This window comes from Streptomyces sp. NPDC001532, from assembly GCF_040298625.1.
GTDB lineage: Bacteria > Actinomycetota > Actinomycetes > Streptomycetales > Streptomycetaceae > Streptomyces.
This window is the reverse complement of the sequence record NZ_JBEPAL010000045.1, coordinates 1-54260: the sequence shown is the minus strand read 5'-3', so window position 1 is coordinate 54260 and position 54260 is coordinate 1. Positions and strand designations below refer to the sequence as shown.

Genomic DNA, 54260 nt, shown 5'->3' with positions numbered 1-54260 from the left:
GCGGCCCGGTGTGGAGCCCGGCAGATGGCACTGGGCGTCCGTGGCGAAGGAGGAGCAGCCGGCGTAGATCTCCATCGCCTCCTCGTAGGAGCGGCGGCGCAGCGAGACGGAGGAGGCGGAGGCGCCGACGCGGGCGGCGAGGCGGTCGACGGCGTTCTGGAGTTCGCCGTAGGTGCCGAGGGAGAAGGCGGCGACGGAGACGGTGGGGCTGCCGCCGGCCGCTCTGGCGAGGTGCAGGGAGGACCAGATCTCGTCCGGCTGGTCCGGGCCCCACTCCTGCCAGGCCTTCACCACCGCCGCGGCCTTCGCCCACGGCCAGGACAGGTGACCCGTGACCGCCTGCGGGGCCGGGTGGGTGCGGAAGCGCAGCTCGGTGACGACGCCGAAGGTGCCGTTGCCCGCGCCGCGCAGCGCCCAGAAGAGATCCTTGTGCTCGTCGGCGTCGGCGGTGATCCGCTTGCCGTCGGCGGTGACCAGGGTGGCCTGGGTGAGACTGTCGCAGGTCAGGCCGTAGGCCCGGGAGACGACGCCGTGTCCGCCGCCGAGCACCAGGCCGGAGACGCCGACCGTGGGGCAGGAGCCGGCCGGGATGGTGGCGCCCTTGGCGGCCAGTGCCCGGTAGACGTCGATCAGTTTGGCGCCGGCGCCGACGACGGCCGAGCCGCCGCTCGCGCGTATCCCGTTCAGCCGGGAGACGTCGATGATGAGGCGGCCGTTGCCGGAGGACCAGCCGGCGTAGGAGTGGCCGCCGTTGCGGATGGCGACGCGCAGGCCGCGGGCGCGGGCGTGGGCGAGGGTGGTGGCGATGTCGTCGGCGTGGGCGACGTAGGCCACGGCGGCGGGCTTCAGGGAGTCGAAGCGGGTGTTGTAGAGCTGGCGGGCGGTGGGCCAGGCGGCGTCGCCGGGGCGGACCAGGGTGCCGTCGAGGTCGCCGGCGAGGGTGTTCCAGCTCGCGGGGGCCCGGCCGGTGGCGGTGCGGGTCGTGGGTGTGGTGGTGCCGGTGGTGTCCGTGGGGGTGGCCGGGGTGTCGGTGGCCCGTGCGCTGCCGGTGCCGCCGCCGCACGCCGCCACCGAGACGGCCGCCGAGAGCGCGGCCGTGCAGCCGCCGATGAACGTACGCCGCTCCATGTGCTGCCTGCTTCCCGCCCGACGGTGCTGTCGTGGAACGAGACGGGTCTGGCGGGCCGCGGGTTCCCCACTCGATCGGGCACTCCCTCCGGCCGTCACCGCTGGTGTACGGTCCCGATAGATGCCTGTTTGTTACCTCTTGACGGCTATCGGTGGTGGTGGCCGGGGTGGCGACCGCCGGGTGAGGCCGCCCTCCGGGACCTCTGTGTGCCCTTCCCGTAAGCGTTCCGTGACCTAACCGCACCGTCCGCAGGGGTTCACCCCCCGTTCACTTCCGGCCATAGGCGGCTTCACCTGTTCTGCCTAATTTCGGCCTTGCTGATGGCGAGCGCGGCCTGTGATGCCGTGCCCGTCTCACCCAGACTTCGCACGCCGCCGGATTCAGGACGGCGGCTCCCGGAAGGAACTCCCGAAAGTGAAGCTTCAGCGCATGAACCGGCGGGCCCTCACCCTCGGTGCTCTCGCCGTCTCCGGCGCCCTGGCCCTCACGGCGTGCGGCTCCGACGACCCCGGGACCACCGGTTCCGACCCGTCGGGCGGCACTCAGGCCGCGAACTCGATCAAGTGTGACGACGCCCAGGGCCAGCTGCTCGCCGACGGCTCCTCCGCGCAGAAGAACGCGATCGACGCCTGGGTCAAGCAGTTCACCTCGCAGTGCAACGGCGTTCAGGTCAACTACAAGGGCGGCGGCTCCGGCGCCGGTGTCACCGCGTTCACGCAGGGCACGGTCGCCTTCGCGGGCTCCGACTCCGCGCTGGACCCCGAGGAGATCGAGGCCTCCAAGAAGGTCTGCTCCGGCGGTCAGGGCATCGACCTGCCGATGGTCGGCGGCCCGATCGCCGTCGGTTACAACGTCCCGGGTGTCGACAACCTGGTCCTGGACGCGCCGACCCTCGCCAAGATCTTCGACAGCAAGATCGCCAAGTGGAACGACGCGGCGATCCAGAAGCTCAACCCCGAGGCGAAGCTTCCCGACCTCAAGATCCAGGCGTTCCACCGCTCGGACGAGTCCGGCACCACGGACAACTTCACCAAGTACCTGATCGCCGCCACCCCGGAGAACTGGAAGTACGAGGGCGGCAAGGCCTGGCAGGCCAAGGGCGGCCAGTCGGCCTCCGGCTCCTCCGGTGTCGCCCAGCAGGTCAAGCAGACCTCCGGCGCCATCAGCTACATGGAGCTGTCGTACGCCAAGGACGGCATCCAGGCCGCCGCCATCGACACGGGCGCCGGCGAGCCGGTCCAGGCCACCGTCGAGAACGCCACCAAGGCCATCGCCGACGCCAAGGTCGTCGGCACCGGCAAGGACCTCGCCCTGGAGCTGAACTACGCCACCAAGGCCGAGGGCGCCTACCCGATCACCCTCGTCACGTACGAGATCGTCTGCGACAAGGGCAACAAGTCCGAGACCCTGCCCGCCACCAAGGCCTTCCTGCGGTACATCGCCAGCACGGACGGCCAGAACGTCCTCGCGCAGAACGACTACGCGCCGATGCCCGAGGACATCATCGCCAAGGTCCGCACGACCATCGAAGAGCTGAGCTGACCCGAGTGCGGTCCGGTCCCGACCGGGACCGGGCCGCACCGTCCGGTGCACCGCCGCCCGGAGCCGCGCCCCGCGCTCGGCTCCACCGAGCCGCCCGACCGACGCGGCTCCGCAGACCGGAGAACCCGATGGACATAACGACAGCACCCACCGACGCTCCTCCCCCCACCCCTCAGCCGACCCTCCCCGAGCGCAAGCGCGCGGCCCGGGGCGCCACCCGGCCCGGCGACCGCATCTTCCTCGGCCTGTCCCGCGGCTCGGGCATCCTGCTGCTGGTGATCATGGCCGCCATCGCGGTCTTCCTCACCTGGCGGGCCGTCCTCGCGATCAGCGAGGACGAGGGCAACTTCCTCACCACCTTCGAGTGGAACACCAGCGCCCAGCCGCCGGTGTTCGGCATCGCGGTCCTGGCCTACGGCACGATCGTCTCCTCGGTCATCGCCATGGCCATCGCGGTCCCGATCGCGGTCGCCATCGCGATCTTCCTCACCCACTACGCCCCGCGCCGGCTGAGCGGCCCGATCGCCTATGTGATCGACCTGCTCGCCGCGGTGCCGTCCATCGTGTACGGCCTGTGGGGCGCGCTGATCCTCGTCCCGCACATGAACGGCCTGTTCGGCTGGCTGGACGACTACCTCGGCTGGACCGGTGTCTTCGACTGGGAGGGCGGGCCCGCCCGCTCGATGCTCACGGTCGGCATCCTGCTCGCCGTCATGATCCTGCCGATCATCACCAACGTGAGCCGTGAGGTCTTCCGGCAGGTCCCGCAGATGCACGAGGAGGCGGCCCTGGCCCTCGGCGCCACGCGCTGGGAGGTCATCCGCATGGCGGTGCTGCCGTTCGGCCGCTCCGGCGTGATCTCGGCCTCGATGCTCGGTCTCGGCCGCGCGCTCGGCGAGACCATGGCCGTCGCCACCGTGCTGTCGCCGGACTTCCTGATCCACGGCAGCCTGCTCGACCCGGGCGGCGGCACCTTCGCCCAGAACATCGCCAGCAAGTTCGGCGAGGCGACCGAGTTCGGCCGGGACGCGCTGATCGCCTCCGGTCTGGTCCTGTTCGTCATCACGCTGCTGGTCAACGGCGCGGCCCGCGCGATCATCGCCCGCCGCAAGGAGTACTCGGGGGCCAACGCATGAGCCACGCCGTCGTCAACGACAAGCGCCGCGGCAGCCTCCAGGGCGCCCGGCTGCCGAAGTGGTCTCCCTGGGCGATCGCCGTGGGCTCCCTCGCGGTGTCCGTCGGCGGCAGCCTCGCCGTCGGGATCGAGAGCCGGGTCCAGTGGGGCCTGATCGCCGCGATCCTGTTCGTCCTCGGTACGTACGTCATCGCCTCGCGCGTCGAGGGCAGCCGCCAGGCCAAGGACCGGATCGCCACCTCTCTGGTGTGGGTCGCCTTCCTGCTGGCCGTGGTGCCGCTGGTCTCCCTGGTGTGGACGACCGTCTCGCGCGGTGTGAAGGTCCTCGACGCCTACTTCCTGAGCCACTCCATGGGTCTCGTCGCCGACTCCGAGCCGGGCGGCGGCATCTACCACGCCATCATCGGCACCCTGGAGCAGGTCGGCATCGCCACCCTGATCGCCGCGCCGATCGGCGTGCTGACCGCGATCTACCTGGTGGAGTACGGGCGCGGGAACCTCGCCCGGGCCGTCACCTTCTTCGTCGACGTGATGACCGGCATCCCCTCGATCGTCGCCGGTCTGTTCATCCTGAGCCTGCTGCTGATCTTCGAGATGGGCTTCTCGGGCTTCGCCGGCGCGCTCGCCCTGGCGATCCTGATGATGCCGGTGGTCGTCCGGTCCACCGAGGAGATGCTGAAGCTCGTCCCGAACGAGCTGCGGGAAGCCTCCCTGGCGCTCGGTGTGCCGAAGTGGCGCACGATCCTGAAGGTCGTCCTGCCGACCGCGGTCGGTGGCATCACCACCGGCATCATGCTGGCGGTCGCCCGGATCGCCGGCGAGACGGCGCCCGTGCTGCTGCTGGTGTTCGGCAACCCGTTCATCAACAACAACCCCTTCGACGGCCCGCAGGCGTCGCTGCCGCTGTACATCTACCAGCAGTACTCGCAGAGCGCGGGCTCGCCCGCGGCCTACGACCGTGCCTGGGCGGCGTCCCTGACGCTCATCGCCTTCGTGATGATCCTCAACCTGCTGGCGCGCGGCATCGCGCGCTGGAAGGCCCCGAAGACCGGTCGCTGACGCGGCGGGCGGCGACCGATCAAGTTCTGGAAGTGAAGCAATCATGGCCAAGCGAATCGACGTAAGCGGACTGACCGCCTACTACGGCTCCCACAAGGCGATCGAGGACATCTCGATGACCGTCGAGCCCCGCTCGGTGACGGCCTTCATCGGCCCCTCCGGCTGCGGCAAGTCGACGTTCCTGCGCACGCTGAACCGCATGCACGAGGTCACCTCCGGCGGGCGGGTCGAGGGCAAGGTGCTCCTCGACGACGAGGACCTGTACGGCGCCGGCGTGGACCCGGTGTCGGTCCGCCGCGAGGTCGGCATGGTGTTCCAGCGGCCGAACCCGTTCCCGACGATGTCGATCTACGACAACGTGGCGGCGGGGCTGCGGCTGAACGGCAACTTCAAGAAGGGCGAGCTGAACGACATCGTCGAGAAGTCGCTCAAGGGCGCCAACCTCTGGAACGAGGTGAAGGACCGGCTGAACAAGCCCGGCTCCGGCCTCTCCGGCGGTCAGCAGCAGCGGCTGTGCATCGCGCGGGCGATCGCCGTCGAGCCGAACGTGCTGCTGATGGACGAGCCGTGCTCCGCGCTCGACCCGATCTCCACCCTCGCCATCGAGGACCTGATCGGGGAGCTGAAGGAGCGCTTCACGATCGTCATCGTGACGCACAACATGCAGCAGGCGGCGCGGGTCTCGGACCGTACGGCGTTCTTCAACCTGGCCGCGGTCGGGCAGCCCGGCCGGCTGATCGAGATAGACGACACCGAGCGGATCTTCTCCAACCCGTCGGTCCAGGCGACCGAGGACTACATCTCCGGCCGCTTCGGCTGATCCGCGGCCGGCACGACTCCTCGCGGTGCTGCATGGCGGTGCCACCGTGAGGTCGAAAAGGGCCCGCCCCTGGCTCCCGGGGGCGGGCCCGTTCGTGTCTCGGTGGGGTTCCCTACAGGAACGCCAGGTGCACCAGCCCGTACGAGGCGGCGGCCACCGCGGCCGCGGCCGGCATGGTGATGAACCAGCCCAGGACGATGTTCTTCGCCACGCCCCAGCGCACCGCGTTCACCCGCTTCGTCGCGCCCACGCCCATGATGGCCGAGGTGATGACGTGCGTGGTGGAGATCGGCGCGTGGAAGACGAACGCCGAGCCGAACATGATCGTCGCGCCGGTGGTCTCGGCCGCGAAGCCCTGCGGCGGGTCGAGCTCGATGATCTTGCGGCCCAGGGTGCGCATGATGCGCCAGCCGCCCGCGTAGGTGCCGGCCGAGAGCATCACGGCGCAGGCGATCTTCACCCACACCGGGATCGGGTCGCCGTAGTCCTCGACGTCGGCGATGACCAGGGCCATCACCACGATGCCCATCGTCTTCTGCGCGTCCTGGAGGCCGTGGCCGAGCGCCATGCCCGCCGCCGAGACGGTCTGCGCGATACGGAAGCCGCGCTTGGCCTTGTGCGGGTTGGCCCGCCGGAACATCCACAGGATCGCCGTCATCACCAGGTAGCCGGCCAGCAGGCCCACCACCGGGGAGATGAACATCGGGATGACGACCTTCTCCAGCACGCCGTCCCAGTAGACGGTGGTACCGCCGGCCAGCGCGGCGCCGACCATGCCGCCGAACAGCGCGTGCGAGGAGGACGAGGGCAGGCCGAAGTACCAGGTGACGAGGTTCCAGACGATCGCGCCCACGAGCGCGGCGAAGAGGATCCCCATGCCGGTGGAGCCCTCGGGTGTCTGGATCAGGCCCTCACTGACGGTCTTCGCGACCCCGCTGCCCATGAAGGCGCCGGCGAGGTTCATGACCGCGGCCATCGCCAGCGCGGCCCTCGGGGTCAGCGCGCGCGTCGACACGGAGGTGGCGATCGCGTTCGCGGAGTCGTGGAAGCCGTTGGTGTAGGTGAAGAAGAGTGCGACCAGGATGGTCACGACCAGCGCGAAGGTGTCCATCGACGCCTCAGGACTCCTTGACGGCGATGGTCTCCACCGTGTTCGCCACATGTTCGAATGCGTCGGCGGCCTCTTCCAGGACGTCGACGATCTGCTTGAGCTTCAGCACCTCGATGGCGTCGTACTTGCCGTTGAAGAGGTGGGCGAGCAGCTTGCGGTGGATCTGGTCGGCCTGGTTCTCCAGCCGGTTGACCTCGATCCAGTACTCGGTGAGGTTGTCCATCGTGCGCAGGTGGGGCATGGCCTCGGCGGTCAGCTCGGCGGCCCGCGCCAGCACCTCGATCTGCTGCTCCACGCCCTTGGGCAGCTCGTCGACGTTGTAGAGGACGACCAGGTCGACGGCCTCCTCCATGAAGTCCATGATGTCGTCGAGGGACGAGGCGAGGGAGTAGATGTCCTCGCGGTCGAAGGGCGTGATGAAGGAGGAGTTCAGCTGGTGGAAGATCGCGTGCGTGGCGTCGTCACCTGCGTGTTCCGCTGCCCGCATACGCTCCGCGATCTCGGCCCGGGCGGAAGCGTCCGCCCCGAGCAGTTCCATCAGGAGCTTCGAGCCCGTGACGATGTTGTCCGCGGATGCGGCGAACATGTCGTAGAAGCTCGTCTCCCTGGGGGTCAGACGAAAGCGCACGTGGGGTCCTCGGGGTGCATCGGTTTCGGTCAGGCTGATGCTAGGCGCATCATCCGGCCACGGCTAATGGGCCGTCCCCCAGTGTCGCCCATCGGGCAGAGTTATCGGCACGGGGGCGGCGCACGTCGGTGGCCAGGCCTGCTGCCAAGGGGCGTATACCCGGCAAAGTCCGTTACGATATACCCAGTAGGGGTATGTGGATGGAGGACGTTATGACGACCACCGAGGCCAGCGCCGGTCTGCCCGCCGAGGCTCCCGCGGAGGCCGTGGTGACCGATCATGATCGGGGGATCCACGGGTACCACCACCAGAAGGACGAGCACCTGAAGCGGCTGCGCCGCATCGAGGGCCAGATCCGGGGCCTGCAGCGGATGGTCGACGAGGACGTCTACTGCATCGACATACTCACGCAGGTCTCCGCCTCCACCAAGGCCCTGCAGTCCTTCGCGCTCCAGCTGCTGGAGGAGCACCTGCGCCACTGCGTCGCGGACGCGGCGCTCAAGGGCGGGGACGAGATCAACGCCAAGGTGGAAGAGGCGACCAAGGCGATCGGGCGGATGCTGCGCACCTGAGCAGCCGCGCGGACACCCTCTGTCTACGCCTTCGGTTCGGCCGCGCGTTCCTCGGCCACCCGCAGGACCTGGTCGATGCTCTCCATGCTCAGCCGGTCCTCGGCGGCCGAGGCCGCGATGATCAGCTCCCCGCACAGCTCGATCTCGGCGAGGGCCACGTGGTCCTGAACCGCCGTACCGCCGAGCGGAGCCACGTGCGTCACCTCTTCTCTGCCGTCACCGACTTCCTAGAGTAGGGAGCGGCGCACACACCGCGCATGGCACGGACGGGCTAGTTCCAGCCGGTCACTCCCGCCGGTTCGCGGCCTCTCGCCCCTCCGCGATCCGGCCCGCGTAGATGTCCTCGGAGGGCGGCAGACGGACGTCGGCGGGGGTGCCGAAGTCGTACAGCAGGGTCGTCGAGGCGACCGCGACCGTGGCCTTCTCGCTGCCGTTGACGAAGCTGAAGCGGTGCCGGACCTTGCGGATCCGGCCCTGGTCGTCCAGGAAGACGTCGAACGGGACGTCGGCCGTGGCGAACCCTTTCGCCGCTGCCGCCAGCGACGCTTTTCCGCCGGGCGAGGCCTTGCGCGCCGCCTCGACGAGGTTCGCGGTGCCGCGATAGTGCCGGACCGGCGCGCCCCCGATCTCGGTACGGCCGACATAGGCCGCCGTGCGGGTGCCGCGCAGCACCTCGGCGGCGGCGAACGGATCGGTGGCGCCGCCGGTGACCAGGTTGCCGTCGGCGAGGGTGTGGGTCTCCACGCGGACCCACTTGTCGGCCGGGACGCCCGCGCCGCGGTTCTTCATGTAGAGCGCGCCGGGCGCGAGGAGTTCGGTGATCGGTCGGTGCTCGCTCTGGCCCGCCGGGTCCTGCGGGAGCAGCACGCTCAGCCGGCCGAGGGCGCGCGTGTAGTCGTAGACGCCCTCGCCGCGGATGGTGACGCGGGTGCCGCCGGTGGCCATCTCCATCGAGGTGCGCGCCTTGGAGGTGCGGGCGGCGACCAAGGTGTCGGCTGCCTTGTGCAGGACCGGGACCGGGTCGGCCGGGGGGCGGGCGTCGTCGGCGGCCGCGCCGCTGCCGCCGCAGCCGGCGGTGCCGAGACAGACGCAGGCGACCAGCCCCGCCGCGACGACCGTTCCGCCCGCTCTGCCGTACCGCTGCTGCGCCATGGTCTGCCTACCCCCAGCCGTCCTTCGGTCACGGGCTCCGTGTCGTCCGGTTAACGACGGGTAGCTTGGGCCGTCACGCCGCCGGGGGAGGCGCGGGGGCGGCAGCGCGGGCGCACGGGCTGTTCACTTTGCGTCGGTACCGTGTCCGCGTGACCCAGCAGGACCGCTTCGCCCCTGGCCAGAACCACTCGGAGCACCGCGTGACGACGGTGGAGCAGGGGCCGTTTTGTGTCGCGCGGTGCAGTTGCGGCTGGCGGGGGCCCGCACGGCGGGCGCGCAGCCAGGCGCGGACGGACGGGGCGGGGCATGCGTCCCAGCCCTGAGCGCGGCGCTCCGCGAGACCTCGCTCAGGCGCGGCGCAGGGCGGCCAGCAGTTCGTCGACCAGTTCCTTGTCGCGGGGCTGGGTGAGGCGGGCGCGGGCGGCGGCCGGGAGGAGCCACAGGACGCGGTCGACCTCGGAGGTCGGGGTGAAGGAGCCGGCGGTGGCCTCCGCGGCCCAGTAGCGGACCTGCTTGGGACGGCCGTGGGCCAGGTAGTGCAGGGTGGGCAGCTCGACGCCGGGCACCGCGGTGCACCCGGTCTCCTCCGCGACCTCGCGCAGCGCGCCGGCCAGCGCGTCCTCGCCGGGCTTGAGCTTGCCCTTCGGGTGCGACCAGTCGTCGTACTTCGGGCGGTGGACGAGGCAGAGCTCCGGCTTCCCGTCGGCTGGCGAGCGGCGCCACAGCACGCAGCCGGCGGCCAGGACGGGGGTGGTGTCCTCGGCGGGGCCGGTCATGGGGCGTTCACCGTCCGCTTCTGCCAGGACTGCTGGAAGGCGAACCGGGCCGCCTCCACCTCGTGGCGCTGGTCGGCGTGCAGGACACCGAGGGCGTAGGCGGTGGCCGGGGCGATCCTCGGGGTGCGGGCGGCCGCTGCCGCCGCGGCCGCCGCCTCGGAGGCGTCCCGGTGGCGGTTGAGGGCCTGACCGGCGGTCAGCAGCCGGACGTCGACCGGGGCGTCGTCGCCGTCCAGGACCTCACGGGCGTAGCGGTGCAGGCGCAGCAGGAGGCGGACCTGGTGCCAGGGGGCGTCCTGGGGGTGCGGGGCGGGGTCCGGGGAGAGGCCGTGGACCAGCGCCTCCGCGTTGTACGGGCTGCCCGCGGTGACGAGCGGGAGGGCGGCCACGGCGTCGGTGAGGCGCTCCTCGGCGGCGTCCGCCAGCGGGCGCAGGCCGGTGCCGGTCGCGGTGGTGGTGAGCGGGACCTCGCTGGCCAGTAAGGCGACCTTGTCGGCGACCGCGTGGAAGCGGGCGGAGCCGAGGGCCTGGAGCGCGGTGGAGTGGGCGCGGGTGCGGGCGAGGGTGAGCTGGCGGTCCAGGAGCGCGCCGGCCTTCGCGGCGCCCACGGTGAGGTTGCCGCGCTCCGCGGGCTGGACGGGACGGGCCGGGGCCCCGGCGTCACCGGGTGCCCGGCCCGCGCTCCGCGCGCCGGCGCGCACCCCGGCCGCCGTGCCGTCGCCGTTGACCGGCTGCGCCGGGAACGCCGCCGAGCCCGACAGCCGGTGCAGGGCGTTCAGCAGGCGTTCCAGGCGCGAGGCGCAGGCGTGCTCCAGGGCCAGGGTGCCGGAGAGCCAGGCCAGTTCGGGCCGGATGGCCTCGGACCAGTCGGGGTCCAGCAGGGACCGGAAGGTGTGCAGACTGCCGCTTATGCGGCGGGCCGAGCGGCGCAGGGCCCGGGCCGCGTCGAGGGAGTCGCCCGTGCCGGTCTCCCGGTGCTGGCGCAGGGCGCGGAGGAACTCCGTGGCCTGCGACCGGAGATAGCCCGCGAGGGCGTCTCCGGTCAGCTGCCGGGACAGCGGGTCCGTCGGGTCAAGGTGTTGCTGTGCCACGCCGGCGCCTCCGGGCGTCTATGAGCATCTCCTGGACGTTCCGCAGCGGTCCGCCGTCCCCGTCCGTCGAGTGCCGGGTCCATTCGCCGTCCGGGCCCAGGTGCCAGGAGGCGGTGGCGTCGGACATGCCGGTCTCCAGCAGCCGGTTGAGGGCGGCCCGGTGGGCCGGGTCGACGACCCGGACGAGGGCTTCTATACGGCGGTCGAGGTTGCGGTGCATCATGTCCGCGCTGCCGATCCAGACCTCCGGTTCGCCGCCGTTGCCGAAGGCGAAGACCCGGGAGTGTTCGAGGAACCGGCCGAGGACCGAGCGGACCCGGATGTTCTCCGACAGGCCCTCGACCCCGGGCCGCACCGCGCAGATGCCGCGCACCCAGACGTCGACCGGCACGCCGGCCTGGGAGGCGCCGTACAGGGCGTCGATGACGGCCTCGTCGACCATCGAGTTGACCTTGATGCGGACGTAGGCGGGGCGGCCGGCGCGGTGGTGCTGGGCCTCCTTGTTGATCCGGGAGATCAGGCCGTCGCGCAGGGACTTGGGGGCCACCAGCAGCCGGCGGTAGGTCTCCCGGCGGGAGTAGCCGGAGAGGCGGTTGAACAGGTCGGAGAGGTCAGCGCCGACCTGCGGGTCGGCGGTGAGCAGGCCCAGGTCCTCGTAGAGCCGCGCGGTCTTCGGGTGGTAGTTGCCGGTGCCGACGTGGCTGTAGCGCCGCAGCGTGTCGCCTTCCTGACGGACCACCAGCGACAGCTTGCAGTGGGTCTTCAGGCCGACGAGGCCGTAGACGACGTGGCAGCCGGCCTCCTCCAGCTTGCGCGCCCACTTGATGTTGGCGTGCTCGTCGAAGCGGGCCTTGATCTCGACCAGGACGAGGACCTGCTTGCCGGACTCGGCGGCGTCGATGAGCGCGTCGACTATGGGGGAGTCGCCGGAGGTGCGGTACAGCGTCTGCTTGATGGCGAGGACGTCCGGGTCCTGGGCGGCCTGCTCCAGGAACGCCTGCACCGAGGTGGAGAAGGAGTCGTACGGGTGGTGCAGCAGCACGTCCCGCTGGTTCAGGGCGGCGAAGATGTCGGGCGCCGAGGCGGACTCGACCTCCGCGAGGTCGCGGTGGGTGCCGGCGATGAACTTCGGGTACTTCAGCTCGGACCGGTCCAGGCCGTGGATGCGGAAGAGGCCGGTGAGGTCCAGGGGGCCGGGCAGCGGGTACACCTCGGCCTCGCTGATCTTCAGCTCGCGCACCAGGAGGTCCAGCACCTTGCGGTCGATGGACTCCTCGACCTCCAGGCGCACCGGCGGGCCGAACCTGCGCCGCATCAGCTCCTTCTCCAGGGCCTGGAGCAGGTTCTCGGCGTCGTCCTCCTCGACCTCCAGGTCCTCGTTGCGGGTGAGCCGGAAGGCGTGGTGCTCCAGCACCTCCATGCCCGGGAACAGCTCCTCCAGGTGGGCGCCGATGACGTCCTCGATGGGGACGAACCGGCCCGGGGAGGCCTCCAGGAAGCGGGACAGCAGCGGCGGCACCTTGACGCGCGCGAAGTGGTCGTGGCCGCTCACCGGGTTGCGTACGACGACCGCGAGGTTCAGGGAGAGGCCCGAGATGTACGGGAAGGGATGCGCGGGGTCCACGGCGAGCGGGGTGAGCACCGGGAAGATCTGGTGCCGGAAGAGGGTGAACAGGCGGGCCTGTTCCTTCTCGGTCAGCTCGCTCCAGCGGACCAGGTGGATGCCCTCCTCCGCGAGTGCGGGGGCGACGTCCTCGTGGTAGCAAGCGGCGTGCCGGGCCATGAGCTCGCGGGAGCGGGCCCAGATCATCTCCAGCACCTCGCGCGGCTGGAGGCCGGAGGCGGAGCGGGTGGCGACGCCGGTGGCGATCCGGCGCTTCAGACCGGCCACCCGGACCATGAAGAACTCGTCGAGGTTGCTGGCGAAGATCGCCAGGAAGTTCGCCCTCTCGAGCAGGGGCGTGTTCGGGTCCTCGGCGAGTTCGAGGACGCGTTCGTTGAACGCGAGCCAGCTGCGCTCCCGGTCGAGGAATCGGCCCTGGGGCAGCTGGGCGTCGTCGGCCTGCGCCTCCTCGTACGCGTCGAGGTCGGCGTCGAGGTCGGGTTCCAGATCGGAGACCGCCGCCGCCACGGTGTGCGGGCGGTGCGCGGCGATGGAGCCCACGGAGGGCTGGGCGTGCTGGACCTGCTGGACCGGTGCCTGGGCGTTCTGCTGGCTCATGGCCCTATTCTTCCGCGCCACGAGGGAGACAGGCGCGTCGGAGCGGGCGGGCGGGAGCGCGGCGCTGTCGTCGGCGCTCCCGTGCCCGGGGCTCCCCTCGGGCGGGGGCGAAGGCTCTGGCACGGCTGGCTTCATTCGCCGAGCGTCGCAAGCCTGTCTGAATCGATGGTTACGGCGACATGACGTGTGGGACACCGGGCGGCGGCCCGCGCGGTACCGGACGGGGTGCGTACGTCCCTCCCCCCGTGAAGGGACGTACGCGGACCGGGGTCCCGGCTCAGCGGGAGCGGCGGCGCAGCAGCAGGAAGCAGGCGCCGGTCGCGGCGGCCGTGAGGGCGAGCAGGATGCCGCTCTCCACGAGCTGGAGGGGCAGGCGGTGGGCCGCGGGATGGTAGGTGATCCGGAAGTGCTCGGTGCCGCCGGTCTCGATGTCCCGCCAGTCCAGCTGGAACGCCGAGCGGGGCAGTTCGAGGGTGCCCTCCTCGGCCAGGGGGCGGGTGGCGGTGGCCGGCGGCCAGAGGTTCCCGCGGAACCGGTCCAGCAGGTTGTACAGCACGGCCCAGACGGCGAGGGACAGCCCGGCGGCGGGCAGGGCCCGGCCGGTGAGCAGCCCGGTGAGCGCGCCGAGGGCGAGGCCGGCCAGCGGATGGGCGAGCGCGGTCGGGCCGCCGGCCAGGAACACGTCCGCCAGGTACCAGTCGCCGACCAGGTCGGGGTCGCCGTCGCCGCGGGCCCAGCGGTACAGCGCGAGGACCGCCAGGACGCCGGCCGTGAGCAGGGCGGCGGGCACGGCGAGCTTGGCGGCGAGCCAGCGGGCCGGGGTGACGGACTGGGTCCAGGCGAGGTGGGCGGTGCCGTTCTCCAGTTCGCGGCCGATCAGCGCGCCGCCCGCCCAGGCGGCCACCGGGAGGGCCAGGAAGGCGAGGGCGCCGCTGATCAGGCCCATGCCGTCGGCGTACCAGGTGTCGGCGGTGATCGCCTCGACCTCGGCGCAGGACGGCAGCCCGCCGGTGGCCGGGGTCGCGCACGGGCCGTGGCCGCGGCGGGCCTCGTCGGCGATGAGGACCATCCACACCAGGACCGCCGTGGCGGCGGCGAGCGCGGCGAGCCAGCACCACAGCGCCGTGCGGTGCAGCCGCAGCACGGCCCGGACCAGGCCGCGCGGGCCGCGTGGTCCCGGTGCGGCGGGGGCGGCGGCCGCCGTCATGGCGGTCATCCGGCGGCCTGCCCGGTACGGCTTTGCAGCAGCCGGAACGCGGCCCAGGCCGCCAGTGCGCCGACGGCGAGGACGATGCCCGTCTCCACGAGCTGGAGGGGCCAGAAGTGGCCGGAGGGGTGGTAGTCCTGGTAGAGGCCGACGATCTCCCGGCCGCCGCTGCACCGGATGTCCTCCGCGCAGGCCGGGTCGGCGACGCGGGCGCCGGAGGAGGTGACGACGCCCTCCTCGACGATCATGCCGTCGCTCCCCGGATAGCCCTCCGTGTTGACGACGGTCTCGGCGGGCCACAGCCGGGGCCGTAGCGAGGTGAACGCCCAGAGCAGGGCGATCTCGGCCGCCGCCGCCACGCCGAGCGCGGGCAGCGCGCGCCGCACCAGCAGGCCGGTGAGCACGCCGACGGCGAGGGCGAGCAGGAGGTGAGCGGTGGCAAGGGGACCGTTGGCGAGGTAGGTGACGGGCTCGTGCCACTCCCGCCAGCCGGCCCGCAGCTCGCCGTCGGAGGCCCACACCAGCCGGTGCAGTCCGGTGAGCGCGAGGGCGCCGGCCGTGAGCAGGGCGGCGGGGACGGCGAGCTTGGCGGCGAGCCAGCGGGCCGGGGTGATGGACTGGGTCCAGGCGAGGTGGGCGGTGCCGTTCTCCAGTTCGCGGCCGATCAGCGCGCCGCCCGCCCAGGCGGCGGTGAGCAGCGGGGCGACGACCAGGAGTCCGGCGCCGAGGGCGAGGGCCAGGTCGTAGTTCTGGTAGGCGGGGCCCGCGTAGTCGCAGCTGAGGCTGGGTCCTTCGGAGCCGTCGCAGTCCATGGCGCGGTACTCGGCCCAGGCGGCGTCCGCGCCCGGCCCGTAGGCCCACAGCAGGGTGCCCGCGGCGGTGGCGAGCAGCAGCAGCCAGAACCACAGGGCCGTGCGGTGCAGCCGCAGCACCGCCCAGGTCAGGCCGCGCGGGCGGCGCGCGGCTCGGGCACGGAGGGCGGCGGTGGCCGTGGCGGTGCTCATACGGCGGCCTCCGCGGGGGTCCGCAGGTGCAGCGCCGGGGCCTCGGGGGAGCGCAGGTGGGCGAGGACCAGCTCCTCCAGGGAGGGCTCGGCGCTCTGCCAGGGGCCGGGCACGGGTCCGGCGGGGCGGACGAGCGCGGTGCGCTGGCGTCCGGTGGTGCGGGACTCGACGACGGTGTGCGGGGCGAGGTCGCCGTCGGCGGGGCCGGTGACCAGGGTGTGCGCGGCGAGCAGGTCGTCCAGCGGGCCGGAGAGCCGGACACGGCCGCCGCCGAGCAGCAGCAGGAAGTCGCAGGAGCCCTCCAGCTCCGCCACGACGTGCGAGGACATGACAACCGTGGTGCCGTGCTCGGCGGCGTCCGCCATCAAGGTGCCCATCAGCTGGTGCCGGGCCAGCGGGTCGAGGTCCGCCATCGGCTCGTCCAGCAGCAGCACCTCGGGCCGCTTGCCGAGGGCGAGGGCTAGGGCCACGCGGGTGCGCTGGCCGCCGGAGAGGGAGCGGATCCGGGCGCCGGGGTCCAGATCACCCTCGGCGACGACACGGGCGGCGACCGCCGGGTCCCAGCGGCCGGGGTTGAGCTCCTGGCCGAGGCGCAGGGTGCCGGCGACGGTGAGCTGGGGGTAGAGGGGCTTGTCCTGGGCGACGTAGGCCAGGCGTTCGCGGACCTCGGCGGGGCGGGCGCCCAGCACCCGCAGGGTGCCCTCGGTGGGGGCGAGGAGTCCGGCGGCGAGGGAGAGCAGGGTGGACTTGCCGGCGCCGTTGGGGCCGACGACGGCGCACACGGAGCCGGCGGGCAGCCGGAAGGTGCAGGCGTCGAGCGCCCGGTGCCGTCCGCGCCGGCCGAAGCTCCTGGCCAGCGTGGCCGCCTCGATGGCGGTGTCGGTCATGCCTGGTCCCCCTTGAATCGCGTGTCCAGTACGGCGGTGAAGAGCGCGGCCACGTCGTCCCGTTCGAGTCCGGCGGCGCGGGCCCGGTCGGCCCAGGACTCCAGTTCGGCGCGCAGCGGCGAGTCGGCGGGCGCGGCGCCCAGGGAGCGCCGGACGAAGGTGCCGAGGCCGCGGCGGGCCTCGACCAGACCCTCGCGTTCCAGCTCCCGGTAGGCCTTCAGCACGGTGTTCGGGTTGATGGCGGTGGCCGCCACCACCTCGCGGGCCGTGGGCAGCTGGTCGCCGGGCTGCAACAGGCCGAGACGCAGGGCCTGTTTGGTCTGCTGGACGATCTGCACATAGGTGGCGACACCGCTGCGCCGGTCGATGCGGTACTCGACCACTCCGACAACCACCCTTTCACTAAGTGAGTAGTGAAAGGGTGGTGCAAAAGAGGGGCGGCGTCAAGATCGCCGCCCCCTCGGGGGCACTCCGTGCCGCGGGGATCAGGTCTCGGACCGGTACATGAGGTCGGCCTCGTAGGTGGTGAACCCCAGCCGCTCGTACACCGACACCGCCGCCTTGTTGTCCGCGTCCACGTACAGCATCGCCGTCGGCAGCCCCTGCGCCGCCAGATGGCGCAGGCCGACGGTGGTGAGCACCTTGCCGAGGCCGCCGCCCTGCGCGCCCGGCGCGACCCCGAGGACGTAGACCTCGCCCAGCTGCTCCTCGGCGTGCACCTTCGTCCAGTGGAAGCCGACCAGTTCGCCCTCGCGCTCCGCCAGGAAGAAGCCCGCCGGGTCGAACCACGGCTCGGCCTTGCGGTCGTCCAGGTCGCGCTGGGTCAGGGAGCCCTGCTCGGGATGGTGGGCGAACGCGGCGGCGTTGACCGCCAGCCAGGCCGCGTCGTCCCGCCCCGGCACGAAGGTCCGCACGCTCACCCCGGCGGGCAGCGCCGGCTCCGCCAGGTCCGCGCCCGCCAACGGCATGCGCATCTGCCGCAGTTCGCGGAACAGCGTCAGCCCCAGCACCTGCGCCAGGTGCCGGGCCGCGGAGTGCCCGCCGTGCGCCCACACCCGCAGCCGCTTGCCGGAGGCGGCGAGCAGCGCCGAGCCGAGGGCGCGGCCGTGGCCGTGGCCGCGGTGGGAGGGGTGGACGACCAGCTCGGCGGCCGGCGCCTCCACCGGATCGGTGTCCTCCAGCTGGGCGTAGCCCACGAGTTGGCCGCCGCTGGTGAGCAGCAGATGGGACACGCCCTCGCGCTCGCCGCCGCGCAACTGGAGCCGGCCCTGCTCGGACACCGCCTGCTGGCCGTCGGTGCGGGCGGCCTCCGCGAGCAGGGCGAGGACGGCCTCGATCTGCTCCTCGGAGAGCGCCGCGTGGGTCTCGATGGCGCGCGCGGCGCCGGGCCGTGCGATGTCGTCGCTGGTCATGCCTACGAGGGTAAGGGGCGGGCCGGTCGAAGTGGCGGCGTTGCGGGGCGGTTGGGCGGGGAAGCCGCGTCCGGCAAAGGGAAACCAGGATGTAACCACGGACCCCCTGTCGCGCTACGCGCGTTGACTCTAGGCTGCGCCGGGACCCACGCACACCTCAGCACGAACACAGGGGGGCGCATGCCAGCCACCACTCAGCCGCACGACCGCCGCAGACGCCGTACGACCCGGCTGCTCGCGGCCGCCGCCGGACTCGCGACCGTCGGCGCGCTGGCCGCCGCGCTGCCGTCGGCCGCCAGTGCCGGCGAGCAGACCGGCAGTCACCAGTCGGGCCGCTACCAGGACGTGCAGCTGCTGTCCTTCAACGACCTGCACGGCAACCTGGAGCCGCCGGCCGGCTCCTCCGGCCGCGTCACCGAACTCCAGGCGGACGGCACCACCAAGACGATCGACGCGGGCGGTGTCGAGTACCTGGCGACGCACCTGCGCCAGGCCCGCGAGGGCAACAAGTACTCCGTCACCGCGGCCGGCGGCGACATGGTCGGCGCCTCCCCGCTGCTCTCCGGCCTGTTCCACGACGAGCCCACCATCGAGGCGCTCAACGCGCTGGACCTGGACGTCACCTCGGTCGGCAACCACGAGTTCGACGAGGGCGCCAAGGAGCTGGCCCGCCTCCAGAAGGGCGGCTGCCACCCGACCGAGGGCTGCTACACGGACGAGGAGTTCGCGGGCGCCGACTTCCCCTACCTGGCCGCCAACGTCCTGGACGAGAAGACCGGCAAGCCGATCCTCAAGCCCTACTGGGTGTGGAAGAAGAAGGACGTCAAGATCGGCTTCATCGGCGTGACCCTGGAGGGCACTCCGGGCATCGTCTCCGCCGACGGCGTCAAGGGCCTCTCCTTCAAGGACGAGGTCGAGACCATCAACAAGTACGCCAAGGAGCTCCAGCGCCAGGGCGTGAAGTCGATCGTCGCGCTCATCCACGAGGGCGGCTTCCCGACCGGCACGGCGTACAACTACGACTGCGACGCGCCGGGCGCGGGCGACGGGATCTCCGGCCCGATCGTCGACATCGCCAAGAACGTCACCCCGCAGGTCGACGCGCTGGTCACCGGCCACACCCACGCGCCGTACGTGTGCACCGTCGCCGACCCGGCGGGCAAGCCCCGCATGGTCACCTCGGCCGCCTCCTTCGGCCGCCTCTACACCGACACCACGCTCACCTACGACCGGTGGACCGGTGACATCGCCCGTACGGCGGTGACCTCCGCGAACCACGTGGTCACCCGGGACGTCCCCAAGGCGCCCGACATGACCGAGCTGATCGGCAAGTGGAACACCCTCGCCGCGCCCATCGGCAACCGCGCCATCGGCTACGTCTCCGGCGACATCGGCAACACCGGCACCGAGTCCCCGCTCGGCGACCTCATCGCCGACGCCCAGCTCGCCTACGGCAAGGAGCTGGACCCGGAGACCGACCTGGCGCTGATGAACCCGGGCGGCATCCGCGCGCCCCTCACCTACACGGCCAAGGCGGGCGAGGGCGACGGCGTGGTCACCTACGCCGAGGCCTTCACGGTCCAGCCGTTCGCCAACACCGTCAACCTCCAGGACTTCACCGGCGCCCAGCTGATCCAGGCGCTGAAGGAGCAGGTCAGCGGCTCGAACGCGGCGGCCCCGAAGATCCTCCAGATCTCCTCGGGCCTCACCTACACGCTGGACCTGACGAAGACGGGCGCGGACCGGGTCGTCACCGACTCGATCCTGCTGAACGGCGCGCCCATCGACCCGTCGGCCACCTACCGCGTCGCGACCAACAGCTTCCTCGCGGGCGGCGGCGACGGCTTCACCACGCTGGGCCAGGGCACCGACGACCTGGTCGGCGCGGACGACCTGACCGCGCTGGAGAAGTACCTGACGGCCAACTCCTCGGCCACCAGCCCGATCGCCCCGCCGAAGGCGGACCGCATCACCATCGTGAAGTGACACCCACCGGCTGAAGCAGCAGTGAGGGGAACGCGACGACACCGCGTTCCCCTCACTGCTGTCCGGCTTCAGGCAGGCGGCTGGCGCAGGCCGCGGGATTCGGCGACGCGCAGGGTGTCGGTCAGGCATTCGGCCAGGCGGAGTCCGGCGTAGCGGACCTCGGTGTACGGCGAGGTGGGGTCGTCCAGCACCGTGCGCGCGAGGCCGAGGACATCGGCGGCGGTGGCGAGCTGGACGGCTTCCATCTCGTCGGCGAGGCGGGAGAGGCGTCCGTGCGGGTCGTCGGTCGACAGGTAGCAGGGCTTGCCGTCCGGGGAGGGCCAGGGAAGCAGGCGCAGGTGCCTCACGCGGCGACCTCCGCGTCGAGGAGGTACGGCCGTACGAGGCGGGACGCGGTGCCGTCGAGCGGGGTGGGGAAGCCGTAGGGCGAGCGGGGGCCGGGCAGAGGCGGCGGGGGGAGGCGTACGGGAACGGGGTGCGGCGCGTGGGAGCCGCGGCGGCGTTTCCCGGTGCCGTCGGCGTTCCTTGCTAGGCGTTGGCCGTGCCCCGGGAGGTCTTGTCCACCTCGCCGGGGTCTTCCGTCTCCGACGCTACCCGTCAGCTATAGCCCTCTGCATACAAGTGCAGAGGGATCCACTCGTTCGTGGAGCGAGAGGGATGTCTACGTTGGACGTATGAGCGATAAGGACAACGCGGAGCCGGCGCTCGACTCCATGAGCGCGACGCCGCTCTACGTTCAGCTGGCCGACGTGATCGCCCGCAAGATCGCGGCCGGTGAGCTGGCGCCGGACAGGCCGATCCCCTCGGAGAACCACCTGGCCGAGGAGTACGGGGTGGCGCGGCTGACGGCTCGGCGGGCCGCGCAGGAGCTGCGCGAGCGCGGGCTCATCGTCACCGTGCGCGGCAAGGGCTCCTTCGTGGTCGAGCAGCCGCCCGGAGCCGACGAGTCGGACTGACGGGTGCCGGAGGGCTGCTCTTCCCTGCGTCAGAAGCCAGGCGGCGTCAGGACGCCGTAGGCACCCAGCCCGCCAGCCAGTCCGCGACCTCCTGGTCGGCGGCCTGGGCGTCGGTCAGGTGAGGGCGGTCGGTGCTCGCGGTGCCGGCGCCCGCGCCGGTGTTCTTGTACTCCGCGAAGCGGTCGTCCTTCCAGGAGAAGCCGCTCATGTCGGTCCACGGGGCGGTGCGGATCGCGGCGCTGAGGGTGGTGTTGCGGACCGTGGTCTGCGGGTCGAGCGTGGCGTCGCCGCCGGCGTGCCAGGGGCGGCCGAGGTAGAAGCTGCGGTCGGTGACGTCACCGGTGACCGCGCTGTTGGCGATCAGGATGCCCTTGCGGTTCGCGGCGGTGCTCGGCGCGGTGACGTAACCGGCGGAGCTGCCGTCCCAGCGCTTCTTCAGGGTGATGACGGACCGGTCGATCACGGCGGTGGCGCGGCCGAAGATGAAGTCGACGTTGCCGGTGACGTAGGAGTTGGTCAGGTAGACCCGGCCCAGCTTGTCCTTCGCGGCGGTGTCCAGCAGGAGCGTGTCCTGGTCGCCGTTGACGATCACGCCGTCGAGGAACACCCGGTCGGCGGCGGTGCGCAGGGCGACCGCCTGGTGGCCGGAGAGGGACTGGTTCGCCTTCTCGTCGAAGTCGTTGGTGACGGTCAGGTTGCGGGCCTGGAAGTCGTCGGCCTCGACGGCGACGGTGGCGCTGCCGCCGGTGCCGTAGGTCCCGGAGCCGTCGGGCTTCGGCGTGCCGGACGCGTTGTTGTAGACGATCACCGTGTCCTTGCGGCTGGCGCCGGTGCCCTGGATGGTGACGTGCGGCTTGTTCGAGGGCACCTTCACCGTCTCGCGGTACGTGCCGGGCTTGACGGCGATGACCACGCGGGAGGCGTTGTTCGCGGGGACGGCGTTCACGGCGGCCTGGACGGTGGAGTACTGGCCGCTGCCGTCCTTGGCGACGGTGAGGGTGGTCGCGGCGGCGGCAGCCGTGGTGGTGGCCGTTGCCGCCGTGGTGCCGATGGAACTGCGCGGCCCGGCGCCCGACTTCAGCAGCGCCGGCACCTCGGCCGCGCTGTCGAGGGTGTAGGCGTAGTGGGCCTTGGGGTCGAAGGCCGTGCCGCCGCTCTCGTTGCGCCCGCTGGTGCCGGAGAAGACGTTGCCGCGCTGGACGATCGTCGCCGTGGCGTCCTTGATGACGGGGTTGTTGAAGCCCTGGAAGTAGGAGTTCTCCAGGACCATCCTCGTCGCGCCCCGCGCGTAGTTGCCGTAGGACGAGGTGATGGTGGTGCCCGGGGTGTCCTCCAGGAAGTTGTTGTAGAGGTGCGCGTGGGCGGCGTTGTCCGTGGAAGGGTTGCGCTGCTCGGTCTCGCGGATCCAGTTGTGGTGGATCGTGATGTCCGTCGCGACGTTCTCGGTCCAGCCGATGCCGAACGTCTTGTTGTTGTTGCTCATCCGGTTCCACGACACCGTGACGGCGGTGCTGTCCTTGCGGACGTCGATGAGGCCGTCCGCCATGTGCCGCAGATCGTTGTGGTCGATCCAGACGTGGTGCGCCCCGTCCATCTGGATCGCGTCGAAGTCGTGGTCCTTGTCGTTCCAGACGCCCTGGTACGTGTCCCGGATCGTCAGGTTCCGGATGATCACGTTGTGGACGCCGGTGCCGAGGAAGAAACCGCCGCCGACGATCTGCCCGGAGGTGCCGGAGCCCACGATGGTCTTGTCCGACTGGACCTTGATCTCCTTGCCGACCGGCGACATGTTGATCGTCCCCGCGACGACGATGACGTACGGCTCGGCGGCCGTCGCGTACTTCTCCAGGTCCGCGAGCGTCTTGACGGTGACGATCTGCCCGCCCCGGCCGCCGTAGGTGCCGTTCTGGCCCAGGGAGTCGACGGAGGCGAAGCCGTCGGCGGACGCCGTCGCCCAGGCCGGCACCTCGGCCGCCGACGCCTTCGGCTGCGCGTCCTCGCCGACGACGAGCACACCGGCGGCGGTCAGGACCAGCGGGACACCGACCGCGAGCGCCGCCGCGCGAGGCCGGCGGTGTCGGGGCTTGCCACGGTTCTCACTCATGCGGGTTCCGTTCCGTACGAGGGGATGGTTGCCCGGTAGTCGCCGCGGACGCCGTAAGGGTTGCCGCGAACGAACCGGGGCGGCCCGGCGTCGGAGTGAATGGAGAGAGAGGAGGCCCGGATGAGGGCCGTACGGGGACTGCTGGTGCTGATGCTGCCGCTCACGGCGTGCACGGCCGTGGACGGCGGCGGCGGAGGGGACGCGGAAGCGTTGTGCGCGTATCTGGTCAGGTACGAGGGGCGGGACTACCTGGGGACGGCGGACGGCGGATTCGAGGTCGGCGAGCGGATCGGCACGGCGACCGTGCCGTCCTGCGACGACACCCCGAACGACGGCGAGTCCGGCAGCCCCGAGGAGACGCTGAACGCCTACCGGGTCGTCGGCCGGGACCCGGGCACCGCGATCGCGGTGGGGAAGGCACCGGACGACGTGGTCCTGGCGGACCTGCGCACCCGTTAGGGGATGTCCGGCGGCGGTGTCGGCGCGCCCGGCAGACGGACCGTCACCACGGTGCCGCCGCCCTCCGCGGGCGCGAGGGCCACCTCGCCGCCCGCCTGCTGGACCGTGCGGGCCACGATGGACAGGCCCAGGCCCGAACCCGGCAGGGCACGAGCGCTCGGGCTGCGCCAGAAGCGGTCGAAGACATGGGGGAGTTCGTCGGCGGGGATGCCGGGACCGTGGTCGCGGACCGTGAGGGTGCCGTCGTTGAGCCGGACGTCGACCGTGCCGCCCTCCGGGCTGAACTTCACCGCGTTGTCGAGGACGTTGACGACCGCGCGCTCCAGCGCGGACGGCTCCGCCCGCACGAACCACGGCCGTACGTCCGCCGTGATCGTCAGCTCCGGGCCGCGCAGCCGGGCCCGGCGCAGCGCCGACTCCACCGCGTCCTGGAACGGGACCACCTGCGTGCGGCCCCCGTGCTGGCCCGTCGCCGGGCGGGACAGCTCCTGGAGATCGCCGATCAGCGCGGCCAGCTCCGTCATCTGCGCCTTCACCGAGGCGAGCAGCGCCCGGCGGTCCGCCTCCGGGATCGGGCGGCCGGTCTCCTCGCTGCGGGTGAGCAGTTCGATGTTGGTGCGCAGGGAGGTCAGCGGGGTGCGCAGCTCGTGGCCGGCGTCCGCGATCAGCTGCTGCTGGAGGTCGCGGGAGCTGGCCAGCGCGGAGGTCATCGAGTTGAACGAGCGGGACAGCCGGGCCACCTCGTCGTCGCTGTCGTCCTCCACGGGGATGCGGACCGCCAGGTCCTCGGTGCGGGCGACATGCTCGACGGCTTCGGTCAGCTTGTCCACGGGCCGCAGTCCGGCCCGCGCGACGGCGAGCCCGGCGGCACCGGCGCCCACGACCCCGATGCCGGAGACGAGGAGGAGGAGCAGGGCGAGCTCGTTGAGGGTGCGCTCGGTGTCCTCCAGGGGGAGGGCGATCAGCAGGGCGACGCCGTCGACGAGCGGAACCGTCATCGCGCGCACGGCCTCGCCGTCGGTGGCCTTGCCGCTGCGGAACTCGACGTCACCGCCGGGATCGCGGGCGGCCTCGACATCGGAGCCGGTGACCTTCACCGCGCCCGCCGAGTTGCCGAAGACGCAGTAGTCGCCGTCGGCCTTGACCAGTTCCACGTAGGCCGGGTTGCGAGGGCCGGGCGGCAGCCCGGAGTCGTCGGTGGACTGGACGCAGTCGGCCAGGGTGTTCTGGATGTCCTGGACGGACAGGCCGCGGACGTTGGCCGACCGCAGGTTGTCGTCGATCTCCGCGTACAGCTTCCCCTGCACGACGAACCAGCACGTCACCGACACCGCCGCCACCGCGAACGCCACCGCCGCCGCGACCAGCAGCGCCAGCCGCGAGCGAAGCGGCAGGCCGCGCAGGCGGCGTGCCGCCTGCCTCACTCGGCGCCGCCCTGGCGCAGCACGTACCCCACGCCCCGGACCGTGTGCACGAGGCGCGGCTCGCCGCCCGCCTCGGTCTTGCGGCGCAGGTACATGACGTAGACGTCGAGGGAGTTGGACGACGGCTCGAAGTCGAAGCCCCAGACCGCCTTGAGGATCTGCTCGCGGGTGAGGACCTGGCGCGGATGCGCCATGAACATCTCCAGCAGGGTGAACTCCGTACGGGTCAGCTCCACGGCCCGGCCGCCGCGCGTCACCTCGCGCGTCGCGAGGTCCATCCGCAGGTCGCCGAAGGCCAGCGCCTCGCTGTCGTCGTCGGTGGCGCCGGTCGCCGCCGCGTAGGAGCTGCGGCGCAGGAGCGCCCGGATGCGGGCGAAGAGCTCGTCGAGTTCGAACGGCTTGACGAGGTAGTCGTCGGCGCCCGCGTCGAGGCCGGTCACCCGGTCGCCGACCGTGTCCCGTGCCGTGAGCATGAGGATCGGCGTGGTGTCGCCCGCCCCGCGGATGCGGCGGGCGGTGGTGAGGCCGTCCATGCGCGGCATCTGGATGTCGAGGACGACGAGGTCGGGCCGGTAGGCGGTCGCCTTCTCCAGGGCGTCCGCGCCGTCGACCGCGACCTCGGTGTCGTACCCCTCGAAGGCCAGGCTGCGCTGGAGCGCTTCGCGCACGGCGGGCTCGTCGTCGACGATGAGGATGCGCTGGGGGTCTCGGTCGCCTTCGGCGGGGCTCATGGCGTGGGTTCCTCGGGGTGTGGTCGGCGGCTGGCTGACGTTCTCAGCGTCGCATGTCCGCGGGCGGTGCCACGTCGCTCAGGCGCGCGTGGGACGGCGGCGGCGGGTGCGCGCCGGGCGGGTGGCGCCGGTCGCCACCTCGGCGGCGCGGGTCCGCGGCGCCGGGGCGTGCAGTGCGTACGCCACTGCCAGGGCCAGGGCGAGTCCGGCGGGGTCGGTGCCGGACACCGGGTGCGTGACCTGCTCGATCATGTTCTGCCTCCTCAGCCGGTGGCGCCGGCCCGCAGGTCGGCGAGGTCGGCCTTGACGGTGTTGATCGGGATGGCGAAGCCGAGGCCGACACTGCCCGCCTCGGCGGACGAGGACGAGCCGCCGGCCGAGTACATCGCGGAGTTGATGCCGATGATGTTGCCGTTCATGTCGATCAGCGCGCCGCCGGAGTTGCCGGGATTCAGCGAGGCGTCGGTCTGCAGGGCCTTGTAGGTGGTGGTGGACGAGCCGGTGTCGCCGTTGAACTGCTGACCGCCGAACTCGAACGGCCAGTCGCCGCCCGGCTGCTGCTGTTGCTGCCCGCCCTCGTCGGTGGAGACGGTCACGTCGCGGTCGAGGGCGGAGACGATGCCGCTGGTCACCGTGCCGGTGAGGCCTTCGGGGGAGCCGATGGCGACGACCTCGTCGCCGACCTGGACGCCGTCGGAGTCGCCGAGAGTGGCGGCCTTCAGGCCCGAGGCGTCGGCGAGCTTGATCAGGGCGAGGTCCTTGCTGCTGTCGGTGCCGACGACCTCGGCGCTGTACTCCTTGCCGGCGCTGGTGGTCACCTTGATCTCCGAGGCGCCGGAGACGACGTGATTGTTGGTGATGATCTCGCCGTCGGAGGTGATGATCACACCGGAGCCGGTGGACTCGCCCGCGTCGGAGGAGGCGCTGATCTCGACGATGCTGGGGCTGACGGCCTTGGCGACGCCGGCCACCGAGCCCTTTTGGCTGGAGGGCACCACGTTGGTGCTGGTGCTGCTGCTGGTGGCGACCGTGTCGGTGCCGGTCAGCTCCTGGATGCCGTAGGCGGTGCCGCCGCCGATGGCCGCCGCGACGATCGCCACGGCGGCGAGCAGCGGGACCGGGCCGCGCCGGCGCCCGCGGGGCCGGGCGGGCGGGGTCTGGGCCACCGGCTCGGTCAGCAGCGCGGTCGGCCGGTAGGCCGGCGGAGGCGGCCACTCCGGGTGCACGGGAGAAGAGGCGTACTGCTGCTGGGGCTGCTGCTCGAACTCGCCGCTGCGGCGCATGCTCTCGGTCATGCCGACGAGCTTGGCGCCCCACGATGAGAGCTTGCTGAGTGCTCCCTGAGAAGCCCGGCAGAACCTCGTATGCCCGATATGAAGCCGGGCCGGTCAGAAGCGCGGGCTACTCACAGCCGCACGACCGGCGCACCACCAGCCGGGACGGGAACGTCTTCAGCCGCTCCCGCCGCGACCCCGCCACCCGCAGCCCGTCGTCGAGGACGAGGTCCACCGCCGCGCGGGCCATCGCCGAGCGGTCGGAGGCGATCGTGGTCAGGGGCGGGTCGGTGAGCGCCGCCTCCTTGATGTCGTCGAAGCCGGCCACCGCCAGCTCGCCGGGGACGTCGATGCGCAGCTCGCGGGCGGCGCGCAGCAGACCGATCGCCTGGTCGTCGGTGGAGCAGAAGATCGCCGGCGGGCGGCGCGGCCCGGCCAGCACCTCCAGGCCCACGCGGTAGGCGTCGTAGCGGTTGTACGGGGCCTCGAAGAGCCGGCCCTCGGTGGACAGGCCGGCCTCCTCCATCGCGCGCCGCCAGCCCTCGACGTGGTCGGAGACCGGGTCGCCGACGGCGGGTGTCTCGGCGGTGCCGCCCAGACAGGCGACGTACTCGTGGCCGTGTTCCAGCAGGTGGCGGACGGCGAGCTGGGCGCCGCCCAGGTCGTCGGTGACGACGGCGACGTCGTCGATGGACTCGGGGCGCTCGTGCAGCAGCACCACCCGGGCGTCCCAGGCCTCGATCTCGGCGGCGGCGAGGTCGTTCAGCGCGTGGCTGACGAGGATCAGGCCGGAGACCCGCATACCGAGGAAGGCGCGCAGATAGTGGACCTCGCGTTCGCCGACGTAGTCGGTGTTGCCGACGAGGACCATCTTTCCGCGCTCGGAGGCGGCCTGCTCGACCGCGTGCGCCATCTCGCCGAAGAAGGGCTGGCGCGCGTCCGGGATGATCAGGCCTATGAGGTCGGTACGGCGCGAGGCCATGGCCTGAGCGACCCGGTCGGGCCGGTACCCCAGTTCCTTGATCGCGGCGAGGACACGCTCGCGCGTGGCCGGGGCGACCGGCCGGGGTCCGTTGTTGATGACATAGCTGACGACGGCGGTCGAAGTACCCGCCAGTCGTGCCACGTCATCCCGAGTCACCTTGGCCACGCGCGGAGTCTACGCGGATGGACCGGCTCTGGGCAGGGCGTATTTCGTGTTGTCCGCACCCGCCCGGAGCGTCGGCCGCTCACGTCCGGTACGCCGGTTATGCCTCGGCTGCGACCTCGACGGCGACCGGGACCGCCGACTCGTCCCGATCGTCCGCTTTTGCACGGTCCGCCTTGGCCTTGGCCTCCTCCGCGGCACGCTCCACCTTCTCGGGCGTAACGAATCGATAACCGACGTTCCGGACGGTTCCGATCAGCGACTCGTGCTCGGGGCCGAGCTTGGCGCGCAGCCGCCGTACGTGGACGTCGACCGTCCGGGTGCCGCCGAAGTAGTCGTAGCCCCAGACCTCCTGGAGCAGCTGTGCGCGGGTGAAGACCCGGCCCGGGTGCTGCGCGAGGTACTTCAGGAGCTCGAACTCCTTGAAGGTGAGGTCGAGGACCCGGCCCTTGAGCTTGGCGGAGTAGGTCGCCTCGTCCACCGACAGATCGCCGTTGCGGATCTCCATGGGCGAGTCGTCGTTGACGATCTGCTGGCGGCCCATGGCGAGCCGCAGCCGCGCCTCGACCTCGGCCGGTCCCGCGGTGTCCAGAAGGACGTCGTCGATGCCCCAGTCGGCGGTGACGGCGGCCAGGCCGCCCTCGGTGACGACGAGGATCAGCGGACAGCCGGGGCCGGTCGAGCGCAGCAGCTGACAGAGGCTGCGCACCTGCGGGAGGTCACGGCGGCCGTCGATCAGGATGACGTCGGCACCGGGGGTGTCGACCAGGGCCGGCCCCTCCGCCGGCGCCACCCGCACGTTGTGCAGCAGCAGGCCGAGGGCGGGAAGCACCTCCGTCGACGGCTGGAGGGCATTGGTGAGGAGCAGCAGAGAGCTCATCGCGCCCCACCTGCCCGGGTCGTCGTTCGCTCGTGCTCGGTTCGCTCGCCCATGACGTCTGGTTCCTCCTCGGTCCCTGCGATGGGGTACCGCCCACGCTTTCGCTGTGGGGGAGTTTGCGGCACTGCTTCGTACGGTGCGGCTCCCGCGCCCTGGGATCCGCGGTGACCCCGGGGGGCCTTGCGCGATCGACGGCCCGTACACCTGCGGTTTCCCGCGTTGTATACAACGCTTCCGAAAGCACAAAAGGACCCGGGGGCTACGCTGCCCGAGTCCTCTGCCCAGCAGAATAGCCCACATGAGCTCAGGTCCGGCAGGTCATGTGGCCCGATCCACCCCCCGATTCACCGTTCGTCCACCATCCGAGACGGCCGGGGTGATCGCATCCGCACGATTGCGGACGTTTCTCCACACGGTCGACGGGGTGCGGATCGAAGTCGTATACGAACCGGCGGCCGTTGTATACGACGCCTCGCGGCCACCCGCCGATCACCCGGTGTTCGTGATCGCCCACGGCTTCACCGGCGGTGTGGACCGCCCGCACGTACGCCGGATCGCGCGCGCCCTCGCGCGGCACGGCGCGGTCGTCACCTTCTCCTTCCGGGGCCACGGGGCGTCCGGCGGGCACTCCACGGTCGGCGACCGCGAGGTGCTGGACCTGGCCGCCGTCGTGGACTGGGCCCGCGGACTCGGCCACCGGCGCCTGGTCACCGTGGGCTTCTCGATGGGCGGCTCGGTGGTGCTCCGGCACGCGGCGCTGCACCGGGACCAGGAGGTCGACGCGGTGGTCTCCGTCAGCGCGCCGGCCCGCTGGTACTACCGGGGCACCGCCCCGATGCGCCGGCTGCACTGGCTGGTCACCCGCCCCGCCGGCCGGCTGGTCGGCCGCTACGGGTTCCGCACCCGGATCCACCACCGCGACTGGGACCCGGTCCCGCTCTCCCCGGTGGAGGCGGTCCCGGCCATCGCCCCGACCCCGCTGCTCGTCGTGCACGGCGACCGGGACGGCTACTTCCCCCTCGACCACCCCCGCATGCTGGCCGAGGCCGCCGGGGACCACGGCGAACTCTGGATCGAGCCCGGCATGGGCCACGCCGAGCACGCGGCCGACGACGCCCTGCTCGCCCGGATCGGCGACTGGGCGGTCGGCGCGGCGGGCTAGCCTGGCGGTGTCACGAGTGGACTGATGTGAGGGACGAGATGGCAAAGGTCACGGTGCGCTACTGGGCGGCCGCGAAGGCCGCGGCCGGGGTCGCCGAGGAGCCGTACGAGGCGGCCACGCTGGCCGACGCGCTCGCCGCGGTGCGGGAGCGACACCCCGGCGAGCTGGCGCGCGTGCTGCTGCGATGCTCGTTCCTCATCGACGGTGACCCCGTCGGGACCCGTGGCCATGAGACGGTACGGCTGGCCGAGGGCGGCACGGTCGAGGTGCTCCCGCCGTTCGCAGGAGGATGACCGGACCGATGAGCGGACCGATGAGCGACCAGCCGTACGAGCCCTACGAGCCGTACGAGGGAACGCACGGGGAGACGCACGGGCAGCAGTACCCGGGCGGGTACCAGGCCTACGACCCGTACCAGCAGCCCCAGGGCGGGCACCCTCAGCAGTACCAGGGCCGGCCGCGGCACGCCACGCACCCGCAGGCGCAGCAGCACTACCAGCAGCAGTACGCCGCCGCCCAGTACACCCAGCAGTGGGAGGGCGAGACCTGGGACACCCAGGTCCAGTCGGCCGCGCAGTACCCGCAGCAGGCCCAGCAGGCCCACCTGCCCGGGCCGAGCCACGAGCCGCGGCCCGCCGCGCCGGAACCCGAGCCGGCCCCGGCACCGCGGCCCCCGCTCACGGCGGCACAGCGGGCCCGCGCGGAGGGCCGCTCCCCGATCATCGAGCCCGGGATGCAGCCGGCCGCGCTCACCGCGCTGCTCGGCCTGCTGCTGTCCGGTGCCGCCGCGGTCGGCTCCTGGGCGCTGCTCGTCCCGCTGGTCCTCCTCCAGGCGGTCACCGCGGCCGGCTGGTTCCGGCTGAACGGCATGTGGCCGGCCCGGCAGGGCATCGCGCTGGCGTTCGCGGGCGGGCTGACGGCGGACGCGGTGCTGATGGCGGCCGGCCGGGACCACGGCCCCGCGGCCATCCTCGGCACGCTCGGTGTCTGGGTGCTGCTGTCGCTGGTCCTCCAGCTGCGCTCGCACGCCGACCCGGACGAACGGCTCTACGGCCTGATGGCCACGGTCGTCTCGGCGGCGCTGGCGGTGGTGGCGACCGGCTGGCTGGCGGCCGAGGCCGACGCGGTGACGATCGGCGCGGCGGCGGTCGCGGTCGCGATCCTCGCCCGCGCGCTGCCGCTGCCGACGCCCGTCTCCGTCGTCGTCTCGCTGCTCGCCGGGGCCGGTGCGGGCATCGCGGTGGGCGACCTGACCGGCGCGGGCGCGGGCGCGGACGGGGCGGTCCTGGGCGCGGCCGCGGCGGTCTGCGCGCTCGTCGGGCACCGGGTGGCGAGCTACGACTACCCGTCCCGCTTCGTCCACTTCACCGCGGGCGTGGCCCTGCCGCTGAGTGCCGCGGCGCCGGTGGTGTGGGTGCTGGGACGCGCCCTGGGCTGAGGGCCCGCCGCCTGTCACAGTTGATCGACAAAGCCGGAGCCGGGTCGTCCGGCGGGGTTACCTTTGGCCCTCGTTGCCGAAGGCCGAGGTGGGGGAAAATGCGTGCGCTGCGAATACTTCTGATCGTCGTCGTGATTCTCGGCGGGCTCTTCGTGGTCGCGGACCGTCTCGCCGTGAACTACGCCGAGGGCGAGGTCGCGGACAGGCTGAGGACCACCGAGAACCTGGCCACCACCCCGGACGTGTCCATCAACGGCTTCCCCTTCCTCACCCAGGTCGCCGGCGGCGAGCTGGACGACGTCGAGGTCGGCATCGAGGGCTACGAGGCGGTCGCCGGCGACGGCGAGCGGATCCGCCTGGAGGACCTGACGGCGAACATGCGCGGTGTCGAGTTCTCCGGCGACTACAGCTCCGCCACCGCCGCCTCCGCCACCGGCACGGCCACCGTCTCCTACGAGGAGCTGCTGAAGACCGCCAAGTCGGAGCCGACCGAGGTCGCTCCGGGCGTCACCGCCGAGGTGGTCGGCCTCTCCGACGGCGGCAACGGCAAGATCAAGGTGGCCGTGGAGGCGACCGTCCTCGGCGCCAAGCTGCCCCGCCCGGTGAACGTCCTCAGCTCGGTCACCGTCGAGGGGGACAGCGTGCGGGTGCACGCCGACGGGCTGCCCTCGCTGGGCGGTGCGGAGGTCGGCGAGACGCAGATCCGCGCGATCACCGACTTCGAGCAGATGATCGACGGTCTGCCCGGTGGCATCCGGCTGGACAAGGTGGAGGCCGCGAAGGACGGGGTGGAGATCTCCGTGAAGGGTTCGAACGTCCAGCTGGCCGGGTAGGACGCCGGGCGGCCGTACCGGGAGCCGGCCGTCCGACAGGCGAGACGAGCGTGTCCGCCCAGCAGGTGTGACGGCCGCCGCATCCGGCCGTGAGCCGTGCGGCGGCGGCCCGGACGCCCATTCGATCCCGTATCGCGGACGATCGCGTCTCACTATTCGACACGCCGGTGACATGCCCGCCGGTCCGTCCCTACGATCGACGCTATGAAGCGACAGGCGGATCTCACAAAGCGGCGGGCAGTAGACCTGTGCCGCGTTGCCGCCATGCTCTGTCGCACCGTCTGAGCGGCAGCATCGCCTTCCGCATTCACCCCCCGCCCTGCTCAGGGCATCCGTGCGCCGCGCCGCCCCGCGGTCGTCCGCGCACGTCTCGCACTCGCACGCCCCGCCGCAACTGCCCCGGAGGAGAAAGAGCATGAGTCGCAGCGACGTTCTGGTCGACGCCGACTGGCTGCAGGACAACCTGGACAACCCCGACATCGCGATCGTCGAGGTGGACGAGGACACGTCCGCGTACGAGAAGAACCACATCCGCAACGCGATCCGGATCGACTGGACGCAGGACCTCCAGGACCCGGTCCGCCGCGACTTCATCGACCAGGAGGGCTTCGAGAAGCTCCTGTCGGCGAAGGGCATCGCCAACGACACGCTGGTGATCCTGTACGGCGGCAACAACAACTGGTTCGCGTCGTACGCCTACTGGTACTTCAAGCTCTACGGCCACGAGAACGTCAAGCTCCTCGACGGTGGCCGCAAGAAGTGGGAGCTGGACGCCCGCGAGCTGGTCGAGGAGGTGCCCGAGCGCGCCGCCACCGAGTACAAGGCCAAGCCGCAGGACACCTCGATCCGTGCCTTCCGCGACGACGTCGTGGCCGCCATCGGCAGCCACAACCTGGTCGACGTCCGCTCCCCCGACGAGTTCTCCGGCAAGCTGCTCGCCCCGGCCCACCTGCCGCAGGAGCAGTCGCAGCGTCCGGGGCACGTCCCGTCCGCCCGCAACATCCCGTGGTCGAAGAACGCCAACGACGACGGCACGTTCAAGTCGGACGACGAGCTGAAGAAGCTCTACGAGGAGGAGAGCGTCGACCTCTCCAAGGACACCATCGCCTACTGCCGTATCGGTGAGCGCTCGGCCCTGACCTGGTTCGTGCTGCACGAGCTGCTCGGTGTCGACAACGTCAAGAACTACGACGGCTCCTGGACCGAGTACGGCTCCCTCGTCGGCGTGCCGATCGAGCTCGGCGCCGGCAAGTAAGCAGACACCCCGCAAACCCCGACCGGCCTTCCTTTCCGGTCAGACCCCTTCTGGAGAAAGACATGTGTGGAGCGAAGGCCGGCGGCCCCGACGCCTCGACGATCAAGCCCGGTGAGACCACCATCCAGGGTCAGGTGACCCGTGACGGCGAGCCGGTGACCGGCTACGTCCGGCTCCTGGACTCGACCGGTGAGTTCACCGCGGAGGTCCCGACCTCCGCCACGGGCCAGTTCCGCTTCTACGCGGCCGAGGGCACCTGGACCGTCCGCGCGCTGGTGCCGGGTGGCGCCACCGCCGACCGCACGGTCGTCGCCCAGCAGGGCGGCCTGTCCGAGGTCGCGATCGCGGTCTGACGAGGACCCCGAACGGCCGAAGGGCCGCACCCCCCGGGTTGGACGCCTGGGGTGCGGCCCTTCGGCCTACTCTGGACGTATGTACGCACGGCGGCGTCATACGTACTTCGCCATGATGGGCACCTGCCTGGTGCTCTTCGTCCTGGCCTGGGGAGTCGTCCGTCTCTGGTCGACCGAGGTGGCCGTCGGCATGTGCGTGGTCGCCATGCTGATCCCGCCGGTCGCCGCGATGGTCGCCAACCGGCGCGGCCCCGACGACCGCTGGTGGGACGACCCGTCCGGCGATCCGCAGTCCGACGAGTGGTGGGACGAGCTGGACGGCCGCAAGCGCCCCGGCCCGCGGTGAGCCGGCTCAGCCGGCTCAGTACACGAGCGCCTGCGTCTCCTCCGCCAGTGCCTCCTGCACGAAGACCTGCGCGCCCGCGATCCGCACGCCCTCGATGACGTCCTGCTCGGTGATCTCCCGGCGGGCCGCGCACTGCGTGCACAGGGTCAGCTTGCCGGCGGCCAGGATCGAGTCGATCAGATCGGGCAGCGGGGCGGCGTGCGGCAGCTCGAACTCGGCCGCCCGGCCGGGCAGCGCGAACCAGGCGGACTCCCCGGTCAGCCAGACGGAGACGTCCACCCCGCTGGCCACGGCCACCGCCGCCACCGTGAACGCCTGCGAGCACCGCTCGGGGGCGTCCGCCCCCGCCGTCACCTTGATCACGAGCTTCTTCGCCATGCCGGAATCGTAATCAACGCGACCACAACTCCCGTCGAACCTCATGAGTCTCCTGTGAGCGCGCATATGGAATGCGCAGTTCACCTTGTGGGGAAACGTCCATGGAAGTGTCCGAAGAGGACAGAAAGTTGCCCGAGGCCCCTGAAGTGCCGCATGCGCCGCATGTACCGCATGTGCCACAGGAGCGGCGCCGGGGCCGGGGCCGCACGACGCTGCTCATCGCCGCGGCCGCCGTCCTCGGCGTCGTCGCCGGCACCTGCGCCGGCTACCTCGTCCAGGCCGACCGCGAGCCCACCCGGCTGCCCTCGCTGTCGCAGCCCACGCTCCCGCAGGCCGACGGTCCCGCCCCCGAACCCCTCTCCGCCGCCCAGGACCGGCAGGTCAAGGTCGACGGCGACCTGCGCCCGCTGCTGCTGAAGAAGCCGCGCGGGGCGAAGGACGCGGAGTGGCTGGAGGGCAGCGACGGCTGGATGGACCTCGCCGCCTACGCCGACAGCTACGAACGCCCCGCCGGCGCCTTCCTCGAACTGGTCGAGGACGAGTTCCGCCGGGCCGCCGTCACCGGCTGGGAGGTCGGCGAGGCGACCACGGTGGAGATCCGGCTGGTCCAGTTCCGCGAGCAGGAGTACACCGCCGCCGACGACGCGGTCGACGACGCCGCCTACTACGCGACGGAACCCGAGGGCACCAAGAGCTGGCCGATCCCCGGCACCGAGGAGGGCATGGCCTACGTCCACACCCGCCCCGAGACCGAGCCCGGCTACCTGCCCCTGTACAGCGCGGAGGCCCACGCCTGGCGCGGCGACATCGCCATGGAGGTCTGGATCTACTCCGACAAGCCGATCACCAAGCGCACGGTCATGGACCTCGCCGAGCGGCAGATGGAGCGCTTGTGAACGAGAACCGGAACGCAGAAACCGTGGCCGCGCCCGCCCCGGCACCTGAGGCTGTCACCGGGCCCGAGGCCACACCCGTGCCCGAGGCCGTGCGGCCGCCCGCGCCTGCGGCCGTTGCCGAGCCCGAGGCCGTGGCCGAGTCCGAGTCCGGGCCGACGTCTGAGTCCGGGCCGGCGTCTGGGGCCGGGGCCGAGGCCGTGCCTGGGCCGGAGGCCGCGCAGACATCTGCGGCCGTTGCCGTGCCCGAGGCCGTGGCCGAGTCCGGGCCGGCGCCTGCGGAGGTGGCCGAGCCCAAGGCCGCGTCCGCGCCTGCGGCCGTGGCCGTGCCCGAGGTCGAGCCCGAGGCCGCGCCTCGGCCTGAGTCCGGGCGCGCGTCTGCGGCTGTGACCGAGCCCGAAACCGCGCCTGCGAGCACGCCCGAGCCTGCGGCCCTGGCCGCGCCCGCGCCCGGGCCGGACGCCGCACCCGCACCCGCGCTCGACGCCGCGCCCGCGCCTGGGCCGGACGCCGCGCCCGCGCTCGACGCCGTACCCGCACCCGCGTCCGACGCCGTGCCCGCGCCCGACGCCGTCCCCGTGGCCGACAAGCCCGGGAAGAAGGTCTTGCGCCTGGGGCGGGTCGGCAAGGCGGCTGGGGCGTTGGTGGTTGCCGGTGCGGTGGTGGCTGGGGTGGGGTACACCGTGGTGACCGTGCGGGACGCGGACCGGGACGCGGGGGAACCTGTGTATACGTTGCCGAAGCACGCGTCCGAGTCCGCCGAGCCGGTGGCCGCGACCGGGCTGGCCGGGATGCTCCTGCCGTACGGCGAGGCGTGGGAGCGCGGGCCCGATCTGGGTGAGTTCGGGTCGGAGGCCCAGCTGGACGGGGAGCGGGCGGCGGCGCTGCGCAAGGAGGCGCTGCGCGAGCTGCCCCGCACCCAGCGCAAGCGGCTGGAGCGGCAGATCGACAAGCAGCGCGTACAGGGCATGGCGATGCGCAGCTACGTCACCGCCGGGGACCTCTTCGCCGGGGAGGAGACCGTGACCGTGAGCGTCGTGCTGACCCGGATGGAGAACAAGGCGGCCGTCCGCGACATCTCGACGTTCCAGAACGAGTTCCTCGCGGCCCTCGACGTCCTGCGGAAGGGGCCCAGGATCAAGGGCCACAAGAACGCCCAGTGCTTCCTGCCGCCCTCGGACGAGGTGGAGGAAGGCGGTCTCGACACCATGCTCTGCTCGGCGTACGAGGGGGACGTCCTGGTCAGCCTCACCGCCTCGGGCCCGGCCTCGCTGAACTCCGGCGACGTCGCCGAGCTGCTGACCGCCCAGCTGGACCGTATCGAGGAGCCGGGGAAGGCCGTATGACCGACCAGACGACGCACCCCGCACCGGCCGAGGCGCCCGCCGAGGAGGTGCGGGTGCGCAAGGACCGCCGGGTGCTGCGCGCCGCGCTGCGCTGGACCGCCGCCGTGGTCGTCTTCGCGGTGGCCGGAGCGGGCACCGCGTACGGGATCACCCGCATGGAGCGGACGGACGTCCCCGGGCTCGGGACCGAGTCGGACGGCCGCTGGGACTTCCCGGCGCTCACCAGGCCGCCGCTGCCCTCCGGCAGCCCCGGCCCGTTCGCCGAGGACAACCCGGCCGGCACGCACCACGCCGACCTGCGCGCCCTGCTGCTGCCCGCCCCGGAGGGCGCCACGGAGATCGCGAAGCTGCGCGGCACCGACGGCTGGCTGCCGACGGAGGACTTCCTCGCGGAGTACCCGCACGAGGAGGACCGGACCGCCCTGCGGATGAAGCTGACCGACGCCGGACTGCGGCACATCGCCGCCCGCGGCTGGACCACCGGCGACGGCACCCGGACCCGCGTCTACCTGCTGCACTTCGGCACCGCCGAGGTCGTCGACAGCCTCTTCTCCGGCCACCTGGTCCCCTACGACCAGTCGGTCCACCGGGTGCGCGGCGCCGACCTGTCCGCCTTCGAGGAGGGCCTGAGCGCCGAGTCGGAGGTCGACGACGTGTGGCGGTCGGTGCAGGTGGAGCAGAAGCCGTACGGCTCCGAGCAGGTCCGGCACGCCTACCTGGCCGCCGGTGACGTCCTCGCGCTGATCGTCCAGTCCCGCGAGGGGACGGCACCGGCCGTGCCGTTCCACCAGACGCTCACCCTCCAGAGCCAGCTCCTGGGCTGACCTTCGAGGCACACCTCACGAGGAGGGCCGGGCCCCGGCCGCGTAAGCTGGGGCCTGGCCCTGTGTACGTACGTACCTCACCGCGCTCATCCGAGGAGCACCCCGTGGAGATCTTCTTCGAAGCCCTGCTGGTCCTGGTCTGCGTCGGCGTGCTCGCCTTCGCCGGACTGACCGTGAAGAAGCTGTACCAGGGCCAGCGCTGACCCGACGCTAGGAAAACGCCGCTCATGATCGAGATCCCGTCCGACCTCCACAAGGACCTCGTCCCCCTCGCCTTCCTGCTCGGCAACTGGGCGGGAGCGGGTGTGCACGACTTCCCCGGCTCCGAGAAGTGCAACTTCGGGCAGGAGGTCACCTTCACCCACGACGGCCGTGACTTCCTGGAGTACAGCTCCCACACCTGGGTCCTGGACAACGACGGCAACAAGGTCCGCCCGCTGGAGTCCGAGCACGGCTTCTGGCGGATCGACGACGCCCGCAAGGTCGAGGTGACCCTGACCCGCGACGACGGCGTCATCGAGATCTGGTACGGCGAGCTGGCCCACCAGAAGCCGCAGATCGACCTGGTCACCGACGCCGTGGCGCGCACCGCCGCCTCCCGCCCCTACAGCGGTGGCAAGCGGCTGTACGGCTATGTGAAGAGCGACCTCATGTGGGTCGGCGAGAAGCAGACCCCCGAGGTCGAGCTGCGCCCCTACATGTCGGCGCACCTGAAGAAGGTCGTCACCCCGGAGGAGGTCGAGCGCTGGGCGAAGGCCCTGCCGGACGACCTTCCGGACGACGGCATCGCCTTCTTCAAGTAGCGGCCTAGACTTCCAGTGTGGTGAGCACCGACTGGAAGAGTGATCTGCGGCAGCGCGGTTACCGGCTGACGCCGCAGCGGCAACTTGTGCTCGAAGCCGTGGACACCCTGGAGCACGCGACCCCCGACGACATCCTCGTGGAAGTGAGGAAGACGGCGTCGGGGGTCAACATTTCCACGGTGTACCGGACGCTGGAGCTGCTGGAGGAGCTGGGGCTGGTCAGCCACGCCCATCTGGGGCACGGGGCGCCCACGTACCACCTCGCCGACCGGCACCATCACATCCATCTGGTCTGCCGCGACTGCACCAACGTCATCGAGGCGGATCTGAGCGTGGCCGCGGAGTTCACCGCCAAGCTGCGCGCGGAGTTCGGTTTCGACACGGACCTGAAGCACTTCGCGATCTTCGGCCGCTGCGAGGACTGTTCCCTGAAGAGTTCAAGTACCGAGTCGTAGGCTTGGAGCCATGAAGAGCCCTCTGCTGTTCCTGCCCGGCGCCGTCCCCGCCGAGGGCCTGGACGAAGGCGTCGCCGCCCACTACGGCGACCTGTTCCGCGAGCAGCGCGCCCTCGCCGACGGCGCCGGTTTCGTCGACCTCTCGCACCGCGGGGTCGTCACCGTCTCCGGCGCGGACCGGCTGAGCTGGCTGCATCTGCTGCTCACCCAGCACGTCAGCGAGCTGCCCACGGGTGAGGCCACCGAGGCCCTGATCCTCTCCGCGAACGGCCACATCGAGCACGCGCTGTACCTCGTCGACGACGGCGAGACGGTGTGGGCGCACATCGAACCCGGCACCCAGGACGCGCTGCTCCAGTACCTGGAGTCGATGAAGTTCTTCTACCGGGTCGAGGTCGCCGACCGCACCGCCGACTTCGCGGTCGTGCACCTGCCCGCCGGCTCCATCGCCGAGGTCCCGGACGGCGTCGTGGTCCGGGAGACCCCGTACGGCCGCGATCTCTTCCTGCCGCGGGAGCGGCTGGAGGAGTTCGCCGCGGCGTCCGGCCCGGCCGCCGGGATCCTGGCGTACGAGGCGCTGCGGGTGGAGCACCACCGCCCGCGGCTCGGCTTCGAGACCGACCACCGCACCATCCCGCACGAGCTGGGCTGGATCGGCAGCGCGGTGCATCTGCAGAAGGGCTGCTACCGCGGTCAGGAGACCGTCGCCCGGGTGCAGAACCTGGGCAAGCCGCCGCGCCGCCTGGTCTTCCTGCACCTGGACGGCAGCGAGGTCCATCTGCCGCCGGCCGGCACCGAGATCCGCCTCGCGGACGACGGCCCCGACGGGCGGAAGATCGGCTTCATCACCACCTCGGTCCGCCATCACGAGCTGGGCCCGGTCGCGCTCGCGCTGGTCAAGCGGAACGTGGCCGTGGACGCCCGGCTGGTGGCCGGTGACACGGCCGCCGCCCAGGAAGTCGTCGTGGCCCCCTAGATCTCCACGAGCACGGTGAACGGGCCGTCGTTCGTCAGCGACACCCGCATCTGCGCGCCGAACCGGCCCGTCGCCACCGTCGCGCCCAGCGCGCGCAGTTGCGCCACCACCTCGTCGACCAGCGGTTCGGCGACCGGGCCGGGGGCGGCCGCGTTCCAGGTGGGGCGGCGGCCCTTGCGGGCGTCGCCGTAGAGGGTGAACTGGCTGATCACCAGGAGCGGGGCGTCGATGTCGCTGCACGACTTCTCGTCGTGCAGCATCCGCAGGGACCAGAGCTTGCGGGCCAGTTGGGCCGCCTTCTGCGGGGTGTCGTCGTGGGTCACGCCCACCAGGACGCACAGGCCCTCGCCGATGATCTCCCCGACGGTCCGGCCGTCCACCACGACGCTCGCGCCGTCCACCCTCTGCACCACAGCTCGCATATGACCATCATGCCGTGGCTGCTTTTCGATCCCTAACCGGTCCATGTGGGGCCGTTCGGGGGCACTCGGTCACATAGCGGCCACGAGGGGTGGCACGATGCTCTCCACACACCGGTCGAGGGGACGGTAGAGGCACATGAGCACACCGAGCACGGGTGAGGACGTGGGGACGGTGCGCCCGCCCGCGCAGCGCACCGACAGTCCCGGCCGCCCCGACAACGACGGCCGCCCCGACAACGACGGCCGCCCCGACAGCGACGGCCGCCCCGACAGCGACGGCCGGCCACCACTGCTGCCGGAGCCGCCCGAGCACGACCTGCCCGCGCTGAGCCTGCCCGAGCTGCGCACCCTGCGCCGGGACGCCCAGCGCGACGAGGCGGACCTGAGCTATGTGCGGCGGCTGCTCCAGGGGCGGATCGACATCCTGCGCGCGGAGCTGGCGCGGCGCGGGCCGACGTCCGTGGTGGCGGTCGGCGCCGGGTCCGTGGTGGAGCGGCTGCCGGAGATCCTGACCGACGCCCCGGCCCGGCACCGCTCCTCGGCCCGTCATGTGACGCTGGGGACTCCGCAGAGCGAGGAGTACCGGCGGCTGGCGGCCGAGATGCTGGGGGAGGTGGAGCTGTCCGCGCTGGACGCCCGTACCGATCCGGAGCTGACCGACGGGATCGGGCGGCTCGTCCGGTACGAGCAGCAGGTCTCGCGGCGCCGCCAGGGCCTCCAGCGCACGGCCGACGACTGCAGCGCGGAGATCGCCCGGCGCTACCGGGACGGGGAGGCGCAGGTCGACGACCTGCTGCTGTGAGGGCGGTCCCGGCCGGACAGGGGTAAAAGCGCGCGACGGGTCTGGCGCCCGGCGCCTACCGTGGCGCCATGAGCGACCGCGACGACCTCGACATCCGTCCGATCACCGAGGACGAGAAGCCCGCCTGGCTGCGGGCGATGGCCACGGGCTTTCTGCGCAGCGACGAACTGTCCGAGGAGGAGATCGCCGGCCGGGCCTCCGGTGTGATCGCGAGCCGCACCCTCGGCGCCTTCGACGACGGGCGGTGCGTGGCGACGCTGCGGTCGTTCCCGCAGCAGCTGACGGCCGTCGGCGGAGCGCTGGTGGCCGCCGACGCCGTCACCAATGTGACCGTCGCCCCGACGCACCGCCGGCGCGGGCTGCTCACCACGATGATGGGCCGGGACCTGGCGGCGGCGAAGGTGCGCGGGGACGTGGTGGCGACGCTGATCGCCGCCGAGTACCCGATCTACGGGCGGTACGGCTTCGGGCCGGCCACCTCGACCGCCGTGTGGACCGTGGACGTGCCGCGCGCCGGGCTCGACCCGCGCCGGCCGGGGCCGGAGGACGGCGGGCGGATCGATCTGATCGACGGCGCCGAGGTCCGCGCGCTGGGCCCGGAGCTGTACGAGCGGGTGCGGCGGGCGCAGCCGGGCGCGGTGGACCGCGGCGAGCGGTGGTGGCGGATCGACACCGGCGAGCTGCGGGTGATGCCGCAGTGGACCCGGCCGTTCTACGCGGTGTACCGCTCGCCCGGTGGCGAGGTCGCGGGGATGGTCGCGTACACCGCCGACGACAAGTGGGGCGACGCCAAGCAGCCGCTGAACACCGCCACGGTGAGGTGGCTGATCGCGGCCACCCCGCAGGCCGAGCGGGCGCTGTGGCGGTTCCTGTGCTCGATCGACTGGGTCACCCGGGTGAAGTCGGGCTGGCGGGCCCCGGACGACCTGCTGCCGCTGTTCCTGCCGGACCCGCGGGCCGCCCGGATCACTACGCAGGCGGACTGGATGTGGGTGCGGATCCTGGACGTCGTGGCGGCGCTGGAGGCGCGTACGTACGCGGGGGCCGGTGAGCTGGTGCTGGAGGTCGTGGACGCCGGCGGGTTCACGGGCGGGCGGTATCTGCTGGAGGCGTCGGCGGACGGGCGGGGGGCCTGTGCGGTGACGCGGCGCGCGCCCGATCTGACGCTGGACGTGGCCGACCTCGGGGCGCTGTGGCTGGGGGACGAGTCGGCGGTGCGGCTGGCGGCCGTGGGGCGGGTGCGGGAGACACGAGCGGGCGCCGCCCGGGTGGCCGACGCCCTGCTGCGCACGTCCAGGCGTCCATGGTGCCCGGACTCGTTCTGAGCCTCCTCGACGTCGTCGGTCCGACGGGTTCACGCATCCGTAGCGTGCTCTTCAGTTGTGGTGGCCCACCCGTGGGTGGGGTGCTGCGACCGGCCGGGCTCCCGGCTCCCCTCCGGAGAGGAGTCCGGCCAACCTTCGGTAAGTACGACCATGTTGCTTCGAGTTGGTGCCAACTTCTCTGTACTTATCTCCACTTGGGGGCGGCTCATAACCACCCGGTGCTGAAATGCCTCAAGATGGCGAGAAGTTGTGCTGGGCGATGAGCTGAAACCGGCCAAGGTCCATGGGGTGCGAACAGCTCCGACCTGCGGTTCGCCGCCTGACGCCGGTTGGCGGCCAACTCGCAAACAACTCCCGAAAGATGGCTGTGAGTTGTAGCGTTCGGGTGTGACCCAGGAGAACGTGGCAGTGGACGGCGCCCGGCGGCGCACGGCGCAGGAGATCGCCGCCCAGCTGCGCGAACGCATCCGCGACGGACAGCTCAGACCCGGCGACCGGCTGCCCACCCAGGCCGAGCTGGCCGAGCGGTTCGGCGTCGAGCGCGGCACCGTCCGCCAGGCCCTGCGCGCCCTGCACGAGGACGGCCTGCTCAGCCATGTCACCAAGGGCAGCCCGCCGCGCGTCGCCGGCCCCGCGCTGCCCGCCGCCGAGGTGCCCCAGCCCGTGATGGTGGGCCTCGCGCCCCGGCTCACGCACGCCTTCACCGCCCGGCACGTGCGGATCGACGCCGTCTGCCTGACCGCCGAGACCCTGATGCTGGCGCTCGGCGAGCCGCTCCGCCTGATCCACGAGGGCCGGATCCGCCCCGAGTCCGTCGACGCCCGGATCCTGCTGCCCTCCCGTGACATCAACCTGGCCTTCCCGGTCCCGGTCGAACAGCACGAGGACGGCGACCCCGACCCGGTCCACCAGCGCTGGCTGGCGATGCGCAACGCCCAGGGCCACGTCCTGCGCCACAACCTCCGGACACTGCGCGCCTCGCACGGCATCGACGTCCGGGTGTCGTTCCGGGCGCTGCCGTTCACCCCGCCGGTGAAGCTGTACCTGCTCAACGGCGAGGAGGCGCTGATCGCGTACTACATGCTGGGCCGCCGCGAGGAGCCCACCGACGCCGGCCCGGTGCCCACCTACGACGTGCGCGCCACCGAGTCGCTGCTGTTCTCCTTCGACCGGACGGCCGGGCGGCGCGATGCCTCGTTCGTGGACGAATCGCAGAAGTGGTTCGACGCCCTCTGGGAAACCATCACCCGGGACCTGACACTCTCCTAGTGACTTCTGATACGACACGGACCGAACCGGTGGCGAGTCCGACCGACCGGCTGCGGGAACTGGTCACCCGTGCCGATGTCGTGCTGTGGGACTTCGACGGACCGATCTGCCGGCTGTTCGCCGGACATCCGGCACCCGCGGTCGCCGGTGAACTGGTGCGCTGGCTGGACGGGCGCGGGCTGGGCGGACTGCTGAGCGAGGAGGAGCGCGGCACCGCCGACCCGCAGGTGGTGCTGCGCGCCGCGGGCCGTGCGGGGCTCGGACCGGCGGTGGTCGCGGAGCTGGAGGAGCGCCTCACCCAGGAGGAGCTGAGAGCCACCGCCACCGCCATGCCGACCGCCTGGGCCGACCCGCTGATCCGCACCTGGACCGCGGTCGGCGCCCGGCCGGCCGTGGTCTCCAACAACTCCCCGCGGGTGGTCGGCGCCTACCTCGCCGGCCGGGGCCTGGCCGGGTGCTTCGGCCCGCACGTCTACGGCCGCGACACGGACCTGCACCGCCTCAAACCGGACCCCTACCACCTCGACCGCGCCCTGGCCGCGCTCGCCGCCGCCCCGGCCGGCGCCCTGTTCATCGGCGACACCCCCACCGACCACGAGGCGGCCCGGCGGGCGGGCGTCGCCTTCCTGGGCTACGCGAGGAACGACCGCAAGGCCGGGCTGCTGCGGGAGGCGGGCGCGCGCGACCTGGTCGGCTCGCTGGAGCCGGTGCTGAAGGTGCTCAGGACGCGGGCGCGGCCCACGTAGGAGCGCGGGGCCGTATCGGTCCGCGGCTCCGCCGCGTGGGCGCGCCCAGCCACATACGGCCGCAACCGAAGGAAGACAGCACGTGGATGTCAGCAGGAAGCCCTCGCCCGACGAGATCGCCGGCACGCTCAAGGCCCGCATCCGCGAGGGACGCCTGGAGGCGGGCGCCAAGCTGCCCACCCAGGCCGAACTGGCCGCGGAGTTCGGCGTGGAGCGGACGACCGTGCGCCGGGCGCTGCGCGCCCTGCACGAGGCGGGCTGGCTGACCGGCGTCAGCAAGGGCAGCCCGCCGACCGTCGCCGGGCCGCCGGCCGCCGGCGAGGAGCCGCAGCCCACCCTGGTCGCCCTCGCGCCCCGGCTGGAGGCCGCGTTCGCCGAGCCGCGGGTGCGGATCGACGCGGCCTGCCTCACCGCCGAGACGCTGCTGCTCGCGATGCACGCGCCGATGGCGCTGATCGAGTCCGGCCGGGTCCGCCCGGAGTCCGTCGAGGCCCGCATCCTGCTGCCGCACAAGGACGTCCGGCTGCTCCACCCGTCGCCCGCCGAGGGCTGGGGCGCGGACGCGGCGGCCGACGAGGCGGTGCACCGGCGGTCGGTGGCCCAGTACGTCGCCCAGGTCACGGTGTTGCGCCAGTACTTCCGCACGCTCCGCGCCGACCACGGCATCCCCGCGGTCGTCCGCTTCCGGACCGTGCCCAACACCCCGCCGCAGAAGGTGTACCTGCTCAACGGGTCCGAGGCGCTGCTCGCGTTCTACATCCCGGCCCGCCGGACCGTGGAGGTCGAGTCGGAGCCGCGTGAGCTGTGGGACGCGTGGGGCACGCAGTCGCTGCTCTTCCGGCACCACGCGGCCCACGGCGAGCGGGACGCGCTGTTCGTGGCGGAGGCGCGGAAGTGGTTCGACGCACTGTGGGAGATGCAGGGACAGGACCTGCGGGAGCCGTAACCTCCGGCCATGTCCCCCGCGTCACCCGTGCCACCCGCGCCGTCCGCGCCGTCCGCGCCGTCCGTGTCCCCGCGACCGAGGGAGGCTCTCGTACGGCGTCTGCTGAGGCGTCGGCTGCACGGCTCGGGCGGGGCCTTGACGGTCCTCAGGGGCCACCACAACACCAACTACGTGCTGCGTGGCGGCCTGCTGCTCGCCCTGCTGCTCGGCGCCGTCCCCTACGCCCGGGTCAAGTACCGGGTGCCGCTGGCGAGCGTCGAGGTGGTGCCGCGGATCTGGCCGCGAGAGGCGGAGGTGCTGGACGTCGTCTGCCGGTATCTGCGCGAGGTGCCGCGCTGTCTGGCCGTCCTCGGCGACCACTCGGTGCACCGCTACCGGACGGGCCGGGCGCTGAGCGAACACAATCCCGACGGCGTCGTCGACGAACGGCTGATGGCCGAGTTCGCCGCGTTCTTCGTGCGGACCGCCCAGGTGCCCGTCGAGGAGCTGCCCGCGCCGCCAGAGGACTGGCCGGCGGACGGCGACAGCGACGGGTTCCTGCACCGGCTGGCCCGTTTCACCGAGCAGCGGGTGCACCGGCCCAACCGCGACCGGTTCGGGGCGCTGTTCGACGCGGTGGGCATCCCCGGGGACGCGATGGCCGTCTTCCGCGCGCACCACCGGGGGCTCGCCTCGCGGCCGTTCCGGCTGCTGCACACCGACGTCCACCGCGCCAACGTGGTCGTCCGCCGGGGCCGGATCACCGTCATCGACTGGGAGCTGGCGCTGTACGGCGACCCGCTGCACGACCTGGCCACCCACATCGTCCGCATGGGCTACGGCAAGGAGGAGCAGCGGCGCATGACCGGGCTGTGGGCGCGGGCCATGACGGACGCCGGGCTGCGCGAGCTCACCGCCGGGCTGGAGGAGGACCTCGGGGCGTACGTGGCCTTCGAGTACGCCCAGTCGGTCTTCCCGGACACCATGCGGGCGGCCCTCGCGCTGCCGGAGCGCCCGGCGGCGGCCGAGCTGCGGGCGGCGGCCGAGCGGGTGGGCCGGGCACTGGGCCGGGCGCGCGAGCCGCTGCGGCTGGTGGACGTACCGGACGCCGAGCGGATCGCGGAGGCCCTGCGCGCCTGGCGCGCCGCCTCGGCCTGAGGCCGGCGCCGGGCGGCTGTGCGGGGCGGCTGTGCGGGGCGGCTGTGCCGGCCGGCGACCGTAGGCTCGGGGTCATGGGTGAGAGCGGGCTGCGGGAGCGCAAGCGGCAGCGGATGTACCAGGTGGTGTCGGACGTCGCGATCGGGCTGTTCCTGGAGAAGGGGTTCGACGCGGTGTCGGTGGCCGAGGTGGCGGCCGCGGCGGAGATCTCCAAGCCGACGCTGTTCCGGTACTTCCCGGCCAAGGAGGACCTGGTCCTGCACCGGATCGCCGATCACGAGGGCGAGGCGGCGCGGGTGGTGGCCGGGGCGTCCGGTGCGCCGCTGACCGCGCTGCGGCGGCACTTCCTCGACGGCCTCGACCGGCACGACCCGGTCACCGGGCTCAGTGACCACCCCCAGGTGCTGGCCTTCCACACCCTCCTCTACGGCACTCCGGCCCTGGTCGCCCGCGCCCACTCCCATATGGAGCGCGCGGAGGCCGCGCTCGCCGAGGCCCTCGGCGGCGATCTGGAGGCGCGGCTGGCGGCCGGGCAGATCACCGCGGTCCGGCGCGTGCTCGCGCAGGAGAACTGGCGGCGGATGGCGGCGGGGGAGCGGGCGGCGGACGTGCACGGGGACGCCGTCGCGGCGGCCGGGCGGGCCTTCGACGTGCTGGATGTCGCCTTCCCGCACCTCGCCGGCTCACGATCCGGAGAGAGGACCTGAGATAGGTGACTCGGTAAAAAATTTAACTCGGTCACGTTACTCCGGTACGCTCGCCGGAATGACACCACCCGACGCCGCCCTCCGCGAAGCCCTCCGCCTCGAACGCGCCCACCACGACCGCTGCCGCGCCGCCCTCGCCGCGATGGTCGAGGGAGCCCAGGAACAGGTCGTCACCGGCGAGGACGTCTCCGCCTCCGGCGCCGACGCCGAAGTGCTCGGGTACCGGCTGCGCAGCCAGGCCAAGGAGCTGCGGGAACTCCCCGAAGGGCCGCTGTTCTTCGGACGGCTCGACTTCACGCCCGACACCGGTCACGGCAGCCTGCACATCGGCCGGCTGCGGATCGGCGAACACCCCACCGCCCCGCCCCTGGTGGTGGACTGGCGGGCCCCCGTCTCGCGGGCCTTCTACCAGGCCGGCGCCCGCGACCCGCAAGGCGTCGCCGTCCGCCGCCGCTTCGGCTGGGCCCCCGGCAGCCGGGGCGACTCCGCCGATCTGACCGGCCTGGAGGACGAGCACCTGGGCCGGGGCGAGAGCCGGGCCGGCGAGATCGTCGCCCGGGAGATCGAACGCCCGCGCGTCGGGCCGATGCGGGACATCGCCGCCACCATCCAGCCCGAGCAGGACGACCTGGTCCGGGCGGACGCGGCCGCCTCGGTGTGCGTGCAGGGCGCCCCCGGCACCGGCAAGACCGCCGTCGGCCTGCACCGCGCCGCCTACCTGCTCTACACCCACCCGCAGCGCGTCCGGCGCGGCGGACTGCTCATCCTCGGCCCCAACCGCACCTTCCTCTCCTGGATCGCCGAGGTGCTGCCCGCCCTCGGCGAGACCGGCGTCCGGCAGTCCACCGTCCAGGACGAGATCGCCCGGCACCCGGTCACCGGCACCGACGACGGGCGGGCCGCCGCCGTCAAGCACGACGCCCGGATGGCCGAGGTGCTGCGCCGGGCGCTGTACGCGCGGGCCCGCCCCGAGGCGTGCGCCGACCCCCTCGACGTGCCGGACGGCTCCTCGCGGCGGCGGGTCACCGCGGCGGAGCTGCGGGCGATCGTGGCGGACGTGCGCGCCGAGCAGCCCCCGTACGCCGTCGCACGGGAGCGGGTCCGGGCGCGGGTGGTGGCGGCGGTGCGGGCCCGAGCCGAGCGGCACGGCCAGACGTGCACCACCGCCTGGGTGCGGCGGATCGAGCGGACCCGGCCGCTCACGGCCTGGCTGGACGCCGTATGGCCGAAGGTGCGGCCCGAGGAGGTGGTCGCCGGGCTGCTCGGCGATCCGACGGCGCTCGCGGAGGCCGCCGACGGGCTGCTGGACGCCGAGGAGCAGCGGGCCCTGCGGTGGGCGCGGCCGCCGCGCTCCTGGAGGTCGGCGCGCTGGTCGGCCGCCGACCTGGTCCTCCTCGACGAGGTCGCCGGTCTCATCGAGCGCCCCGCCGGCTACGGCCATGTCGTCGTCGACGAGGCGCAGGACCTGTCCCCGATGGAGTGCCGGGCCGTCGCCCGCCGCTCCGCCCACGGCTCCCTCACCGTCCTCGGCGACCTGGCCCAGGGCACCACGCCGTGGGCCGCCCGCGACTGGCCCGGCCTGCTGCGTCACCTCGGCAAGCCGGACGCGGCCGTGGTCCCGCTGACCACCGGCTTCCGGGTCCCGGCGACGGTCCTCGCGCTCGCCAACCGGCTGCTGCGCCGGCTGGACGTCGCCGTCCCCGAGCCCGTGTCGCTGCGCCGCGACGGCGAGCTGGCGGTGGTCCGGACGGACGACGTGCCGGGCACGGTGGTGACGGCCGTGCGCGACGCCCTGGAACGCGAGGGTTCCATCGGTGTCGTCGCCGCCGGCCCCGATGTGCCCCGGCTGCGGGAGGCGCTGGCCGGGGCCGGGATCGCGGCGGCGGGCGAGGAGGCGGTGGGCGCGCGGGTCGCGGTGGTGCCCGCGAGCCTGGTCAAGGGCCTGGAGTACGACCATGTCGTCGCCGTCGAGCCGGCGGCGATCGCGGAGGCCGAGGAGCGCGGGCCGCACCGGCTGTACGTGGTGCTGACCCGGGCGGTGTCGGCGCTGACCGTGGTGCACGCGCGGCCACTGCCGTTCTAGCCCGCCCGCCGCCCCCCCCCCGGCTACCGCGGCGCCGCCTGGAAGGCGTCGAGCAGCGGTATCAACTGCTCCTCCTCGTAGCTCAGATGGGCCTCGAGATCGGTGGTCAGCCGCTCGACCTCGGCGCGGGCGGCCACCGGGTCGGCCGTCTCCTCCACCGCCCGGCGCAACTCCGCCACCAGGACGGCGATCCGCTCGTGCTCCTCGCGCAGCCGCGCGAGCACCGGGGCGATCTCCGGGTGGCGGTCGGCGAGGTGGGGGAAGAGCATCAGGTCCTCGCCGGTGTGGTGGTTGTGCAGACCGTGGCAGAAGGTGAGGCAGTTGGCCCGCAGCTGGGCGCCCAGAGCGGAACCGGTGCCGTTCATCTCCTTCCGCAGCAGGGCGAGTTCGCGGCGGAAAGCGTCGTGCACCACCTTGATCGCCTCGCCCATCGAGCCGGCGTTGATGTTCCCCGGCCCGCCGTCCGTGAGGGCGGTCAGGGCGACCACCGGGATCACCCGCCCGCCCGCCTTCTCCTCGTACTCCGCCCAGCCCGCATCGCTCTCCACGGCCCGTGCGAAGGCCGCGTCGCGCTCCGCGCCGGTGAGCGGCACGGCCTGTGCCTGATAGGTGAAGGCTCCGCTCTCCACGGTCACTTCGGGATGCGCGAGCAGATTGTGGTACCAGGCCGGATGCCGGGGCGAGCCGCCTGCCGAGGCGATCACCAGGATGCGCTCGGGGCCGTCGGGGAGATATCCGACGGGGGTGGTGTGGGGCCTGCCGGAACGGGCGCCGGTGGTGGTCAGCAGGACCAGCCGGGCGTTTGCGAACATGCCGCTCAGGCGGCCGCGGCCGGCCCGGAACTCGTCGATGATCCGTTGGTTGAAGTCGTTGGGGTCGGGCATGTGTCGTCCTTCTCCGTGTGTCCGTGGATGTCACTGGTCGCGGAAAGCACAGAGAAGGAGGCGGGCCTCTCGCCCGCCCCGGTGGCCTCACTCAGAGGCCGGGCACCCGATCCGCTCACGGCACAAGGCCGACCCGGCAGTCATGGCAGGGACGGTAGCGGCGGGCGGCGAAGTGCGGCAAGGTCTTTTCCGTGCGCGCACTGCTCTTCCTCGACGTCGACGGGACGCTGCTGCCGTTCGGGTCGGACCGGCCCTACCCGACGTACGAGGGGCCGCGCGGCCTGCCCGCCGACCATCCGCTGCTGCACCGCGTCGACCCGGCGCTCGGCCCCCGGCTGCTCGGCCTGGGCTGCGCGCCGGTGTGGGCGACGACCTGGCTGGACGACGCCAACACCACCCTCGCGCCGTGGCTCGGGCTGCCGCCGCTGCCCGTGCTGGACCTGGTGGACGCGGAGGAGCCGCCGCGCGGGGGACGGCACTGGAAGACCCGGCCGGTCGTCGCCCGGGCCGCGGGCCGGCCGTTCGTCTGGGTCGACGACGAGATCACCGGCACCGACCGGGCCTGGGTGGCCGCCCATCACCCCGGCCCGGCCCTGCTGCACCGCGTCGACCACCGGTACGGCCTGACGGAGGCCGACTTCGCGGTGGTGCGGGCCTGGCTCAGGGACGCCGGGTGCGGCCCAGAACCTCCGCCACCCGCAGGAAGCCGTCCGAGCCGTGGCCCAGCCCGATGACCCGGCGGGCCTGCCCCTCCACGGCCCGCATCACACCCGCGTCGATGCCGTGCGCCTCCGAGGTGTGGACGATGTGCGCCATCGAGGAGGCCGCCGAGGTGATCGGGTTCAGCTCGCCCGAGTAGCTGCCCCTGTCCACGTCGCCCGCGAACTCCTCGAACAGCGGCGGCAGGATGGCGGCGATGCCCTGCGCGAACGGGGCCAGCTCGACCGCCGAGACGCCCTCGGCGCGGGCCACGGCCACCGCGTGCGCGAAGCCGGCCATCGACGTCCAGAACACGTCCAGCAGCGCGATGTCGTAGGCCGCCGCCCGGCCGATGTCCTCGCCGAGGTGGGTGTGGGTGCCGCCGAGCGCGTCCAGGACCGGCCGGATCTCGGCGTACAGCTCGGCGGGGCCGCTGTGCAGGAAGACGCCGGCCGGGGTGCCGATGGTGGTGGCCGGGGTCATGATCGCGCCGTCCAGGTAGCGGATGCCGTGCCGGGCGGCCCAGTCGCCGGTGTCGCGGGCCCGGTCCGGGGTGTCCGCGCTGAGACTGACGAGCGTACGGCCCTTCAGGGCGGCGGTGACCGGGTCGCTGCGCAGGACGGCGTCGGAGGCGTCGTAGTCGACGACGCAGATGACGGTCAGCTCGCTGTGCGCGACCGCCTCCTGCGCCGACCGCGCCCCTCGCGCGCCGCGCGCCACCAGATCGGCGTCCCGGCCGGGGGTGCGGTTCCAGACGGTGGTGCGCACTCCGGCGTCCAGGAAGGCGCCGGCCAGGGCGCGGCCCATGGGGCCCAGGCCGAGGACGGTGACGGAAGTGGACGCGAGGTCCATGGCGTTGGTGGACATGAGGAAGCTCCTGCTGTTCTCAGACAAACGACAAAGCGTGACGAATGGGGCGAAGATGACGCGCAGCCGGGCCCGGGACCTGAACGTCTGCGGTGTGACCGCCGCGATCTCGGTGATCGACGGGAAGTGGAAGACGGCCCTGCTGTGGCTGCTCGAGTCGGGCCCGCAGCGCCCCGGCGAACTGCGCCGGAAGCTGCCGGGCCTCAGCGAGAAGGTGCTGACTCAGGCGCTGCGGGAGATGGCGGAGGACGGTCTGGTGCACCGGGAGGCGCACGACGTCCTGCCGCCGAAGACGGTGTACTCGCTCACCGGCTTCGGGCGTGAACTGTCCGAGGCTCTCGCTCCTCTCTCCGACTGGGGCCACCGCCGCCTGGAACGGCTCACGGAGGCGGCGTCCTGATCACCTGATCACCTGGGACCAGCCTCGTACCGGCGCCGGATGCTGCCAAGTACCCACTTTTTTGTGGGTGTTCGCACCCCGCCGGGCGGCCCGGCCCGGTGCGTGCCATGCTGGAATCCGAGGAGGAGATGCCATGTCAGCGATGTTCGAGCTGGCGGACGGTGGCATCGGGGTGATGCCCGACCCCTCGGACAACCCCGATGGTCACAACGTCCCGCACCACGACGCCGGCACACGGATCAGCTTCGAGCTCGGCAACGTCGGCGACGCCGGCGGGAACGCCCGGGTCACCGTCGAGTGCGACGGCAATGTCGTCGGCTCCGAGTGGAACTCGCAGTTCCTCGACCCCGGCAACGCCGACACCGGCCTGGTCAGCCTCGGCCGTCTCGGTCCGGGTTCGCACAACGTGCTGATCTTCGTCAATCCGGGCTCCGGCTCCAGAGACCACCAGGAGAACACCTTCGAGGTCGCCTGATCCCGGCCGCCTCCGCGGCGCCGCCGTCCTCCGGGGCGGCGGCGTTGTTGCACTCTTGCAAGCAGGGTGCTTGCAATTGTTAGCGGGGTTGCGGCATGGTGGAGGCATGGCATCGCTCAACGTCGGCAATCTCGGTGACTATCTGCGCGAGCAGCGGCGCAGCGCGCAGCTGTCGCTGCGGCAGCTCGCCGAGGCCGCCGGGGTGTCCAATCCGTATCTGAGTCAGATCGAGCGCGGGCTGCGCAAGCCGAGCGCGGAGGTGCTCCAGCAGGTCGCCAAGGCGCTGCGGATCTCCGCCGAGACGCTGTACGTGCGGGCCGGGATCCTCGACGCCGAGCGGGACCGCGACGAGGTCGAGACCAGGGCGGTCATCCTCGCCGATCCCACGCTGAACGAGCGGCAGAAGCAGGTGCTGCTCCAGGTCTACGACTCGTTCCGCAAGGAGAACGGCCACGACACCGCCAGCGCCGACGGGAGCGACGCCGGTCCGCAGCAGACGGCCGGTTGACCGGACCAGGGAAAGACCGGCCGGCGGCCGCGGACCGCCGAAACCCTCAGCCGAAAGCGATCCGGGAGGACCATCACCATGGCCATCACCGACGACCTGCGCAAGACCTTCAGCGACCCGACCCCGCTCTACTTCGCCGCCGGTACGGCCGACCTCGCCCTCCAGCAGGCCAGGAAGGTGCCCGGCCTGGTCGAGCAGCTGCGCGCGGAGGCCCCGGCCCGTATCGAGGCGGTCCGCAACACCGACCCCAAGGCCGTCCAGGAGAAGGCCACCGCCCGCGTCAAGGAGACGCAGGAGACCCTCCAGACCAAGGTCAACGAGCTGATCGGCTCCCTCGACGTCGACCTGAAGAAGTTCGGCGAGACCGCCCAGGACCTCGCCCTGCGCAGCGTCGGCGTGGCCGCGGAGTACGCCGTGAAGGCGCGCGAGGCCTACGAGCGGGTCGCCGAGCACGGCGAGCAGGCCGTGCGGACCTGGCGCGGCGAGGCCGCCGAGGGCATCGAGGACCTGGCCGTGGCCGTCGAGCCGGAGCCCGCGCCGAAGCCGGAGCCGGTCGCCGTCAGCGAGGAGCCGGCCGCGAAGCCGGCCCCGGCGAAGAAGGCCCCGGCCCGCAAGACCACCGCGAAGAAGACGACACCGCCGGTCAAGTGACGGCGAACGGGGACGGTCCGGGCACTCGGAGGGTGCCCGGCCCGTTGTCCGGGTAGCGGGACGACGGTTGCGGGTACGGTGACCGCGTAAGGACGAGCCGAGTCGGGTGGTGGACGTTGTGCTGATGCAGGGTTTCGCTGGGTTCCTGTGGCTGCTGAACCTGGCCCTGATCCTTTTCAGCGGCTTCGCGCTGATCGACGCCGCCACGCGCCGTGACGACGCCTACCGCGCCGCCGACAAGCAGACCAAGACCTTCTGGCTGATCATCCTGGCGCTCGCCTTCGTGGTCAGCCTGATCTTCGGGGTGCTGTCGTTCCTGCCGATCATCGGCCTGATCGCGACCATCGTGTACATGGTCGACGTCCGCCCGGCCCTGCGCGGCCTGCCCGGCGGCGGCCGCAGCCGCCGCGGCGGCTCCAGCAGCGACGGTCCGTACGGGCCGTACAACGGGGGCCGCTGAGCCGCCGGGCGGCCCTTAGGGGGCGTCTCGCCGATCATGCCGGGCTCCCGGCGTCTGGCACCGCGCCTCGCCGCGTTGTCGTCGGTTGCCATGGCTCCGCCATGCCGCCC

At 72.4% G+C, this 54260-nt stretch carries 61 protein-coding genes (1 of these 61 running past the window's edge); 36 read left to right on the top strand and 25 right to left on the bottom strand.

Annotated elements, in window-relative coordinates:
* A protein-coding gene (locus tag ABT232_RS31475; RefSeq protein ID WP_351846216.1) for an FAD-binding oxidoreductase crosses the window boundary here: on the bottom strand, positions 1-1128 show its 5' portion. Its footprint begins 450 nt before the window's first position; only the first 1128 of its 1578 coding nucleotides appear in the window; its start codon is at positions 1126-1128; its stop codon lies beyond the left edge, outside the window.
* A 415-nt stretch (positions 1129-1543) separates the two neighbouring features.
* Between ABT232_RS31475 and pstS the strand changes: the two genes are divergently transcribed.
* The 4 genes from pstS to pstB all read left to right on the top strand — a co-directional run bounded on the left by pstS (position 1544) and on the right by pstB (position 5685).
* Complete coding sequence (gene pstS, locus ABT232_RS31470; RefSeq protein WP_351846213.1) at positions 1544-2671, top strand: phosphate ABC transporter substrate-binding protein PstS; 1128 nt, start codon at positions 1544-1546, stop codon at positions 2669-2671.
* A gap of 128 nt (positions 2672-2799) precedes the next feature.
* Positions 2800-3807: a phosphate ABC transporter permease subunit PstC gene (gene pstC, locus ABT232_RS31465; RefSeq protein WP_351846210.1), complete on the top strand. Its 1008-nt coding sequence runs from the start codon at positions 2800-2802 to the stop codon at positions 3805-3807.
* Positions 3804-4865, top strand: a complete 1062-nt coding sequence (pstA, locus tag ABT232_RS31460) for a phosphate ABC transporter permease PstA (protein WP_351846207.1) — start codon at positions 3804-3806, stop codon at positions 4863-4865. Before pstC ends, pstA begins: the two co-directional genes overlap by 4 nt.
* Before the next feature lie 43 nt (positions 4866-4908).
* Positions 4909-5685, top strand: coding sequence for a phosphate ABC transporter ATP-binding protein PstB (gene pstB, locus ABT232_RS31455; RefSeq protein ID WP_351846204.1), 777 nt, complete (start codon positions 4909-4911; stop codon positions 5683-5685).
* Positions 5686-5797: 112 nt separating this feature from the next.
* Here the strand turns inward: pstB and ABT232_RS31450 are convergent, their stop codons facing one another.
* On the bottom strand, positions 5798-6796 hold the full coding sequence (locus tag ABT232_RS31450; protein ID WP_351846201.1) for an inorganic phosphate transporter: 999 nt from the start codon (positions 6794-6796) through the stop codon (positions 5798-5800).
* Positions 6797-6803: 7 nt separating this feature from the next.
* Positions 6804-7424, bottom strand: coding sequence for a DUF47 domain-containing protein (locus ABT232_RS31445; protein WP_351846199.1), 621 nt, complete (start codon positions 7422-7424; stop codon positions 6804-6806).
* A 212-nt stretch (positions 7425-7636) separates the two neighbouring features.
* Here ABT232_RS31445 and ABT232_RS31440 point away from each other — a divergent pair, with 212 nt between their 5' ends.
* Positions 7637-7996 (top strand): metal-sensitive transcriptional regulator, encoded by a 360-nt coding sequence (locus ABT232_RS31440; RefSeq protein ID WP_351846196.1) that lies wholly within the window; start codon positions 7637-7639, stop codon positions 7994-7996.
* A gap of 23 nt (positions 7997-8019) precedes the next feature.
* Here the strand turns inward: ABT232_RS31440 and ABT232_RS31435 are convergent, their stop codons facing one another.
* From ABT232_RS31435 to mshD, 10 genes are all read right to left on the bottom strand, one after another.
* Positions 8020-8199, bottom strand: a complete 180-nt coding sequence (locus ABT232_RS31435; protein WP_351846194.1) for a hypothetical protein — start codon at positions 8197-8199, stop codon at positions 8020-8022.
* Between the two features lie 82 nt (positions 8200-8281).
* Positions 8282-9148, bottom strand: a complete 867-nt coding sequence (locus tag ABT232_RS31430) for an SCO4651 family lipoprotein (protein ID WP_351846191.1) — start codon at positions 9146-9148, stop codon at positions 8282-8284.
* A gap of 347 nt (positions 9149-9495) precedes the next feature.
* Positions 9496-9924, bottom strand: coding sequence for an NUDIX hydrolase (locus tag ABT232_RS31425; protein WP_351846189.1), 429 nt, complete (start codon positions 9922-9924; stop codon positions 9496-9498).
* On the bottom strand, positions 9921-11015 hold the full coding sequence (locus tag ABT232_RS31420; RefSeq protein WP_351846186.1) for a CHAD domain-containing protein: 1095 nt from the start codon (positions 11013-11015) through the stop codon (positions 9921-9923). Before ABT232_RS31420 ends, ABT232_RS31425 begins: the two co-directional genes overlap by 4 nt.
* Positions 10996-13371 carry an RNA degradosome polyphosphate kinase gene (locus ABT232_RS31415; RefSeq protein ID WP_351846183.1) on the bottom strand — a complete coding sequence of 792 codons (2376 nt, stop codon included), beginning with the start codon at positions 13369-13371 and terminating at the stop codon, positions 10996-10998. The genes ABT232_RS31420 and ABT232_RS31415 overlap by 20 nt, the downstream gene beginning before the upstream one ends.
* 142 nt (positions 13372-13513) lie before the next feature.
* Complete coding sequence (locus ABT232_RS31410) at positions 13514-14452, bottom strand: ABC-2 membrane transporter-related protein (protein WP_351846181.1); 939 nt, start codon at positions 14450-14452, stop codon at positions 13514-13516.
* Positions 14449-15447: an ABC-2 membrane transporter-related protein gene (locus tag ABT232_RS31405; protein WP_351846178.1), complete on the bottom strand. Its 999-nt coding sequence runs from the start codon at positions 15445-15447 to the stop codon at positions 14449-14451. The genes ABT232_RS31410 and ABT232_RS31405 overlap by 4 nt, the downstream gene beginning before the upstream one ends.
* Complete coding sequence (locus ABT232_RS31400) at positions 15444-16334, bottom strand: ABC transporter ATP-binding protein (RefSeq protein WP_351846176.1); 891 nt, start codon at positions 16332-16334, stop codon at positions 15444-15446. Before ABT232_RS31400 ends, ABT232_RS31405 begins: the two co-directional genes overlap by 4 nt.
* Positions 16331-16717 carry a GntR family transcriptional regulator gene (locus ABT232_RS31395; RefSeq protein ID WP_351846251.1) on the bottom strand — a complete coding sequence of 129 codons (387 nt, stop codon included), beginning with the start codon at positions 16715-16717 and terminating at the stop codon, positions 16331-16333. Before ABT232_RS31395 ends, ABT232_RS31400 begins: the two co-directional genes overlap by 4 nt.
* Positions 16718-16819: 102 nt before the next feature.
* On the bottom strand, positions 16820-17746 hold the full coding sequence (mshD, locus tag ABT232_RS31390) for a mycothiol synthase (protein WP_351846174.1): 927 nt from the start codon (positions 17744-17746) through the stop codon (positions 16820-16822).
* Positions 17747-17926: 180 nt separating this feature from the next.
* Here mshD and ABT232_RS31385 point away from each other — a divergent pair, with 180 nt between their 5' ends.
* Complete coding sequence (locus tag ABT232_RS31385) at positions 17927-19732, top strand: bifunctional metallophosphatase/5'-nucleotidase (protein WP_351846171.1); 1806 nt, start codon at positions 17927-17929, stop codon at positions 19730-19732.
* A 68-nt stretch (positions 19733-19800) separates the two neighbouring features.
* Here ABT232_RS31385 and ABT232_RS31380 read toward each other — a convergent pair whose 3' ends face one another.
* On the bottom strand, positions 19801-20079 hold the full coding sequence (locus tag ABT232_RS31380) for a hypothetical protein (protein WP_351846168.1): 279 nt from the start codon (positions 20077-20079) through the stop codon (positions 19801-19803).
* Positions 20080-20445: 366 nt separating this feature from the next.
* Here ABT232_RS31380 and ABT232_RS31375 point away from each other — a divergent pair, with 366 nt between their 5' ends.
* A complete protein-coding gene (locus tag ABT232_RS31375) occupies positions 20446-20688 on the top strand; it encodes a GntR family transcriptional regulator (RefSeq protein ID WP_450871898.1) in 243 nt (80 codons plus the stop codon).
* 46 nt (positions 20689-20734) lie between these two features.
* Here ABT232_RS31375 and ABT232_RS31370 read toward each other — a convergent pair whose 3' ends face one another.
* Positions 20735-22792 carry a pectinesterase family protein gene (locus ABT232_RS31370; RefSeq protein ID WP_351846163.1) on the bottom strand — a complete coding sequence of 686 codons (2058 nt, stop codon included), beginning with the start codon at positions 22790-22792 and terminating at the stop codon, positions 20735-20737.
* A gap of 120 nt (positions 22793-22912) precedes the next feature.
* Here ABT232_RS31370 and ABT232_RS31365 point away from each other — a divergent pair, with 120 nt between their 5' ends.
* Positions 22913-23251: a DUF6281 family protein gene (locus ABT232_RS31365; protein ID WP_351846160.1), complete on the top strand. Its 339-nt coding sequence runs from the start codon at positions 22913-22915 to the stop codon at positions 23249-23251.
* Here ABT232_RS31365 and ABT232_RS31360 read toward each other — a convergent pair.
* From ABT232_RS31360 to ABT232_RS31335, 6 genes are all read right to left on the bottom strand, one after another.
* Positions 23248-24675: a sensor histidine kinase gene (locus tag ABT232_RS31360; RefSeq protein WP_351846158.1), complete on the bottom strand. Its 1428-nt coding sequence runs from the start codon at positions 24673-24675 to the stop codon at positions 23248-23250. The genes ABT232_RS31365 and ABT232_RS31360 overlap by 4 nt on opposite strands.
* Positions 24672-25406: a response regulator transcription factor gene (locus tag ABT232_RS31355; protein ID WP_351846156.1), complete on the bottom strand. Its 735-nt coding sequence runs from the start codon at positions 25404-25406 to the stop codon at positions 24672-24674. Before ABT232_RS31355 ends, ABT232_RS31360 begins: the two co-directional genes overlap by 4 nt.
* Positions 25407-25484: 78 nt before the next feature.
* Positions 25485-25658: a hypothetical protein gene (locus ABT232_RS31350; protein ID WP_351846153.1), complete on the bottom strand. Its 174-nt coding sequence runs from the start codon at positions 25656-25658 to the stop codon at positions 25485-25487.
* 11 nt (positions 25659-25669) lie between these two features.
* Positions 25670-26701: a S1C family serine protease gene (locus ABT232_RS31345; RefSeq protein WP_351846151.1), complete on the bottom strand. Its 1032-nt coding sequence runs from the start codon at positions 26699-26701 to the stop codon at positions 25670-25672.
* Positions 26702-26807: 106 nt separating this feature from the next.
* On the bottom strand, positions 26808-27830 hold the full coding sequence (locus ABT232_RS31340) for a LacI family DNA-binding transcriptional regulator (protein WP_351846148.1): 1023 nt from the start codon (positions 27828-27830) through the stop codon (positions 26808-26810).
* Between the two features lie 97 nt (positions 27831-27927).
* Positions 27928-28707: a response regulator transcription factor gene (locus ABT232_RS31335; RefSeq protein WP_351846146.1), complete on the bottom strand. Its 780-nt coding sequence runs from the start codon at positions 28705-28707 to the stop codon at positions 27928-27930.
* A gap of 298 nt (positions 28708-29005) precedes the next feature.
* Between ABT232_RS31335 and ABT232_RS31330 the strand changes: the two genes are divergently transcribed.
* The 8 genes from ABT232_RS31330 to ABT232_RS31295 all read left to right on the top strand — a co-directional run bounded on the left by ABT232_RS31330 (position 29006) and on the right by ABT232_RS31295 (position 34094).
* The gene (locus ABT232_RS31330; RefSeq protein ID WP_351846144.1) at positions 29006-29869 is read left to right on the top strand and encodes an alpha/beta hydrolase; all 864 of its coding nucleotides are present in this window, start codon (positions 29006-29008) and stop codon (positions 29867-29869) included.
* A 38-nt stretch (positions 29870-29907) separates the two neighbouring features.
* A complete protein-coding gene (locus ABT232_RS31325; protein ID WP_351846142.1) occupies positions 29908-30162 on the top strand; it encodes a MoaD/ThiS family protein in 255 nt (84 codons plus the stop codon).
* Positions 30163-30182: 20 nt separating this feature from the next.
* Positions 30183-31307 (top strand): hypothetical protein, encoded by a 1125-nt coding sequence (locus tag ABT232_RS31320; protein WP_450871896.1) that lies wholly within the window; start codon positions 30183-30185, stop codon positions 31305-31307.
* A gap of 98 nt (positions 31308-31405) precedes the next feature.
* Positions 31406-32140: an LmeA family phospholipid-binding protein gene (locus ABT232_RS31315; protein WP_351846137.1), complete on the top strand. Its 735-nt coding sequence runs from the start codon at positions 31406-31408 to the stop codon at positions 32138-32140.
* 204 nt (positions 32141-32344) lie between these two features.
* The gene (locus ABT232_RS31310; RefSeq protein WP_350203226.1) at positions 32345-32425 is read left to right on the top strand and encodes a putative leader peptide; all 81 of its coding nucleotides are present in this window, start codon (positions 32345-32347) and stop codon (positions 32423-32425) included.
* Between the two features lie 130 nt (positions 32426-32555).
* On the top strand, positions 32556-33395 hold the full coding sequence (locus ABT232_RS31305) for a sulfurtransferase (protein ID WP_351846135.1): 840 nt from the start codon (positions 32556-32558) through the stop codon (positions 33393-33395).
* A gap of 62 nt (positions 33396-33457) precedes the next feature.
* Complete coding sequence (locus tag ABT232_RS31300; protein ID WP_351846132.1) at positions 33458-33748, top strand: DUF1416 domain-containing protein; 291 nt, start codon at positions 33458-33460, stop codon at positions 33746-33748.
* A gap of 79 nt (positions 33749-33827) precedes the next feature.
* Positions 33828-34094 (top strand): DUF3099 domain-containing protein, encoded by a 267-nt coding sequence (locus tag ABT232_RS31295; RefSeq protein ID WP_351846131.1) that lies wholly within the window; start codon positions 33828-33830, stop codon positions 34092-34094.
* 15 nt (positions 34095-34109) lie between these two features.
* Here the strand turns inward: ABT232_RS31295 and ABT232_RS31290 are convergent, their stop codons facing one another.
* The gene (locus tag ABT232_RS31290) at positions 34110-34472 is read right to left on the bottom strand and encodes a DsrE family protein (RefSeq protein WP_351846128.1); all 363 of its coding nucleotides are present in this window, start codon (positions 34470-34472) and stop codon (positions 34110-34112) included.
* Between the two features lie 173 nt (positions 34473-34645).
* Here ABT232_RS31290 and ABT232_RS31285 point away from each other — a divergent pair, with 173 nt between their 5' ends.
* The 6 genes from ABT232_RS31285 to ygfZ all read left to right on the top strand — a co-directional run bounded on the left by ABT232_RS31285 (position 34646) and on the right by ygfZ (position 39769).
* Positions 34646-35368, top strand: coding sequence for a hypothetical protein (locus ABT232_RS31285; RefSeq protein WP_351846125.1), 723 nt, complete (start codon positions 34646-34648; stop codon positions 35366-35368).
* 383 nt (positions 35369-35751) lie between these two features.
* Positions 35752-36711, top strand: coding sequence for a hypothetical protein (locus tag ABT232_RS31280; RefSeq protein WP_351846122.1), 960 nt, complete (start codon positions 35752-35754; stop codon positions 36709-36711).
* Positions 36708-37535 carry a hypothetical protein gene (locus tag ABT232_RS31275; RefSeq protein ID WP_351846120.1) on the top strand — a complete coding sequence of 276 codons (828 nt, stop codon included), beginning with the start codon at positions 36708-36710 and terminating at the stop codon, positions 37533-37535. Before ABT232_RS31280 ends, ABT232_RS31275 begins: the two co-directional genes overlap by 4 nt.
* A 227-nt stretch (positions 37536-37762) precedes the next feature.
* The gene (locus ABT232_RS31270; protein ID WP_351846117.1) at positions 37763-38338 is read left to right on the top strand and encodes a heme-binding beta-barrel domain-containing protein; all 576 of its coding nucleotides are present in this window, start codon (positions 37763-37765) and stop codon (positions 38336-38338) included.
* Between the two features lie 17 nt (positions 38339-38355).
* Entirely contained in the window at positions 38356-38793 is a 438-nt protein-coding gene (locus ABT232_RS31265) for a Fur family transcriptional regulator (RefSeq protein WP_351846115.1), read from the top strand.
* A gap of 10 nt (positions 38794-38803) precedes the next feature.
* Positions 38804-39769, top strand: coding sequence for a CAF17-like 4Fe-4S cluster assembly/insertion protein YgfZ (gene ygfZ / locus ABT232_RS31260; protein ID WP_351846113.1), 966 nt, complete (start codon positions 38804-38806; stop codon positions 39767-39769).
* On the opposite strand, the gene dtd is transcribed toward ygfZ, so the two are convergent.
* Positions 39766-40191: a D-aminoacyl-tRNA deacylase gene (gene dtd, locus ABT232_RS31255; protein ID WP_351846111.1), complete on the bottom strand. Its 426-nt coding sequence runs from the start codon at positions 40189-40191 to the stop codon at positions 39766-39768. The genes ygfZ and dtd overlap by 4 nt on opposite strands.
* A gap of 136 nt (positions 40192-40327) precedes the next feature.
* Here dtd and ABT232_RS31250 point away from each other — a divergent pair, with 136 nt between their 5' ends.
* The 8 genes from ABT232_RS31250 to ABT232_RS31215 all read left to right on the top strand — a co-directional run bounded on the left by ABT232_RS31250 (position 40328) and on the right by ABT232_RS31215 (position 49206).
* Positions 40328-40993 carry an RsiG family protein gene (locus ABT232_RS31250; protein WP_351846108.1) on the top strand — a complete coding sequence of 222 codons (666 nt, stop codon included), beginning with the start codon at positions 40328-40330 and terminating at the stop codon, positions 40991-40993.
* Positions 40994-41061: 68 nt separating this feature from the next.
* The gene (locus ABT232_RS31245) at positions 41062-42318 is read left to right on the top strand and encodes a GNAT family N-acetyltransferase (RefSeq protein ID WP_351846106.1); all 1257 of its coding nucleotides are present in this window, start codon (positions 41062-41064) and stop codon (positions 42316-42318) included.
* 387 nt (positions 42319-42705) lie between these two features.
* Positions 42706-43587 (top strand): winged helix-turn-helix domain-containing protein, encoded by an 882-nt coding sequence (locus ABT232_RS31240; RefSeq protein ID WP_351846103.1) that lies wholly within the window; start codon positions 42706-42708, stop codon positions 43585-43587.
* Positions 43536-44333, top strand: a complete 798-nt coding sequence (locus ABT232_RS31235) for an HAD family hydrolase (protein ID WP_450871876.1) — start codon at positions 43536-43538, stop codon at positions 44331-44333. The genes ABT232_RS31240 and ABT232_RS31235 overlap by 52 nt, the downstream gene beginning before the upstream one ends.
* A gap of 82 nt (positions 44334-44415) precedes the next feature.
* On the top strand, positions 44416-45279 hold the full coding sequence (locus ABT232_RS31230; RefSeq protein WP_351846099.1) for a GntR family transcriptional regulator: 864 nt from the start codon (positions 44416-44418) through the stop codon (positions 45277-45279).
* 135 nt (positions 45280-45414) lie between these two features.
* On the top strand, positions 45415-46416 hold the full coding sequence (locus ABT232_RS31225) for a phosphotransferase family protein (RefSeq protein ID WP_351846097.1): 1002 nt from the start codon (positions 45415-45417) through the stop codon (positions 46414-46416).
* 74 nt (positions 46417-46490) lie between these two features.
* Positions 46491-47123, top strand: coding sequence for a TetR family transcriptional regulator (locus tag ABT232_RS31220; protein WP_351846095.1), 633 nt, complete (start codon positions 46491-46493; stop codon positions 47121-47123).
* Positions 47124-47181: 58 nt separating this feature from the next.
* A complete protein-coding gene (locus ABT232_RS31215; protein WP_351846093.1) occupies positions 47182-49206 on the top strand; it encodes a HelD family protein in 2025 nt (674 codons plus the stop codon).
* A 23-nt stretch (positions 49207-49229) separates the two neighbouring features.
* Here the strand turns inward: ABT232_RS31215 and ABT232_RS31210 are convergent, their stop codons facing one another.
* Entirely contained in the window at positions 49230-50090 is an 861-nt protein-coding gene (locus tag ABT232_RS31210; protein WP_351846090.1) for a nitroreductase family deazaflavin-dependent oxidoreductase, read from the bottom strand.
* A 191-nt stretch (positions 50091-50281) separates the two neighbouring features.
* Here ABT232_RS31210 and ABT232_RS31205 point away from each other — a divergent pair, with 191 nt between their 5' ends.
* Entirely contained in the window at positions 50282-50824 is a 543-nt protein-coding gene (locus tag ABT232_RS31205) for an HAD domain-containing protein (RefSeq protein ID WP_351846087.1), read from the top strand.
* Here ABT232_RS31205 and ABT232_RS31200 read toward each other — a convergent pair.
* Positions 50751-51656, bottom strand: coding sequence for an NAD(P)-dependent oxidoreductase (locus ABT232_RS31200; protein ID WP_351846084.1), 906 nt, complete (start codon positions 51654-51656; stop codon positions 50751-50753). The two genes, ABT232_RS31205 and ABT232_RS31200, sit on opposite strands and share 74 nt — an antisense overlap.
* A gap of 55 nt (positions 51657-51711) precedes the next feature.
* On the opposite strand from ABT232_RS31200, the gene ABT232_RS31195 reads away from it, so the two are divergent.
* From ABT232_RS31195 to ABT232_RS31175, 5 genes are all read left to right on the top strand, one after another.
* Complete coding sequence (locus tag ABT232_RS31195) at positions 51712-52056, top strand: winged helix-turn-helix transcriptional regulator (protein ID WP_351846081.1); 345 nt, start codon at positions 51712-51714, stop codon at positions 52054-52056.
* 133 nt (positions 52057-52189) lie between these two features.
* The gene (locus ABT232_RS31190) at positions 52190-52531 is read left to right on the top strand and encodes a hypothetical protein (RefSeq protein ID WP_351846078.1); all 342 of its coding nucleotides are present in this window, start codon (positions 52190-52192) and stop codon (positions 52529-52531) included.
* A gap of 106 nt (positions 52532-52637) precedes the next feature.
* Positions 52638-53039 carry a helix-turn-helix domain-containing protein gene (locus ABT232_RS31185; protein WP_351846075.1) on the top strand — a complete coding sequence of 134 codons (402 nt, stop codon included), beginning with the start codon at positions 52638-52640 and terminating at the stop codon, positions 53037-53039.
* A gap of 78 nt (positions 53040-53117) precedes the next feature.
* Positions 53118-53690, top strand: a complete 573-nt coding sequence (locus ABT232_RS31180) for a hypothetical protein (protein ID WP_351846073.1) — start codon at positions 53118-53120, stop codon at positions 53688-53690.
* 124 nt (positions 53691-53814) lie between these two features.
* The gene (locus tag ABT232_RS31175; RefSeq protein ID WP_351846070.1) at positions 53815-54150 is read left to right on the top strand and encodes a DUF2516 family protein; all 336 of its coding nucleotides are present in this window, start codon (positions 53815-53817) and stop codon (positions 54148-54150) included.
* The last annotated feature ends 110 nt before the right edge of the window (positions 54151-54260 follow it).

Coding starts and splice junctions, on each gene's coding strand:
- pstC (WP_351846210.1), top strand. CDS start 2,800: ATGGACATAACGACAGCACCCACCGACGCTCCTCCCCCCACCCCTCAG.
- pstA (WP_351846207.1), top strand. CDS start 3,804: ATGAGCCACGCCGTCGTCAACGACAAGCGCCGCGGCAGCCTCCAGGGC.
- pstB (WP_351846204.1), top strand. CDS start 4,909: ATGGCCAAGCGAATCGACGTAAGCGGACTGACCGCCTACTACGGCTCC.
- ABT232_RS31450 (WP_351846201.1), bottom strand. CDS start 6,796: ATGGACACCTTCGCGCTGGTCGTGACCATCCTGGTCGCACTCTTCTTC.
- ABT232_RS31440 (WP_351846196.1), top strand. CDS start 7,637: ATGACGACCACCGAGGCCAGCGCCGGTCTGCCCGCCGAGGCTCCCGCG.
- ABT232_RS31430 (WP_351846191.1), bottom strand. CDS start 9,148: ATGGCGCAGCAGCGGTACGGCAGAGCGGGCGGAACGGTCGTCGCGGCG.
- ABT232_RS31425 (WP_351846189.1), bottom strand. CDS start 9,924: ATGACCGGCCCCGCCGAGGACACCACCCCCGTCCTGGCCGCCGGCTGC.
- ABT232_RS31415 (WP_351846183.1), bottom strand. CDS start 13,371: ATGAAGCCAGCCGTGCCAGAGCCTTCGCCCCCGCCCGAGGGGAGCCCC.
- ABT232_RS31410 (WP_351846181.1), bottom strand. CDS start 14,452: ATGACCGCCATGACGGCGGCCGCCGCCCCCGCCGCACCGGGACCACGC.
- ABT232_RS31405 (WP_351846178.1), bottom strand. CDS start 15,447: ATGAGCACCGCCACGGCCACCGCCGCCCTCCGTGCCCGAGCCGCGCGC.
- ABT232_RS31400 (WP_351846176.1), bottom strand. CDS start 16,334: ATGACCGACACCGCCATCGAGGCGGCCACGCTGGCCAGGAGCTTCGGC.
- mshD (WP_351846174.1), bottom strand. CDS start 17,746: ATGACCAGCGACGACATCGCACGGCCCGGCGCCGCGCGCGCCATCGAG.
- ABT232_RS31385 (WP_351846171.1), top strand. CDS start 17,927: ATGCCAGCCACCACTCAGCCGCACGACCGCCGCAGACGCCGTACGACC.
- ABT232_RS31375 (WP_450871898.1), top strand. CDS start 20,446: ATGAGCGCGACGCCGCTCTACGTTCAGCTGGCCGACGTGATCGCCCGC.
- ABT232_RS31370 (WP_351846163.1), bottom strand. CDS start 22,792: ATGAGTGAGAACCGTGGCAAGCCCCGACACCGCCGGCCTCGCGCGGCG.
- ABT232_RS31365 (WP_351846160.1), top strand. CDS start 22,913: ATGAGGGCCGTACGGGGACTGCTGGTGCTGATGCTGCCGCTCACGGCG.
- ABT232_RS31355 (WP_351846156.1), bottom strand. CDS start 25,406: ATGAGCCCCGCCGAAGGCGACCGAGACCCCCAGCGCATCCTCATCGTC.
- ABT232_RS31350 (WP_351846153.1), bottom strand. CDS start 25,658: ATGATCGAGCAGGTCACGCACCCGGTGTCCGGCACCGACCCCGCCGGA.
- ABT232_RS31345 (WP_351846151.1), bottom strand. CDS start 26,701: ATGACCGAGAGCATGCGCCGCAGCGGCGAGTTCGAGCAGCAGCCCCAG.
- ABT232_RS31335 (WP_351846146.1), bottom strand. CDS start 28,707: ATGAGCTCTCTGCTGCTCCTCACCAATGCCCTCCAGCCGTCGACGGAG.
- ABT232_RS31330 (WP_351846144.1), top strand. CDS start 29,006: ATGAGCTCAGGTCCGGCAGGTCATGTGGCCCGATCCACCCCCCGATTC.
- ABT232_RS31325 (WP_351846142.1), top strand. CDS start 29,908: ATGGCAAAGGTCACGGTGCGCTACTGGGCGGCCGCGAAGGCCGCGGCC.
- ABT232_RS31320 (WP_450871896.1), top strand. CDS start 30,183: ATGAGCGACCAGCCGTACGAGCCCTACGAGCCGTACGAGGGAACGCAC.
- ABT232_RS31315 (WP_351846137.1), top strand. CDS start 31,406: ATGCGTGCGCTGCGAATACTTCTGATCGTCGTCGTGATTCTCGGCGGG.
- ABT232_RS31310 (WP_350203226.1), top strand. CDS start 32,345: ATGAAGCGACAGGCGGATCTCACAAAGCGGCGGGCAGTAGACCTGTGC.
- ABT232_RS31305 (WP_351846135.1), top strand. CDS start 32,556: ATGAGTCGCAGCGACGTTCTGGTCGACGCCGACTGGCTGCAGGACAAC.
- ABT232_RS31300 (WP_351846132.1), top strand. CDS start 33,458: ATGTGTGGAGCGAAGGCCGGCGGCCCCGACGCCTCGACGATCAAGCCC.
- ABT232_RS31295 (WP_351846131.1), top strand. CDS start 33,828: ATGTACGCACGGCGGCGTCATACGTACTTCGCCATGATGGGCACCTGC.
- ABT232_RS31290 (WP_351846128.1), bottom strand. CDS start 34,472: ATGGCGAAGAAGCTCGTGATCAAGGTGACGGCGGGGGCGGACGCCCCC.
- ABT232_RS31275 (WP_351846120.1), top strand. CDS start 36,708: ATGACCGACCAGACGACGCACCCCGCACCGGCCGAGGCGCCCGCCGAG.
- ABT232_RS31270 (WP_351846117.1), top strand. CDS start 37,763: ATGATCGAGATCCCGTCCGACCTCCACAAGGACCTCGTCCCCCTCGCC.
- ygfZ (WP_351846113.1), top strand. CDS start 38,804: ATGAAGAGCCCTCTGCTGTTCCTGCCCGGCGCCGTCCCCGCCGAGGGC.
- dtd (WP_351846111.1), bottom strand. CDS start 40,191: ATGCGAGCTGTGGTGCAGAGGGTGGACGGCGCGAGCGTCGTGGTGGAC.
- ABT232_RS31250 (WP_351846108.1), top strand. CDS start 40,328: ATGAGCACACCGAGCACGGGTGAGGACGTGGGGACGGTGCGCCCGCCC.
- ABT232_RS31245 (WP_351846106.1), top strand. CDS start 41,062: ATGAGCGACCGCGACGACCTCGACATCCGTCCGATCACCGAGGACGAG.
- ABT232_RS31220 (WP_351846095.1), top strand. CDS start 46,491: ATGGGTGAGAGCGGGCTGCGGGAGCGCAAGCGGCAGCGGATGTACCAG.
- ABT232_RS31215 (WP_351846093.1), top strand. CDS start 47,182: ATGACACCACCCGACGCCGCCCTCCGCGAAGCCCTCCGCCTCGAACGC.
- ABT232_RS31210 (WP_351846090.1), bottom strand. CDS start 50,090: ATGCCCGACCCCAACGACTTCAACCAACGGATCATCGACGAGTTCCGG.
- ABT232_RS31200 (WP_351846084.1), bottom strand. CDS start 51,656: ATGTCCACCAACGCCATGGACCTCGCGTCCACTTCCGTCACCGTCCTC.
- ABT232_RS31195 (WP_351846081.1), top strand. CDS start 51,712: ATGACGCGCAGCCGGGCCCGGGACCTGAACGTCTGCGGTGTGACCGCC.
- ABT232_RS31190 (WP_351846078.1), top strand. CDS start 52,190: ATGTCAGCGATGTTCGAGCTGGCGGACGGTGGCATCGGGGTGATGCCC.
- ABT232_RS31185 (WP_351846075.1), top strand. CDS start 52,638: ATGGCATCGCTCAACGTCGGCAATCTCGGTGACTATCTGCGCGAGCAG.
- ABT232_RS31180 (WP_351846073.1), top strand. CDS start 53,118: ATGGCCATCACCGACGACCTGCGCAAGACCTTCAGCGACCCGACCCCG.
- ABT232_RS31175 (WP_351846070.1), top strand. CDS start 53,815: ATGCAGGGTTTCGCTGGGTTCCTGTGGCTGCTGAACCTGGCCCTGATC.